This window comes from Microbacterium sp. LjRoot205, from assembly GCF_056175745.1.
In genome coordinates, this window is sequence record NZ_JBGFFH010000002.1 from 114,550 (window position 1) to 172,220 (window position 57,671).

53 protein-coding genes (2 of these 53 only partly in view) are annotated in these 57,671 nt (G+C 67.1%); 39 read left to right on the forward strand and 14 right to left on the reverse strand.

The window, feature by feature from the left end; translation table 11 throughout:
- Positions 1–93 carry the 5' portion of a ParA family protein gene (locus tag AC04ME_RS06340; protein ID WP_042538598.1) on the reverse strand. Its footprint begins 720 nt before the window's first position, so 93 of the gene's 813 nt are visible here — the first part of the coding sequence; it begins with the start codon at positions 91–93; the stop codon falls past the left edge of the window.
- 94 nt (positions 94–187) lie between these two features.
- Here AC04ME_RS06340 and AC04ME_RS06345 point away from each other — a divergent pair, with 94 nt between their 5' ends.
- The 3 genes from AC04ME_RS06345 to def all read left to right on the forward strand — a co-directional run bounded on the left by AC04ME_RS06345 (position 188) and on the right by def (position 6,192).
- Positions 188–3,595, forward strand: a complete 3,408-nt coding sequence (locus tag AC04ME_RS06345) for a pyruvate carboxylase (protein WP_079114004.1) — start codon at positions 188–190, stop codon at positions 3,593–3,595.
- Between the two features lie 66 nt (positions 3,596–3,661).
- Positions 3,662–5,701, forward strand: coding sequence for a nucleotide-binding protein (locus AC04ME_RS06350; protein ID WP_475434149.1), 2,040 nt, complete (start codon positions 3,662–3,664; stop codon positions 5,699–5,701).
- Complete coding sequence (gene def / locus AC04ME_RS06355; RefSeq protein ID WP_309689591.1) at positions 5,701–6,192, forward strand: peptide deformylase; 492 nt, start codon at positions 5,701–5,703, stop codon at positions 6,190–6,192. Before AC04ME_RS06350 ends, def begins: the two co-directional genes overlap by 1 nt.
- 65 nt (positions 6,193–6,257) lie before the next feature.
- On the opposite strand, the gene AC04ME_RS06360 is transcribed toward def, so the two are convergent.
- Complete coding sequence (locus AC04ME_RS06360; protein ID WP_475434151.1) at positions 6,258–8,090, reverse strand: AMP-dependent synthetase/ligase; 1,833 nt, start codon at positions 8,088–8,090, stop codon at positions 6,258–6,260.
- A gap of 150 nt (positions 8,091–8,240) precedes the next feature.
- Here AC04ME_RS06360 and AC04ME_RS06365 point away from each other — a divergent pair, with 150 nt between their 5' ends.
- Positions 8,241–8,939 carry a lysophospholipid acyltransferase family protein gene (locus AC04ME_RS06365; protein ID WP_042538590.1) on the forward strand — a complete coding sequence of 233 codons (699 nt, stop codon included), beginning with the start codon at positions 8,241–8,243 and terminating at the stop codon, positions 8,937–8,939.
- Between the two features lie 38 nt (positions 8,940–8,977).
- Positions 8,978–10,318 carry a class II 3-deoxy-7-phosphoheptulonate synthase gene (locus AC04ME_RS06370; RefSeq protein ID WP_042538465.1) on the forward strand — a complete coding sequence of 447 codons (1,341 nt, stop codon included), beginning with the start codon at positions 8,978–8,980 and terminating at the stop codon, positions 10,316–10,318.
- 114 nt (positions 10,319–10,432) lie between these two features.
- Here the strand turns inward: AC04ME_RS06370 and pknB are convergent, their stop codons facing one another.
- Both pknB and AC04ME_RS06380 read right to left on the reverse strand, forming a co-directional pair.
- The gene (pknB, locus tag AC04ME_RS06375; protein ID WP_042538463.1) at positions 10,433–12,379 is read right to left on the reverse strand and encodes a Stk1 family PASTA domain-containing Ser/Thr kinase; all 1,947 of its coding nucleotides are present in this window, start codon (positions 12,377–12,379) and stop codon (positions 10,433–10,435) included.
- A gap of 79 nt (positions 12,380–12,458) precedes the next feature.
- Positions 12,459–13,664: a LysM peptidoglycan-binding domain-containing protein gene (locus AC04ME_RS06380; protein WP_475434154.1), complete on the reverse strand. Its 1,206-nt coding sequence runs from the start codon at positions 13,662–13,664 to the stop codon at positions 12,459–12,461.
- 218 nt (positions 13,665–13,882) lie between these two features.
- On the opposite strand from AC04ME_RS06380, the gene AC04ME_RS06385 reads away from it, so the two are divergent.
- The gene (locus AC04ME_RS06385; RefSeq protein WP_327037350.1) at positions 13,883–14,227 is read left to right on the forward strand and encodes an Rv2175c family DNA-binding protein; all 345 of its coding nucleotides are present in this window, start codon (positions 13,883–13,885) and stop codon (positions 14,225–14,227) included.
- A 38-nt stretch (positions 14,228–14,265) separates the two neighbouring features.
- Here the strand turns inward: AC04ME_RS06385 and AC04ME_RS06390 are convergent, their stop codons facing one another.
- A complete protein-coding gene (locus AC04ME_RS06390; RefSeq protein ID WP_442922280.1) occupies positions 14,266–15,291 on the reverse strand; it encodes a polyprenyl synthetase family protein in 1,026 nt (341 codons plus the stop codon).
- A 161-nt stretch (positions 15,292–15,452) separates the two neighbouring features.
- Between AC04ME_RS06390 and AC04ME_RS06395 the strand changes: the two genes are divergently transcribed.
- The 25 genes from AC04ME_RS06395 to AC04ME_RS06515 all read left to right on the forward strand — a co-directional run bounded on the left by AC04ME_RS06395 (position 15,453) and on the right by AC04ME_RS06515 (position 42,571).
- The gene (locus AC04ME_RS06395) at positions 15,453–15,824 is read left to right on the forward strand and encodes a DUF3040 domain-containing protein (RefSeq protein WP_042538457.1); all 372 of its coding nucleotides are present in this window, start codon (positions 15,453–15,455) and stop codon (positions 15,822–15,824) included.
- Between the two features lie 293 nt (positions 15,825–16,117).
- Positions 16,118–16,549, forward strand: coding sequence for a division/cell wall cluster transcriptional repressor MraZ (gene mraZ / locus AC04ME_RS06400; protein WP_042538455.1), 432 nt, complete (start codon positions 16,118–16,120; stop codon positions 16,547–16,549).
- Between the two features lie 117 nt (positions 16,550–16,666).
- On the forward strand, positions 16,667–17,605 hold the full coding sequence (rsmH, locus tag AC04ME_RS06405; protein ID WP_475434157.1) for a 16S rRNA (cytosine(1402)-N(4))-methyltransferase RsmH: 939 nt from the start codon (positions 16,667–16,669) through the stop codon (positions 17,603–17,605).
- On the forward strand, positions 17,602–18,177 hold the full coding sequence (gene ftsL / locus AC04ME_RS06410; RefSeq protein WP_475434159.1) for a cell division protein FtsL: 576 nt from the start codon (positions 17,602–17,604) through the stop codon (positions 18,175–18,177). The genes rsmH and ftsL overlap by 4 nt, the downstream gene beginning before the upstream one ends.
- A gap of 39 nt (positions 18,178–18,216) precedes the next feature.
- The gene (locus tag AC04ME_RS06415; protein WP_042538448.1) at positions 18,217–19,998 is read left to right on the forward strand and encodes a peptidoglycan D,D-transpeptidase FtsI family protein; all 1,782 of its coding nucleotides are present in this window, start codon (positions 18,217–18,219) and stop codon (positions 19,996–19,998) included.
- Between the two features lie 28 nt (positions 19,999–20,026).
- Positions 20,027–21,439: a UDP-N-acetylmuramoyl-tripeptide--D-alanyl-D-alanine ligase gene (locus AC04ME_RS06420; protein WP_475434161.1), complete on the forward strand. Its 1,413-nt coding sequence runs from the start codon at positions 20,027–20,029 to the stop codon at positions 21,437–21,439.
- Positions 21,436–22,548 (forward strand): phospho-N-acetylmuramoyl-pentapeptide-transferase, encoded by a 1,113-nt coding sequence (mraY, locus tag AC04ME_RS06425; RefSeq protein WP_056377159.1) that lies wholly within the window; start codon positions 21,436–21,438, stop codon positions 22,546–22,548. Before AC04ME_RS06420 ends, mraY begins: the two co-directional genes overlap by 4 nt.
- Positions 22,538–24,076, forward strand: a complete 1,539-nt coding sequence (gene murD / locus AC04ME_RS06430) for a UDP-N-acetylmuramoyl-L-alanine--D-glutamate ligase (protein WP_475434163.1) — start codon at positions 22,538–22,540, stop codon at positions 24,074–24,076. The genes mraY and murD overlap by 11 nt, the downstream gene beginning before the upstream one ends.
- Positions 24,045–25,283, forward strand: a complete 1,239-nt coding sequence (gene ftsW, locus AC04ME_RS06435; protein ID WP_042538439.1) for a putative lipid II flippase FtsW — start codon at positions 24,045–24,047, stop codon at positions 25,281–25,283. Before murD ends, ftsW begins: the two co-directional genes overlap by 32 nt.
- Positions 25,280–26,356, forward strand: a complete 1,077-nt coding sequence (locus tag AC04ME_RS06440; RefSeq protein WP_475434165.1) for a UDP-N-acetylglucosamine--N-acetylmuramyl-(pentapeptide) pyrophosphoryl-undecaprenol N-acetylglucosamine transferase — start codon at positions 25,280–25,282, stop codon at positions 26,354–26,356. The genes ftsW and AC04ME_RS06440 overlap by 4 nt, the downstream gene beginning before the upstream one ends.
- Positions 26,357–26,420: 64 nt before the next feature.
- Entirely contained in the window at positions 26,421–27,818 is a 1,398-nt protein-coding gene (gene murC, locus AC04ME_RS06445; RefSeq protein WP_475434167.1) for a UDP-N-acetylmuramate--L-alanine ligase, read from the forward strand.
- Positions 27,819–27,821: 3 nt separating this feature from the next.
- A complete protein-coding gene (locus tag AC04ME_RS06450) occupies positions 27,822–28,769 on the forward strand; it encodes a cell division protein FtsQ/DivIB (RefSeq protein WP_475434169.1) in 948 nt (315 codons plus the stop codon).
- A gap of 176 nt (positions 28,770–28,945) precedes the next feature.
- Complete coding sequence (gene ftsZ, locus AC04ME_RS06455) at positions 28,946–30,097, forward strand: cell division protein FtsZ (protein ID WP_042538433.1); 1,152 nt, start codon at positions 28,946–28,948, stop codon at positions 30,095–30,097.
- Entirely contained in the window at positions 30,094–30,798 is a 705-nt protein-coding gene (locus tag AC04ME_RS06460; RefSeq protein ID WP_475434171.1) for a YggS family pyridoxal phosphate-dependent enzyme, read from the forward strand. Before ftsZ ends, AC04ME_RS06460 begins: the two co-directional genes overlap by 4 nt.
- A 42-nt stretch (positions 30,799–30,840) precedes the next feature.
- Entirely contained in the window at positions 30,841–31,317 is a 477-nt protein-coding gene (locus AC04ME_RS06465; protein WP_042538430.1) for a cell division protein SepF, read from the forward strand.
- A gap of 3 nt (positions 31,318–31,320) precedes the next feature.
- On the forward strand, positions 31,321–31,620 hold the full coding sequence (locus tag AC04ME_RS06470; RefSeq protein ID WP_042538428.1) for a YggT family protein: 300 nt from the start codon (positions 31,321–31,323) through the stop codon (positions 31,618–31,620).
- A 155-nt stretch (positions 31,621–31,775) separates the two neighbouring features.
- Positions 31,776–32,381, forward strand: a complete 606-nt coding sequence (locus AC04ME_RS06475; RefSeq protein ID WP_079113084.1) for a DivIVA domain-containing protein — start codon at positions 31,776–31,778, stop codon at positions 32,379–32,381.
- A 9-nt stretch (positions 32,382–32,390) separates the two neighbouring features.
- Positions 32,391–33,041, forward strand: a complete 651-nt coding sequence (gene lspA, locus AC04ME_RS06480) for a signal peptidase II (RefSeq protein ID WP_475434174.1) — start codon at positions 32,391–32,393, stop codon at positions 33,039–33,041.
- A gap of 2 nt (positions 33,042–33,043) precedes the next feature.
- Complete coding sequence (locus tag AC04ME_RS06485; protein WP_455905143.1) at positions 33,044–33,964, forward strand: RluA family pseudouridine synthase; 921 nt, start codon at positions 33,044–33,046, stop codon at positions 33,962–33,964.
- A gap of 43 nt (positions 33,965–34,007) precedes the next feature.
- Positions 34,008–34,631, forward strand: coding sequence for a GNAT family N-acetyltransferase (locus tag AC04ME_RS06490; RefSeq protein ID WP_475434176.1), 624 nt, complete (start codon positions 34,008–34,010; stop codon positions 34,629–34,631).
- A gap of 69 nt (positions 34,632–34,700) precedes the next feature.
- Entirely contained in the window at positions 34,701–38,219 is a 3,519-nt protein-coding gene (dnaE, locus tag AC04ME_RS06495) for a DNA polymerase III subunit alpha (RefSeq protein ID WP_042538419.1), read from the forward strand.
- Positions 38,220–38,331: 112 nt separating this feature from the next.
- The gene (locus AC04ME_RS06500; protein WP_475123089.1) at positions 38,332–39,750 is read left to right on the forward strand and encodes a hypothetical protein; all 1,419 of its coding nucleotides are present in this window, start codon (positions 38,332–38,334) and stop codon (positions 39,748–39,750) included.
- 2 nt (positions 39,751–39,752) lie between these two features.
- The gene (gene hisD / locus AC04ME_RS06505; RefSeq protein ID WP_475434178.1) at positions 39,753–41,057 is read left to right on the forward strand and encodes a histidinol dehydrogenase; all 1,305 of its coding nucleotides are present in this window, start codon (positions 39,753–39,755) and stop codon (positions 41,055–41,057) included.
- Positions 41,058–41,067: 10 nt separating this feature from the next.
- Positions 41,068–41,538 (forward strand): transcriptional regulator NrdR, encoded by a 471-nt coding sequence (gene nrdR, locus AC04ME_RS06510; RefSeq protein ID WP_042538415.1) that lies wholly within the window; start codon positions 41,068–41,070, stop codon positions 41,536–41,538.
- Positions 41,539–41,548: 10 nt separating this feature from the next.
- Positions 41,549–42,571: a quinone-dependent dihydroorotate dehydrogenase gene (locus AC04ME_RS06515; protein ID WP_475434180.1), complete on the forward strand. Its 1,023-nt coding sequence runs from the start codon at positions 41,549–41,551 to the stop codon at positions 42,569–42,571.
- Between the two features lie 74 nt (positions 42,572–42,645).
- On the opposite strand, the gene AC04ME_RS06520 is transcribed toward AC04ME_RS06515, so the two are convergent.
- On the reverse strand, positions 42,646–43,233 hold the full coding sequence (locus AC04ME_RS06520; RefSeq protein ID WP_042538410.1) for a DUF3043 domain-containing protein: 588 nt from the start codon (positions 43,231–43,233) through the stop codon (positions 42,646–42,648).
- 46 nt (positions 43,234–43,279) lie between these two features.
- Here AC04ME_RS06520 and AC04ME_RS06525 point away from each other — a divergent pair, with 46 nt between their 5' ends.
- From AC04ME_RS06525 to AC04ME_RS06545, 5 genes are all read left to right on the forward strand, one after another.
- Positions 43,280–44,701, forward strand: a complete 1,422-nt coding sequence (locus AC04ME_RS06525; RefSeq protein WP_475434183.1) for a M20/M25/M40 family metallo-hydrolase — start codon at positions 43,280–43,282, stop codon at positions 44,699–44,701.
- A gap of 71 nt (positions 44,702–44,772) precedes the next feature.
- Positions 44,773–45,138: an iron-sulfur cluster insertion protein ErpA gene (gene erpA, locus AC04ME_RS06530; RefSeq protein WP_042538408.1), complete on the forward strand. Its 366-nt coding sequence runs from the start codon at positions 44,773–44,775 to the stop codon at positions 45,136–45,138.
- A gap of 96 nt (positions 45,139–45,234) precedes the next feature.
- Positions 45,235–46,134, forward strand: a complete 900-nt coding sequence (ctaC, locus tag AC04ME_RS06535; RefSeq protein WP_056377194.1) for an aa3-type cytochrome oxidase subunit II — start codon at positions 45,235–45,237, stop codon at positions 46,132–46,134.
- 3 nt (positions 46,135–46,137) lie between these two features.
- On the forward strand, positions 46,138–47,871 hold the full coding sequence (gene ctaD / locus AC04ME_RS06540) for an aa3-type cytochrome oxidase subunit I (protein ID WP_042538403.1): 1,734 nt from the start codon (positions 46,138–46,140) through the stop codon (positions 47,869–47,871).
- 3 nt (positions 47,872–47,874) lie between these two features.
- Positions 47,875–48,309, forward strand: a complete 435-nt coding sequence (locus AC04ME_RS06545; protein ID WP_042538402.1) for a cytochrome c oxidase subunit 4 — start codon at positions 47,875–47,877, stop codon at positions 48,307–48,309.
- 54 nt (positions 48,310–48,363) lie between these two features.
- On the opposite strand, the gene AC04ME_RS06550 is transcribed toward AC04ME_RS06545, so the two are convergent.
- The 7 genes from AC04ME_RS06550 to ctaE all read right to left on the reverse strand — a co-directional run bounded on the left by AC04ME_RS06550 (position 48,364) and on the right by ctaE (position 54,277).
- Positions 48,364–48,783: a rhodanese-like domain-containing protein gene (locus AC04ME_RS06550; protein ID WP_042538401.1), complete on the reverse strand. Its 420-nt coding sequence runs from the start codon at positions 48,781–48,783 to the stop codon at positions 48,364–48,366.
- 86 nt (positions 48,784–48,869) lie between these two features.
- Positions 48,870–49,370: a GNAT family N-acetyltransferase gene (locus AC04ME_RS06555; protein ID WP_475434186.1), complete on the reverse strand. Its 501-nt coding sequence runs from the start codon at positions 49,368–49,370 to the stop codon at positions 48,870–48,872.
- Complete coding sequence (locus AC04ME_RS06560) at positions 49,367–49,780, reverse strand: RidA family protein (RefSeq protein WP_475434188.1); 414 nt, start codon at positions 49,778–49,780, stop codon at positions 49,367–49,369. The genes AC04ME_RS06555 and AC04ME_RS06560 overlap by 4 nt, the downstream gene beginning before the upstream one ends.
- 95 nt (positions 49,781–49,875) lie before the next feature.
- Positions 49,876–51,690 carry a cytochrome bc1 complex cytochrome b subunit gene (qcrB, locus tag AC04ME_RS06565; RefSeq protein WP_475434190.1) on the reverse strand — a complete coding sequence of 605 codons (1,815 nt, stop codon included), beginning with the start codon at positions 51,688–51,690 and terminating at the stop codon, positions 49,876–49,878.
- Complete coding sequence (qcrA, locus tag AC04ME_RS06570) at positions 51,687–52,763, reverse strand: cytochrome bc1 complex Rieske iron-sulfur subunit (RefSeq protein ID WP_042538395.1); 1,077 nt, start codon at positions 52,761–52,763, stop codon at positions 51,687–51,689. Before qcrA ends, qcrB begins: the two co-directional genes overlap by 4 nt.
- A 36-nt stretch (positions 52,764–52,799) precedes the next feature.
- Positions 52,800–53,603: a cytochrome bc1 complex diheme cytochrome c subunit gene (gene qcrC / locus AC04ME_RS06575; RefSeq protein ID WP_079113075.1), complete on the reverse strand. Its 804-nt coding sequence runs from the start codon at positions 53,601–53,603 to the stop codon at positions 52,800–52,802.
- A 20-nt stretch (positions 53,604–53,623) separates the two neighbouring features.
- Positions 53,624–54,277 (reverse strand): aa3-type cytochrome oxidase subunit III, encoded by a 654-nt coding sequence (gene ctaE / locus AC04ME_RS06580; RefSeq protein WP_153302215.1) that lies wholly within the window; start codon positions 54,275–54,277, stop codon positions 53,624–53,626.
- A gap of 192 nt (positions 54,278–54,469) precedes the next feature.
- Between ctaE and trpD the strand changes: the two genes are divergently transcribed.
- Both trpD and AC04ME_RS06590 read left to right on the forward strand, forming a co-directional pair.
- Positions 54,470–55,534 carry an anthranilate phosphoribosyltransferase gene (gene trpD, locus AC04ME_RS06585; protein WP_042538391.1) on the forward strand — a complete coding sequence of 355 codons (1,065 nt, stop codon included), beginning with the start codon at positions 54,470–54,472 and terminating at the stop codon, positions 55,532–55,534.
- Positions 55,535–55,542: 8 nt separating this feature from the next.
- Positions 55,543–56,529 (forward strand): PHP domain-containing protein, encoded by a 987-nt coding sequence (locus AC04ME_RS06590; RefSeq protein ID WP_309689496.1) that lies wholly within the window; start codon positions 55,543–55,545, stop codon positions 56,527–56,529.
- 1 nt (position 56,530) lies between these two features.
- Here AC04ME_RS06590 and AC04ME_RS06595 read toward each other — a convergent pair whose 3' ends face one another.
- Positions 56,531–57,466, reverse strand: coding sequence for a 5'-3' exonuclease (locus AC04ME_RS06595; protein WP_079113074.1), 936 nt, complete (start codon positions 57,464–57,466; stop codon positions 56,531–56,533).
- Positions 57,467–57,670: 204 nt separating this feature from the next.
- Between AC04ME_RS06595 and rpsA the strand changes: the two genes are divergently transcribed.
- On the forward strand, position 57,671 holds a 1-nt sliver of the coding sequence (gene rpsA / locus AC04ME_RS06600) for a 30S ribosomal protein S1 (protein ID WP_056377208.1). The gene runs 1,454 nt beyond the window's last position; just 1 of its 1,455 coding nucleotides falls inside the window; the start codon is cut by the window's right edge — 1 of its three bases falls inside, at position 57,671; the stop codon falls past the right edge of the window.

Consider the following 57,671-nt stretch of genomic DNA (forward strand, 5'->3'; position numbering starts at 1 on the left):
GACACCACGGGCGAAGGCCGCTGAGGCCAGGCCGAGGGTCACTGTCGTCTTGCCGACGCCTCCCTTGAGAGAGCTGACGCTGAGTACGTGCACGAACACCACGTTACCTTCCCCTAGGCTGGGTGCACACTCAGCCCCGCCCCATGCGCGCCGATTAGAAGTGCGCATCGAGCTTCCAGAGGTGTGCATGTTCCAGAAGATCCTTGTGGCGAACCGCGGCGAGATCGCGATCCGTGCCTTCCGTGCGGCATTCGAGGTCGGGGCGAGAACAGTCGCCGTCTTCCCGCATGAGGACCGCGGCTCCGTCCACCGGCTCAAGGCGGACGAGGCCTACGAGATCGGCGAGCGGGGTCATCCCGTCCGCGCATACCTGAACGTCGACGAGATCATCCGTGTCGCGAAGGATGCGGGAGCGGACGCGATCTACCCCGGCTACGGCTTCCTGTCCGAGAATCCCGAACTGGCCGAGAAGGCTGCCGCGAACGGCATCGTCTTCATCGGCCCGCCCTCGAAGGTGCTCGAGATGGCAGGCAACAAGGTCGAGGCGAAGCGCCACGCGATCGAAGCMGGGGTTCCCGTGCTCCGCTCGACCGAGGCCTCCGATGACGTCGACGCGCTCGTGGCCCAGGCATCGGATATCGGCTTCCCGCTGTTCGCCAAGGCCGTCGCCGGTGGTGGCGGTCGTGGCATGCGCCGGGTCGAGTCTGCGGCGGAGCTCGCGCCGGCACTGGCAGAGGCGATGCGCGAAGCGGAGAGCGCCTTCGGCGACCCGCGGATGTTCCTGGAGCAGGCCGTCATCCGTCCCCGGCACATCGAGGTGCAGATCCTCGCGGACAAGACCGGCGAGACCGTCCACCTCTTCGAACGCGACTGCTCGGTGCAGCGACGTCATCAGAAGGTCGTCGAGATCGCCCCGGCACCGAACCTCGACGATGGAATCCGCACCGCGCTGCACGGGTACGCGGTCGCGTTCGCGCGATCCATCGGATACGAGAACGCGGGAACGGTCGAGTTCCTGCTCGAGACCGCGGGGGAGCGCACCGGCGAGGTCGTCTTCATCGAGATGAACCCGCGCATCCAGGTCGAGCACACCGTCACCGAGGAGGTGACCGACGTCGATCTCGTGCAGAGCCAGATGCGCATCGCCGCAGGCCAGACCCTCGCCGAACTCGGACTCGAACAGCACAATCTGCAGGTGCGCGGAGCGGCGCTGCAGTGCCGCATCACCACGGAGGACCCGACTCAGGGGTTCCGGCCCGACACGGGCAAGATCACCACCTACCGCTCCCCGGGAGGTGCGGGCATCCGCCTCGACGGCGGCACCGTGCATCAGGGTGCGCAGATCAGCCCGCACTTCGACTCGATGCTCGCCAAGCTGACCTGCCGTGGGCGGGACTACCCGGCGGCGGTCGCACGCGCTCGGCGGGCACTGGCGGAGTTCCGCATTCGCGGCGTCTCGACCAACATCCCGTTCCTGCAGGCCCTGCTCGAGGATGAGGCGTTCATCGCCGGCGACGTGAGCACGTCGTTCATCGACGAGCGCCCGGATCTTCTCCGTGGCCGCGAGTCGAAGGACCGCGGCACTCGGATTCTGAACTGGCTGGTCGACGTCACGGTCAACAAGCCCCACGGGGTCCACCCGGGTTCGCTGGACCCGGCTGCCAAGCTCCCGGCCGTCGACCTCGACTCGACCCCGGTGGCCGGTTCGCGACAGCGTCTGCTCGAGCTGGGCCCGGAAGGCTTCGCCCAGAGCCTGCGCGCGCAGAGCGCTCTCGCGATCACCGACACGACCTTCCGCGATGCGCACCAGTCGCTGCTCGCGACGCGCGTGCGCACGAAGGACCTCGTCGCAGCCGCACCGCACATCGCCCGGTTGACGCCTGAGCTGCTCTCGGTCGAGGCCTGGGGAGGGGCGACGTACGACGTCGCACTGCGCTTCCTCGGGGAAGACCCCTGGGAGCGTCTCGACAAGCTGCGGGCGGCGCTTCCGAACGTCGCGATCCAGATGCTCCTGCGTGGACGCAACACCGTGGGCTACACGCCCTACCCGACGGCCGTCACAGAGGCGTTCGTGCGGGAGGCGGCGGCAAGCGGCGTCGACATCTTCAGGATCTTCGATGCGCTCAACGACGTCGAGCAGATGCGACCGGCGATCGAGGCTGTTCGCAACACGGGCACCGCGGTCGCCGAGGTGGCGCTCTGCTACACCGGTGACCTTCTGAACCCGGCCGAGGATCTCTACACGCTCGACTACTACCTGAACCTCGCGGCCCAGATCGTCGATGCGGGGGCGCACATCATCGCGATCAAGGACATGGCGGGACTGCTGCGACCCGCGGCGGCCGCGAAGCTCGTCGCGGCGCTGCGCGAGCGCTTCGACCTGCCCGTGCACCTGCACACGCATGACACCCCCGGTGGCCAGCTCGCCACACTGCTCGCTGCGAGCGATGCAGGGGTGGATGCGGTCGACGCGGCATCCGCTCCGCTCTCCGGCACGACCAGCCAGCCTTCTCTCTCATCGCTCGTCGCTGCGCTCGCGCATACGGATCGTGACAGCGGCATCTCCCTCGACAGCGTCTCGGATCTCGAGCCGTATTGGGAGGCGGTCCGCCGGATGTACGCTCCGTTCGAGTCCGGACTTCCCGGCCCCACCGGGCGGGTCTACCACCACGAGATCCCGGGCGGTCAGCTGTCGAACCTCCGTCAGCAGGCGAAGGCGCTCGGGCTCGCAGACGACTTCGAGCTGATCGAGGACATGTACGCTGCGGCCGATCGAATCCTCGGTCGTGTTCCGAAGGTGACGCCGTCGTCGAAGGTGGTCGGCGATCTTGCTCTGCACCTGGCCGCGGTCAAGGCCGATCCTGCTGACTTCGAGGCGAACCCCGAGAAGTACGACGTGCCCGACTCCGTCGTCGGTTTCATGGCGGGCGAGCTCGGCGATCTGCCGGGCGGATGGCCGGAGCCCTTCCGCACGAAGGTGCTGGCAGGGCGTGCCGTGCGCATCGGCATGACGGAGATCTCCGCCGACGACGAGGCAGCGTTGGCGGGCGACAGCGCGACCCGTCGTGCGCGGCTGAACACGCTGCTGTTTCCTGCACCCATGCGCGAGTTCACCGAGAGACGGGAACTGTTCGGTGATCTCTCGGTGCTCGACACCGCGGACTACCTCTACGGTCTCGTGCAAGGCCAGGAGCACGTCGTCGAGATCGATCGCGGCGTCCAGCTGTACGTGGGTCTCGAAGCCATCGGAGATGCAGACGACAAGGGCATGCGCACCGTCATGACGACCCTCAACGGTCAGCTGCGGCCCGTGTTCGTGCGCGACAGATCGGTGGCGGTCGACGTCCACGAGATCGAGAAGGCTGACACATCGGTGCCCGGTCAGGTGGCCGCGCCGTTCTCGGGAGTCGTGACCCTGAAAGCGGACGTCGGTGACTCGGTGCGCGCCGGTGAACCGGTCGCATCCATCGAAGCCATGAAGATGGAAGCGGCCATCACCGCCCCCGTCGACGGCGTGGTGGAGAGACTCGCGATCGGCGCGACGCAGCAGGTCGAAGCCGGAGATCTTTTGGTCGTCATCCGCCCGGCGCACTAATCTTGTGCGGGCGAGGCCGCGTTCGACGCAACGCACCCGAGGCCCGCACAAGCTTGGAGTGACACAGTGACCCCGAAGAACGTGGCAGACAACCCGGACGACGAGTCCAGAGGGGTGCTGGACGACGCTACGTCTCTGGATACCTCGGCCATCGGCATACTCGGCAACACGGCGCAGGTGAGCGTCGTGCTCCCGAAGGACGACGATGACGACCTGGAGGACGATGGCGTCGTCGAGGGCGAGGTCGTCGCCGACCTGATCATCGACGAGCCGGTCGCCGCGGCGAAGGCCGCTGCAGAGATCTCACCGGCACCGCTCGGCGCAGCTCCGATGATCATCGAGCTGCCGCCGGAGCCTGTTGCGGACGAGGATCGGACCGGGGCGACCGAACCCGAGTCCGACGCGGTTCAGGAGCCCGAACCCGAGCCCGAGCCCGAATTCGAGCCGGAGTCTGAGCCGGAGCCTGACTTCGAGGCGGAGCCTGAGGCCGACTTCGACGCCGAGCTCGAGCCGGCTCTGGAAGCCGAACCGGATCTGGAAGCCGAGCCCGAACCGGAAGCATCCTCCGAGCCTGACCTCGCGATGGAGCCGGAGCCGGCCCTCGAGGCGGAAGCGTCTTCCGAGCCCGACCTCGTGATCGAGTCTGAGCCGGAAGCATCCTCCGAGCCTGACCTCGTGATGGAGCCGGAGCCGGCGCCCGAGGCGGAAGCGTTATCCGAGCCCGACCTCGCGATTGAGCCTGAGCCTGAGCCTGAGCCTGAGCCTGAGCCTGAGCCTGAGCCTGAGCCTGAGCCTGAGCCGGCGCCGGAGCCGGAACCGGAACCGGAACCGGAGCCGGCGCGCACCCGTGAACGTGCTCCGAGGACGGCACCCGTGACAGCCGTCGGCGCCACCGCTTCCGCTGCCACCGCTTCGGCTGCGCCCGGTGACGCGGTCGCAGCGGAGGCCGCCGCGGCCGCGGCGTTCATCGCCAGGGCGAAAGCCGATATCGACGCCGCACCCAGCTCACGGAGATCGTCGGCGGCAGCATCACTCGCCAAGAAGGAGAGCTCGGTCATGAACGCTGAGAAGCCCCGACGGGCCGCGACCCCGGCGACCCGATCGGGCCGCACCGACGTGCAGCTGTCCGCGAAGCGTCTGGACGCTCTCGGCGACTCCTCTCGCGAGAGCGCCGACCTGCTCACCGCAGATCGTCTTCTCGACCCGCACCGCATCACCAAGCCAGAGCCCGAGGGCGCCTGGAGCCACTTCCTCTATACGATCTCCGGACGTCGGATCAACATCGGAGACGGACGCCGCGCCCGCGAGCGCAAAGCGCTGAGCGCCAGGATCGCCGCACCGATCGTCGGCGGCGCACGATTCGTTCCGGTGCTGTCCCGCAAGGGCGGGGTCGGCAAGACGACGATCACCGCTCTGCTGGGTATGGCTCTCGCCGACGCCCGTGACGATCGCGTGATCGCGGTCGATGCCAACCCCGATCGCGGCACCCTCGCAGAGCGTGTGGTCCGCCCGCACCACAACAAGTCCGTGCGCGATCTCGTCCGGATCCATGACGAGGTCAGGGGATATCACGACATCTCCGCGATCGTCGCGCGGGACGCCACCCGCCTCGACGTGCTCGCGTCGGATTCCGACCCGCGGATCGCAGAAGCCTTCAGCGACAGCGACTACCGGGATGTGGCCGGTGTCGCCGCACACTATTACTCGCTCGTGCTCACAGACACAGGCACGGGCATCGTGCACTCGGTGATGTCGGCCACGCTCGATCTCGCCGATCAGATCGTGATCGTCTCGGGGCTGAGCGTCGACGAGGCGCGCCTGGCGTCGGAGACGCTCACCTGGCTCGAGAGCAACGGATACGCAGAGCAGGCGCGTGAGGCCGTCGTGGTGCTGAACCAGTCGACTCCCGGTGCTCCGCTCGTGCGTCTCAACGAACTCGAGGCTCATTTCCGCACGCGCGCCAAGCATGTCGTGCGGATGCCGTACGACGCGCAGATCGCGGGAGGCGGGACCATCGTCTTCGCCAACCTGCAGCCGGAGACCCGAGTGGCAGCGCGCGAGCTCGCTGCGCTGCTCGTCGAGGGCCTGCGAGCGAAGGTCGACTGATGGCGGTGCGTGAGATCCGGGTCTTCGGAGACCCCGTGCTTCGTACGGTCTGCGCACCGATCGACGCCGTCGACGACGGCGTTCGAGCGCTCGTCGCCGACCTGATCGACACCGTCGAGCTGCCGGGGCGCGCCGGCGTCGCCGCTCCGCAGATCGGTGTCGCGCTCCGCGCCTTCAGCTACAACATCGACGGCGACATCGGCTATGTGCTCAATCCCGTCCTGACCGAGGTTCGTGGAGAGGCTGTGCCGACGGGGGAAGGCTGTCTGTCCGTGCCCGGGCTCTGGCATGACGCGCTGCGTCACCCGTGGGCCAGGGTCGAGGGCATCGACCTCGATGGCGAGCCTGTGGTGCTGGAAGGAAGCGGCCTGATGGCGCAGGCGCTCCAGCACGAGACGGATCACCTCGACGGCAAGCTCTACCTCACGAGACTCGATGCCGAGACGCGCAAGCGTGCGATGCGCGAGGTCCGAGAGAGCGCCTGGTTCTGAACTTCGGAAGGATTCGAGAAAGGCCCCGCCGCGGCGGGGCCTTTCTCGTATCTCGGGTCGGGGGGTCAGCCGCCGAGGGCGACGTTCGTGGTGGTGACGGGCTCGTCGTAGATGGCGGCGATCTCATCGGCGAAGTCGCTCATGATCACATTGCGCTTGATCGACATCTTGGGCGTGAGATGACCCGACGCCTCGGTCCACTCGCTGTCGAGCACCGTGAACTTGCGGATGGACTCGGCGCGCGACACCCGGGCGTTGGCGGCATCCACAGCCTTCTGGATCTCTGCTCGGACCGCGTCGTTCTTCGAGGCCTCCACGAGCGACATCTCCTTGGGGAGCCCGGCATTGGCGAGCCAGGTCGGCAGCATCTCGGGGTCGAGGGTGATGAGAGCCGAGATGAAGGGACGCTGGTCTCCGACGACGACGACCTGTCCGATGATCGGGTTCGCACGGATCGGGTCTTCGAGGGCGGCGGGTGCGACGTTCTTGCCGCCGGCCGTCACGATGATCTCCTTCTTGCGACCGGTGATGGTGAGGAACCCCTCGGAGTCGAAGCTGCCGATGTCGCCGGTGCGGAACCAGCCGCCCTCGCTGAACGCGTCGGCGGTGGCCGCAGGGTTGTTCCAGTACTCCTTGAAGACGTTGACGCCTCGCACCTCGATCTCGCCATCGTCAGCGAGCCGCACGCCCACTCCGGGGAGCGCCGGGCCGACGGTGCCGATCTTCGACTTGTCCGCGAGGTTCACGGTCGCGGGAGCGGTCGTCTCGGTGAGGCCGTAGCCCTCGAGGATCACCACGCCGAGGCTGTGGAAGAAGTGGCCGAGTCGCGCACCGAGGGGAGCCGAACCCGACACGGCGTAGACGACGTTGCCGCCCATCGCTTCGCGCAGCTTGCTGTACACGAGCTTGTTGAACAGTGCGAACTTGAGCCGCGTCCCGAACGGGACGCTCTTTCCCTCTTCGAGCAGCTTCGAGTGCTGGATCGCGACGTCGGCGGCAGCGCGGAAGATCTTGCCCTTGCCACCGGCTTCGGCCTTCTGCTCCGCCGAGTTGTAGACCTTCTCGAACACGCGGGGGACAGCCAGCAGGAAGGTCGGCTTGAACGATCCGAGGGCCGGCAGAAGCTGCCGGGTGTCGGGCTGGTGTCCGGTGCGGACTCCGGCGTGGATGTTGAGGATCGAGATGAACCGGGCGAAGACATGCGCGGTGGTGATGAACAGCAGTGTGGACGCACCGGGGGTCTGCACGACGGCATCCAGCGCCTTGGCGGAGTTGCGGCACAGCTCTACGAAGTTGCTGTGCGTGAGAACGCAGCCCTTCGGGCGACCGGTGGAGCCTGAGGTGTAGATGAGAGTGGCGATGTCGGAGCCGACAGCGATGCTGCGCAGGCGCTCGATCTCAGCGTCAGGCACGGACGCTCCTCGAGCGGTCAGCGAGTCGATCRCCCCGAGGTGCAGCTGCCAGACTTCGCGGAGCAGCGGGAGGTCGCCGCGCACCTCATCGAGGCGTGCGAAGTGCTCGGGCGACTCGAGCACGAGTGCGATGGCGCCGGAGTCCTCGAGGATCCACTGGATCTGCGAGGGCGAGCTGGTCTCGTAGATCGGCACCATGACGGCGCCCGCATAGAACAGGGCGAAGTCGACGAGGGTCCAGTCATAGGTCGTGCGGGCGAGGAAGCCCACCTTCTCACCCGGCTGGATCCCGGCGGCGACGAAGCCCTTGGCCAGTGCGATCACGGCGGTCTCGAAGTCGGCTGCGGTGATGTCGCGCCAGCCCTCGCCTTCGGGCACGGAGAACAGAGGACGATCCGGCGTCGCCTTCACGCGCTTCGCCAGGAGGTCTGAGATGTTCCCCTCGGGATCGGCGGGGACGACGGCGGGGACTTCAAACTGGACCACGGCAGCTCCTTCGGTACCGGTCGGGCACTGGTTGCACACGAGTCTAGAGCATGGGACTCGGTCGCACCGCTAGTGGGACTCAGTCGCCAATCGCGGGTCATCGGGACATGGCGCTGGCGGATGCCGATCGCGGCGCTAGACTTCACCTCGATGTTCTACTGGCTGATGAAGTACGTGGCGATCGGCCCTGTGGTCAAAGCGATATTCCGACCATGGGTGGTCGGGCGCGCGAACATTCCGGCCAACGGTGCCGCGATCCTCGCCAGCAACCACCTGTCGTTCGCCGACTCGATCTTCCTTCCGCTGATGATCGATCGCCCCATGTCGTTCCTCGCGAAGAGCGACTACTTCACCGGACGCGGGCTCAAAGGCTGGGCCACCAAGTTCTTCATGAAGGCCACAGGGCAGATCCCGATCGACCGCTCGGGTGGCAAGGCCTCGGAGGCCTCTCTGAACACCGGTCTGCAGGTGCTCGGCCGCGGGGACCTGCTCGGCATCTATCCCGAAGGAACGCGAAGCCCTGACGGAAGGCTCTATCGAGGTCGCACCGGGATCGCGCGGATGGCCATGGAGGCGAAGGTCCCCGTGGTTCCCGTGATCATGGTCGACACCGACACCGCGATGCCGATCGGGCAGCGTCTGCCGCGAGTGGTGAGGGTCGGGATCGTCATCGGCGAACCCCTGGACTTCTCCCGGTACGCGGGTATGGAGAACGACCGCTACATCCTGCGGTCCGTCACAGACGAGATCATGGTGGCACTCCAGCGACTGGGTGAGCAGCAGTACGACGATGTGTACGCGTCGAGCGTGAAGGACAGGCTTCCCGCCCGCGTCACACAACGCTCCTGAGGCATCCCGACTTCGCAGCGAGCACTAGGCTGGACACCATGCTCCAGCACCACATCGACGCGCTTGATGCGTGGCGTTCGCTCCCGATCAAGCAGCAGCCCCAGTGGCTCGACGCCGAGCGTGTCTCCGAGGTCTCCGCGCAGATCTCGACGCTTCCGCCCCTGGTGTTCGCAGGTGAGGTCGACAACCTCCGCGATCGTCTCGCGCGCGCAGCGTCCGGCAAGGCGTTCCTCCTTCAGGGCGGAGACTGCGCAGAGACGTTCGCGGGCGCCACCGCCGATCAGATCCGCAACCGCATCAAGACCGTCCTGCAGATGGCGGTCGTGCTCACGTATGGCGCGTCGATGCCCATCGTGAAGATGGGTCGCATGGCAGGCCAGTTCGCCAAGCCGCGGTCGAGCGACACCGAGACCCGCGGCGACGTGACGCTTCCCGCATACCGTGGCGACATCGTGAACGGCTACGACTTCACCGAGGCGTCTCGGCGAGCCGATCCGGGTCGTCTGCTTCAGGGCTACCACACCGCTGCGTCGACGCTGAACCTGATCCGCGCGTTCACCCAGGGTGGCTTCGCCGACCTGCGCGAGGTGCACTCGTGGAACAAGGGCTTCGCGCAGAACCCGGCCAACCAGCGCTACGAGCGCATGGCAGCCGAGATCGACCGGGCCATCAAGTTCATGGAGGCGGCCGGAGCCGACTTCGACGAGCTCACCCGCGTCGAGTTCTTCACGGGCCACGAGGGCCTGCTGATGGACTACGAGCGCCCGATGACCCGCATCGATTCGCGCACGGACACCCCCTTCAACACCTCGGCGCACTTCCTGTGGATCGGTGAGCGCACGCGCGAGCTCGACGGTGCGCACGTCGACTACTTCTCCAAGATCCGCAACCCCATCGGCGTCAAGCTCGGTCCGACCACGACGCCGGAGACCGCTCTCGCACTGATCGACAAGCTCGACCCGAACCGCGAACCGGGGCGTCTGACGTTCATCACGCGCATGGGTGCGGGCAAGATCCGCGACGCCCTGCCGCCGCTGCTCGAGGCCGTCCGCGATTCGGGCGCGCAGCCGCTGTGGGTCACCGACCCGATGCACGGCAACGGGATCACGACCCCCACCGGCTACAAGACGCGTCGCTTCGACGATGTGGTCGACGAGGTGCGTGGCTTCTTCGAGGCGCACCGCGCGGTCGGGACGTTCCCCGGCGGAATCCATGTCGAGCTCACCGGCGACGACGTCACCGAGTGCCTCGGAGGATCCGAGCACATCGACGAGGCTGCACTGGCGACCCGCTACGAGAGCCTCTGCGATCCTCGCCTCAACCACATGCAGTCGCTGGAACTGGCGTTCCTCGTGGCGGAAGAGCTCGAGAAGCGCTGACCGACGAGCCTCACAGAGAGACGGCCCCTTGGCACACGGAGAGGGCCGTCTCTCTGTCAGCGGTGAGCACGCACCACAGGGGAGCGGAAGACTGGGGTTCGGACGGGTTTCGCCCTAGAACGCGCTGCTGCGGATCTGCAGGGTGATCTCCGTGCCCTTGGCGCGCTGAGAACCTGCGCCCGGATCCGACCCTGTGACCTCTGTGAAGTCGTTGGGGAACGCGTTCCAGATGCCGTTCCACGTCGGTTCGAAGCCGGCATCGCGGATCGTCCTGGCCGCCTCATCCCGGCTCATTCCCTCGACATCCGGCACCGGGAACAGCTCGGGTCCTTTGGAGACGATCAGCTGGACGGTGTCTCCCGGGCGCCGATTTCCCTCCTCAGCACGGTCGGTGACCCCGATGACGATGTCCTTCGCGACAGAATCGCTGAAGACGAACTGCGAATCGGGGTTGACCTCGACGCCCTTGTCGCGGAGCGTGTTCGTCGCCTGGTCCACGCTCATCCCCGCGACATCCGGGAAGGCGCCGGCCGAGACGTAGAGTTCGACGGTGTCGTCCTCGAGCAGCTCGCAGCCCTCGGCGCACGCGTACACCTCGCCACCTGCGCGAGGCGTCACGAAGGCGTTGATCACCCGACCCGCTTCGGCATCGGAGAAGAGCAGCAGGGGAGTCTCGGTGACGTTGACCTTGATGTCCGCGAGGTAATCGCGGGCCTCCTGCTCGGTCTTGCCGTTGAGGGTCTCCGCCGTGTGCGACGCGGGACCCGAGGAGACGAAGACGGTGACCTCGGTGCCCTTGTCGAGTCGCTCGCCCTCATCGGGGTCCGACCGGATGGTCTCGCCGGCTGGGACATCTATGGAGCTCTCCTCGCCGCGCACGGGCACGAAGCCCTCGGCGGTCAACGCCGAGGCGGCATCGTCGTACGACAGCCCGGCGACTCCGGGGACGGCGACGAGGGACCCTGGGCCGGATCCGAACCACCACCCGACACCGCCGGCCACCGTCGCGAGAAGCAGCACCAGCGTCAGCAGAAACGCGCCACGGGCGCGGCGTCGAGACGAACGACGCCGCAGGAGGGTCGCGTTGTCGACGGCGGCCTGCACCGGGGCGGTGGGGTCGGCGATGACCATCGTGCTCGGCATGACCTTGGTGAGGTCTGCGGAGTCCGCCTGCGAGCGCTGAGAGGCCGTTGCAGCGGCGACCGCGGGAGCGATGCCCAGACCACGCTCGATCTCACGCAGACGCTCCAGCATCTGACCGGCGTCGTCAGGACGCTCGTCCGGCGACTTCTCCGTCGCCCAGAGCACGAGCTCATCGAGCTGCTCGGGCACGCCGGGGTTTCGAACGCTCGGCCGAGGCACCGACTCGGTGGCGTGCTGGAACGCGATCTGCATGGGCTGCTCGCCCTTGTAGGGCTGTTCGCCGACGAGCATCTCGTAGAGCATGATGCCGAGCGCGTAGATGTCGCTCCTGGCGTCTGCCGTGCCGCGGGTGACGAGCTCGGGTGCCAGGTAGGCGATGGTGCCGAGCAGCTGCTGGCCGGTGGCCGTGTTCGCGGTCGTCGCACGGGCGAGACCGAAGTCGCCGATCTTGATGCGGCCGTCTTCGGCCAGCAGCACGTTCTCGGGCTTCACATCGCGGTGGACGATCCCGGCCCGATGCGCTGCCGAGAGTCCGGCGAGGACGGCATCCATGATCGTGATCGTCTGCGGGATCGTGAGCCGCTTCTGCTCGCGCAGCAGCTCGCGCAGCGTGATGCCCGGGAGGTACTCCATCACCAGGTAGGCGAGTTCGCCGTCCTGGCCCTGATCGAACACGTTGACGACATGCGGGTCGGCCAGCCGTGCCGCTGCGCGCGCCTCTTGGATGAACCTGCTCTGGAAGGCGGAATCGTCGCTGAGATGCGCATGCATGACCTTCAGAGCGATGCGTCGCTCGAGTCGGAGATCGGTGGCGACATAGACAGTGGCCATGCCTCCACGCGCGATCCGGGCCCGCACACGGTATCGACCGTCGACAAGCCGCCCGATGAGGGGGTCGGCCTGCTGATTGGTCGTCACGTCAAGATTCTATGGAGAACTGCCTGAAAGCCCGGGGAGCGGCTCGCCCCTTGCACCTGCGGGTTTGCTCGGAGGGCGGTCAGCCGTGGATGCCGAGCCACTGATATGCCTGGGTCTCCCACTGGCCGTATCGCTCGGGATATGCCGAGATCTGCACGGTCTGCGCGGCATCCGTGAAGCGCAGGGCTTCCCAGCCGGGGATGTCGAGAAGTCCGCGGGAGGCCTGTCCGTTCGGGTCTGCGGAGCCGCCGTAGAACACCCGCGTGCTGCGATCGGGGTCGACCGCCTGCTCGGGGGTGCCCCAGCCCATGCTGGGGCGCTGCTGGAAGAGGCCGAGCGAGTCGCGGTCGCCCGACGGCAGATTGCGCATGCTCGACTCGACCATCGCAGTGGCGAGGGCGATCGCGATGGCACGGTCGGGCACGCCGAGCTCGCGCCCGACGCGGATGATGGTCGAGGCGTTGCCGGCCTGTTCGGCATCGAGGGTCGCGAACAGCTGCGCCGGTGGCGTGGTGGCGACCGCAGCCGGCGCGGGCGACGGAGCGGCGACCGGCGCGGCGGCGACGGTCAGGCTCTGACCGGGGTAGATGATCGCCCCAGAGCTCAAGCCGTTCAGCGCATAGAGCTGTGCAACGGTCGTGCCGTACCTCTTCGCGATCGCGAACAGCGTGTCGCCTGCCGCAACGGCGTGCGTCTGGCCGCCGGCCGCCACGGGAGCGGGAGCGGGTGCGGTCGTCGTGACCGCGGCCGGAGCGGGCGCCGGAGCGCCGGTGAGCGCGAGCTGCTGGCCGGGATAGATGACGGATGCCCTGGTGAGGCCGTTCGCGGCGAGCACGGCGTCGACGCTCGTGCCGTGCCGCTGCGCGATGCTGAACACGGTGTCGCCGGCAGCGACGGTGTGGGTGGCGGTCGAGCTCGTCTGGGCGGGCGCCGTGGGCGCGGTGGGCGCCGCGGGGGTGGCTCCCGCGGTCAACGACAGGGTCTGCCCCGGGTAGATGACCGAGCGCCAGCCGAGTCCGTTCCAGCCGAGCACGTCGACTGTCCGCAGCCCGAAGCGGTTCGCGATGGAGGAGATCGTGTCACCCGGCTGCACGGTGTACGAGGCGGGCGGCGCTTCGGCCGACGCGATGCGCGTCGGCGCGGACTGGAGCCGTTCGATCGGCGAGGAGACGGCATCCGCAGAGACGGGTGTGGCGGCGATCGCCCCCGACAGGGTGCCCAGCACGGCGGCAGGTACCCCGAGCTGGAGATAGCGCGTCCGTCGCGCGACAGCATGCGTTGTCAAGGTGCTCTCCCTTGTTCGACGTCCGCCCACGGTGACACGTATGTATACGGAAGTCAACAGAAGTGACTGATGATGCTGGCGATGCGAATGTGACTCGAGGCCGCGATCCTGCCGGAAATGCGGTCGGCTCTCAGAGGTGAGATAGTTGCAAGGTGTCTGTGTCGTCTGAAAGCAACCCCTCCGAAACCCCGCAGTCCGGGGCCGCGTCCGAGAACGCTGTGAGCACCTCCGGCGTCACCGCCACCGAGTGGCTGACCATGCCGGATCTCGTCGACGTGCTCGATGAGACGCTGGGCCGCGTGCGTCGGCTGATCGACGAGCATTACCTCATCGGATCGCGTCGCTCCGGCGTGTTCGCGGTTCCGTCGGTGTTCATCGTCGACGACCACCCGCTGTCTTCGCTGCGCGGCACCATCATCGTCCTGCAGGACGCAGGCTTCACCGATGACGAGGTCATCGACTGGCTTCTCGCTCCCGACGACGAACTGGGTCGCTCGCCGATCGACGCGCTTCTCGCCGGGCACAAGAGCGCCGTCCGCAGGGTCGCCCGAACCCTCGCCTGAACCGAGCGGACGCCACCGCTCGCAGTCGGCCCCCGATCTCAGGCCGATCGCACCGTCGCCGCGCGTGCGAGATCCCGGAGGTCGCCGACAGCCGCATTGTCGAGTCGCGCTCCGGAGAGCGCCCGATCGGCTTCCCGTGCGTAATCCTCGATCATCCGCTCCACGCGCTCGAGAGCGCCGGATGCCGTGATGGTCGCCTGCAGGAACGCGACCTGCTCTGCCGTGAGCTCGGGATCGCCGAGCATCTCATCGAACAGGTTGCGGGCGGACGTGTCGAGCGTCTGCCTCGTGAGGGCGACGAGCACCGTGCGCTTGCCCTCGCGCAGGTCGTCGCCCGCCGGCTTGCCTGTGACCGCGGCATCGCCGTAGACGCCGAGCAGGTCGTCGCGAAGCTGAAACGCCATCCCGACCGGATGACCGAACCGGCGGAGGGCCAGGAGCTGGTCGTCGTCGGCGTCGGCGATCGCCGCGCCGAGCACCAGCGGCTGCTCGATGCTGTACCGCGCGGACTTAAACGAGACCACCCGCAGGGCGCGCTCGACGTGCGAGTCGGTGGCGTGGACGCTCCAGGCGGACTCCTCGGCGATGTCGAGGAACTGGCCGACGGTGACGTCTCGGCGCATGCGGCCGTACTCTCGTCGAACCGCCGCGGCATGGGGGAGCGGTTCGATCGCGTCCTCGAGAAGGTCGTCGCTCCAGGCCACCAGCAGGTCGCCGAGGAGGATCGCCGACGAGCGACCGAACGCCGCCGGGTCCCCGCGCCACCCTGCGCCGACGTGGGCGCTCTCCAGGGCGCGGTGAGCGGCCGGCCGGCCGCGCCGAGTGTCGGAGTTGTCGATCAGGTCGTCGTGCACGAGCGCCGCGGACTGGAAGATCTCCAGAGCTGCGCAGACATCCCAGAGGGCCGCGGACTCCTCGGCGTCGCGATCGCCGAAGCGTGCGACGGCCTGCCAGCCTGCATGACAGAAACGGGCGCGCAGTCGCTTGCCGCCCACGAGAGTGTCGGCGGCCGAATCGATCAGACCCTCGGCATCAGCGCCGTAGTCGGCGGACTCGCCCCGCATCCGGTCGAGGAACAGCCGCAGGCGTGCGGCGACGGCGTCGGAGACGAAGGAGGGGGTCGGCACGACTCCCAGCATACGTAAAGCCAACGGAGGCCCTTACTGCTAGCCCGCAGCGGCATACCGCGCGTAGAATGGACGGACGAATACCCGAGGGGGACGAAATGCCACTCTCCGAACAGGAGCAGCGTCTGCTCGATGAGATGGAACGCCATCTCCTCCACAACGACGCCGATGTCGTCAGTGCGCCGTCAGGCGATCGAGCTCTCAGCTACCGCAACCTCGTCTATGGAGCACTTCTGCTCCTCGCCGGGGTAGGCGGACTGATCGTCGGAGTCGTGCTCGGTGACGTCTGGGGCGTCGTGGTCGGCGTCATCGGATTCGCCGCCATGCTCGGGGGCGTCATGATCGCCGTGACCCCCGTTCGCAAGCCCCTCTCTGCAGTCCCGCGCGAGCGCGCACCCAAGCAGCGCAGTTCGGCATCCTTCATGGATCGCATGAACGATCGATGGGACCGCCGCCAAGACGGCAACTGACCCCACCACTTCCTCGAAGGCCCGGATGCTCTGAGCATCCGGGCCTTCGTCGTGTTCGGGCGCTGAATCCACGGTGAGCTGTGGGGTTGGACGTCGGCGTACCGACCCCGCGCTGGTCCTCCACTGGCGCTCCACCTCCCTCCACTCTCAGAAGCCGCGTGATCTCGCGGTTTTTTTGCGTGCACTGACGCTCTCGCAGCCCCTGGCTGCGGATTGACCGTAGGTTTGTGGAGGAAAGTGGAGTAAAGTGGGGCGCACCTCGAGTTGGCCGGACGGAGAGGGGGTGATGGCTGATGTTGCTGGGAACGCATTCTCCGAAGTTGGACGACAAGGGACGGGTCATCCTTCCCGCGAAGTTCCGCGAAGACCTCGGTGGCGGCATCGTCGTCACCAGAGGGCAGGAACGCTGCCTCTACGTCTTCAGCACGGCCGAGTTCGAGGCGATGCACGAACGGATCCGTCAGGCGCCGCTCGCGAACAAGCAGGCGCGTGACTTCATGCGCCTGTTCCTCTCCGGTGCGAGTGCGGAGATGCCAGACAGCCAGAACCGCATCACCATCCCCGTGCACCTCCGTCAGTACGCGGGCTTGCAGAAGGAACTCATCGTCACCGGAGTCGGCGCCCACGCCGAGATCTGGGATGCCGAGAGCTGGAACAACTACCTCGCAGCCGGCGAGGAGACCTACTCCGATCTCGAGCAGGAGGTGATTCCGGGACTCTTCTGACCACGGCTGTGATGCCCCGCCGCTCCTGCCCCGACACACTTCCCCGGTGCCGGGTCGTGAAGCGGAGGGGGATCAGGGCCCTGGTCACCGACATACAGAGGTCACCCGAGAGAGATCATGAACCTCCGCGACATCCACACCCCCGTTCTGCTCGACCGCTGCGTCGAGCTCCTCGCTCCCGCCCTTCAGGCCGACGGAGCAGTGCTCGTCGATGCCACCCTCGGCATGGGTGGTCACTCCGAGGCGCTGCTCGAGCGGTTCCCCCACATCCGTCTCGTCGGGCTCGACCGTGACACCGACGCCCTGCGCATCGCGGGGGAGCGGCTCGCCCGCTTCAAGGACCGGATCACACTCGTGCACACCGTCTACGACGAGATCGGGCTGCACGCCCAGGGCGCGGCCGGCATCCTCTTCGATCTCGGCGTCTCGTCTCTGCAGCTCGACGAGGCGGAGCGCGGCTTCGCGTACTCCAAGGACGCCCCGCTCGACATGCGCATGGATCAGACGAAGGGCGTCACGGCCGCCGAGGTCATCGCGACCTACAACGAGGGCAACCTGCGTCGCATCTTCGAGCGCTACGGCGAGGAGAAGCTCGCCGGTCGGTACGCGCGGTTCATCATCGCCGCACGCGAGAAGCAGCCGATCACCCGATCCGGTGAACTCGTCGAGATCCTCCAAGCGGCCACGCCCGCGGCGGCTCAGCGTGCCGGGCACCCTGCCAAGCGCGTCTTCCAGGCCCTGCGCATCGAGGTGAACGCCGAGCTCAACGTACTGGCGGACGCGATCCCGTCTGCCATGGACGCTCTCRCCGTCGGCGGGCGCATCGTGGTCATGTCGTACCAGTCTCTCGAGGATCGACTCGTGAAGCAGGCCTTCGCCGCCGGCGCCGCCTCCACAGCACCCCGGGGTCTGCCCGTCGAACTGCCGGAGCATGCGCCCCGCTTCCGCATCATCACCAAGGGAGCGGAGCTCGCCGACGACGACGAGCGCGCGCGCAACCCCCGCGCGATTCCAGTCAGACTGCGTGCCGCAGAGAAAGTGCGGGAGAGCTCATGAGCCTGAACGTCGCAGTACGGAAGCCCAGCGCACTGCCCGGAGCCCCCGAGCGCGCTCCTCGCCGACGCCTCGAGCCGGTGACCGACACCCCGGTCCGCCGCAAGCCGAAGCTCGCCTACGCGCTCGCGGCACTGGCCGGGGCCATGATCATCGGAGCCGTGCAGATCGGACTCTCACTGGCGATCACGCAGGACTCGTTCGTGCTGGCAGGTCTGTCGGCGCAGCAGCACGAGCTGGACCTGCACGCCAGCGCCCTGCAGGAGGACCTCACCGGGATGAGCTCGCCTCAGTCGCTCGCCACCAGCGCCGCATCCCTCGGCATGGTCGTGGCAGGGGCTCCGTCCTACCTTCGACTGAGCGACGGCGCCGTGTTCGGTCAGGGAACCGGTGCGACAGGCTCATCGACGATCGATCCGAACGGCGCGGGCGCAGTGAGCAACTCCCTGCTGAACGACGTGCCGGTCAACGCCTCGACGGCAGACGACGCCGTCCCAGAAGGGACGACGGGTCACCCCACGCAGGAGCTTCCGCCCGCGATCACCGATGGGCTTCCGAGCCCGAGCACCCGCTAGTCGAATCCGCCCACCACCGAGACCTGACGGAGAGAGTCCATGACGACACGAGCAACCCGCACGCCGCGGCGACGCACGGTCGTCGCGCTCGCGGTGATCCTGGCGATCCTGGCCGCGTTCGTCGTGCGTCTCGTCGACATCCAGGTGGTCAAGGCCGACGAGCACGTCGCCCAGTCGCTCGAGTTCATCGCCCACCGCACCTCCATACCAGGCGAGCGGGGATCAGTGGTCGACAGCGACGGATCGGTGCTCGCCGAGAGCGTCCTGGTCTACGACGCGCAGCTCAGCCCTCAGGTCATCCGGCTGCTGGAGGAGGACGACAAGAACCCTCCGAAGCTGCCGTGGGCCGAGGCGTCGACCCGCATCGCCGAGATCATGGGCCTGGACGCAGACGAGCTGCGGGCAGAGGTCGCGGCGAAGCTCGCGGAGGACCCCGACTCGCAGTACCTGCCGCTGGTCAAGGGCCTCAGCACCGAGAAGTACATCGAACTGCGGGAACTCAAGGTGTCGTCGTACCTCGTCATGAAGCCGCGCGAGGTCAGGGTCTACCCGAACGGAGCGGTCGCAGGAAACCTCCTCGGGTACCTCGACGGCACCGGTACCGCGCAGGCCGGCGTCGAGAAGATGGACGAGAAGTGCCTCGCTCCCACAGACGGCGAGGAGTCGTACCGCACCGGCAAGAACAACGTCGTCATCCCCGGCAGCGAGAGCAGGGTGGATGCCGTCGACGGCGGCACCGTGCAGCTGACGATCAACAGCGATCTGCAGTGGTACATGCAGCAGATGATCGCCGAGGAGGCGCAGGCCCAGGGCGCCAAGGGCGGCACGGTCACCGTGGTCGAGGTCGGCACCGGAAAGATCCGCGCGGCCGCAGAATGGCCGACCATGGACCCCAACGATCTCGACGCCTCGTCGCCGGAGACCTGGACGAGCAAGCTCTTCACCTACCCGTTCGAGCCGGGGTCGACCTTCAAGGCGGTGACCGCTGCAGCCGTCATGGAGAACGCCGGCGTGACCATGACGAGTCCGACCGTCTCGGCGTCCTCGCACGAGAAGTTCGAGAACGGCGCCGTGATCAACGACGCGTTCGTCCACCCCACCTTCCAGTACACCCTCGCCGGCGCGCTCATCGACTCCTCGAACGTCGCGCTGTCGAAGTTCGGCACGATGGTGAGCCCGGACGTCCGGCACGACTATCTCGAGCGTTTCGGAGTGGGAGAGACCACGGTCGGTTTCCCCAGCGAGACGTCCGGTGAGATCCACCCCACGAGCGAGTGGGACAACCAGTCGCTGTACACGACCACGTTCGGTCAGTACTTCACGGTGACCGCTCCCCAGCTCGCCGGCGCCTACCAGGCGATCGCCAACGGCGGCCAGAAGATCGGCCTCTCACTGGTCGAGTCCTGCACGGCACCCGACGGCACGGTGGTCACCCCCCAGGCGCCCGAGCCGGAGCAGATCGTCAAGCCCGAGACCGCCGCCGACCTGACGCGGATGCTCGAGAACGTCGCCGTACAGGGCGGCAACGCCGACCGGATCCAGGTCCCCGGCTACCGCGTGACGAGCAAGACCGGTACCGCACAGATCCCCGACGGCAAGGGCGGATACAAGTCCGGCGTGTACTACACGAGCATGGTGGGCTTCGCTCCGGTCGACGATCCGCAGTACGTCGTGGTGGTGACTCTCGATGAGCCGACTAGAGTTACATCGTCTGCTGCTACCGCCTCGGCCTTCCAGAAGGCGATGACCCAGACCATGAAGACCTACCGCGTGATGCCGTCCTCCAGCCCGATGGACGCACTGCTTCCGAAGTTCGAATAGACGGCGCCCTGCCGCGCCTGGAGACGTCATGATCGCCCTGTCGCTTGCCGAGATCGCCGCTGTCGTCGGGGGTGATCTCCGCCTCGCCGGTTCTTCGACCGCCGACACCGTCGTCGACGGTGTGGTCGACACCGACTCGCGAAACATGGTGCCCGGATCCGTCTTCGTCGCGAAGCCGGGAGCAGAGACCGACGGACATCGATTCGTCGGCTCGGCGCTGGCCGCCGGTGCTGCGCTCGCGATCGTCGAGCACGCAGTCGATGACGAGATCACGCAGATCATCGTTCCCGACGTCATCGTCGCCCTCGCAGACCTCGCACGGGAGGTCGTCGCGCGCGTGCGCGCAGCGGGCGAGCTCAAGATCGTCGGGATCACCGGGTCGAACGGCAAGACGACGACCAAGAACTTCCTCGCCCGCATCCTCGCCGACGAGGCCGAGACCGTCGCACCCATCAACTCGTACAACAACGAGGTCGGCGCGCCGGTCACCATGCTGCGCGTCACATACGACACACGCTTCCTCGTCAGCGAGTTCGGTGCGGATGCGCCGGGGAGCATCGCCCGCCTCGCCGGACTCGTCGAGCCCGACATCGCGGTGGTGCTGATGGTCGGCATGGCTCACGCCGGCGGTTTCGGCGGCATCGAGGCGACGGCCAAGGCCAAGTCCGAGCTCGTGGCCGCTGCGAGGCCCGAAGGCACCGCTGTGCTCAACATCGACGACTCCCGTGTGGCCGCCATGGGCGAGCTCGCGCGGTCGCGGGGAATGCAGGTCGTCAGCTTCGGGCAGAGCACCGCGGCGGACGTGCAGGCCCACGACCTCGAGGTCACCGCGTCCGGCACCTCGTGCATCATCGAAGCGGCGGGGCAGAGCCTGCCCCTTCGCCTGCGGGTGCTCGGCGCGCACCACATCGGCAACGCGCTTGCGGCCATCGCAGCAGCGGGGGTTCTGGGCGTGTCGGCGTCTGATGCCATCGCGCGTCTCGAGACGGTCGAGATCGCGGAGCGCTGGCGGATGCAGCCCATGGGCAGCGACCGGGTGCGAATCATCAACGATGCCTACAACGCCAGCCCGGACTCCATGTCGGCGGCGCTGCGCACTCTCGCCCAGATCACCGGCCCGGGGGAGCGGACGGTCGCGGTGCTCGGCGCCATGAGCGAGCTCGGTGAGACCGCCGGCGAGGAGCACGACCGGATCGGACTGCTGGCCGTCCGGCTGAACATCCAGCGGATCGTCGTCGTGGGCCCCGAGGCCCGCAGGCTCTACATCTCGGCCATCGGCGAAGGCTCCTGGGACAGTGAGGCCATCTTCTTCCCCGACCAGGACGCAGCGTTCGACTACCTGCGCACCGAACTTCGAGACGGCGACCGCGTGCTCGTGAAGTCCTCCAATTCCGTGGGCCTCCGGCACCTCGGCGATCGTCTGGGAGAATTGTTCTCGTGAGATCTCTCATCATGGCGGCTGCCATCTCGCTCGCCTTCACACTCTTTCTGACTCCCGTCTTCCTCCGGCTCTTCCGGAAGTGGGGCTGGGGCCAGGTCATCCGCACGCCCGAGGCGATCGAGAACCCGAACCACGAGGCGAAGCGCGGAACGCCCACCATGGGCGGCGTCATCTTCATCGTCGGCACCATGGTCGGCTACTTCACCGGCACGTACGTCGGCGGGGGCACCCCCGCGCTGTCCGCGCTTCTCGTCATCTGGCTGATGGTGGGCTTCGGAGCCGTCGGCTTCATCGACGACTACATGAAGGTGCGCAGCCAGCGCAGCCTCGGACTCTCGGGCTGGCGCAAGATCATCGGTCAGCTCGTCGTGATCATCCCGTTCGGCATCGTCGCCCTGAACTTCCCGAACGCGTTCGATCAGACCCCGGCATCCGGTTCGATCTCGCTCTTCCGCGACATCCCCTGGTTGAACCTCTTCGCCTTCACCGCGATCCTCGGGTGGGCGCTGTATCTGCTGTGGATCTCCGTCATCGGCGTCGCGACGTCGAACAGCGTCAACCTCACGGATGGACTCGACGGTCTCGCCGCGGGCGCCGGGGTCATCGTCGTCGGTGCCTACAGCCTGATCGCGTTCTGGCAGTTCAAGCAGTCGTGCGTCGGCGAGGGAGTCGAGACCGCGGCGCTGGGCGGATGCTACGAGGTCCGCGATCCGTTCAGCCTGGCGATCATCGCCGCGTCGTTCGCCGCGAGCCTGATCGGCTTCCTCTGGTGGAACGCTCCCAAGGCGAAGGTGTTCATGGGCGATGTCGGCTCCATGGCGATCGGAGGCGTCATCACCGCGATGGCGATCCTCACCCGCACCGAGCTTCTGCTTCTCGTGATCGCCGGCGTCTTCGTCCTCGCCTCCGGGTCTGTGATCCTCCAGCGCGCATACTTCAAGATCACCCGCGGAAAGCGACTGTTCCTGATGAGTCCGTTCCACCATCATCTCGAGATGCGCGGATGGTCAGAGGTGACGATCGTGGTCCGCATGTGGATCATCGCCGGACTCCTCGCCATCTCGGCGGTCGGTCTGTTCTACGTGGAGTGGCTGACGCGTGTCGACTGAGACGAGGCTCGCGACGCTCACGAGCTGGAACGCCGACTGGTCTGACCTGCGCGTCGCCGTGCTCGGGCTCTCCATGACCGGGTTCTCGGTGGCCGACACGCTCACCGAACTCGGCGGGGACGTGCTCGTGCTGGCCGAATCGGCCGAGGAGGAGTACGCCAAGCTCCTGCCGGTGATCGGTGCCCGACTCGAGCTCGGTCCTCTCGATCAGGTTCCCGAGGCGCTGACGGAATTCGCGCCGGAGGTCGTCATCGCGTCTCCCGGGTTCGCTCCGTCGCACCCCGTGATCCGCTGGGCACAGGAATCCGGCATCGCGCTCTGGGGCGACGTCGAGCTCGCCTGGCGCGTGCGTGACAAGGTGGCGCGCCCGGATGGCACTCCGGCCGACTGGGTGCTCATCACGGGCACCAACGGCAAGACCACCACGACGCAGCTGACCGCCTCGCTGCTGGTCGAAGGGGGTCTGCGTGCAGCACCCTGCGGCAACATCGGAGTGCCGGTGCTCGATGCCGTGCGCGACCCGGCGGGCTTCGATGCTCTCGTCGTCGAACTCTCGAGTCATCAACTCTGGTACCTCGGGCTGTCCCAGGCCGAAGGCGAGCTGTATCCGCATGCCTCGGTGTGCCTGAACCTCGCGGACGACCACCTGGTGTGGCACGGGAGCGCGCAGGCGTACCGCGACGCGAAAGCACTCGTCTACCGCAACACCCGCGTCGCCTGCGTCTACAACAAGGCGGACGAAGCGACCAGGATCATGGTCGAGGAGGCCGAGGTCGTCGATGGGGCGCGCGCGATCGGCTTCGATCTCGGCATCCCCGGTCCGAGCGACATCGGTGTGGTGGAGGGGCTGATCGTCGATCGCGCATTCCTGGACGACCGGGCACGAAGTGCGCTCGAGATCACGACCGTCGCGGACCTCCAGGAAGCAGGTCTCGCCGCGCCGCACATCGTGCAGAACATCCTGGCGGCGAGTGCGCTCGCCCGCTCGTTGGGAGTCGAGCCCGAGGCCATCCACTCCGCTCTGCAGTCCTTCCGACTCGACGAGCATCGGATTCAGATCATCGCCCGGCACCGCGGCGTCACCTGGGTGGACGACTCCAAGGCGACCAACCCCCATGCGGCCGCCTCGTCGCTCCGCGCCTACCCCGGTGCGGTCTGGGTCGTCGGTGGTGACCTCAAGGGCGTAGACATCGCCGACCTGGTCGCGACGGCCGGGGCGACCGCCCGCGCAGCCGTGGTCATCGGAGTGGAGCGCGCCGCCGTCGTCGCAGCATTCGAGCGACACGCGCCGCAGGTTCCGGTGTTCGAGGTGGATGCTGGCGAGACTGGTCAGGTCATGAGTCGCGTGGTGGAGATCGCCGCGGGGATCGTCGAAGACGAGGGCACAGTCCTGCTGGCCCCCGCAGCGGCGTCCTTCGATCAGTTCTCCAGCTATGCGGATCGAGGACACCGCTTCGCCGAAGCGGTGCAGGACTGGATAGACCGGGGGAGCGCCGATGACACAGGTCGAACGCCCCCACCGCTCTGACCCGAGCAGCACCGGCTCGGGCGGCCTCGCCGCCAGAGTGTCGCTCGGTCGTCGTTTCACTCCGGTCTCGACCGAATTCCTGATGATCGCATCGGCCGCGCTGATGCTGACCATCTTCGGTCTCGTGATGGTGCTCTCGGCGACGAGCGCAACCGCCGTGTCCAACGGGGAGAATCCGATGGACGGCGCTCTGCGTCAGGGGATCTTCGCCGTGCTCGGCGTGCCGCTGATGTTCCTGATCTCACGACTTCCGATCGCTTTCCTCAAGCGCATGGCGTGGCCGGCACTGTTCGGCGCCATCGCACTGCAGCTCCTCGTCTTCACGCCGCTCGGCATCGAAGACGGTGGAAACCGCAACTGGATCATGATCGCAGGGTTCACCCTGCAGCCCTCCGAGTTCCTCAAGCTCGCCCTCGCGCTGTGGATCGGCTACGTCCTGCTGCGCAAGCAGACCATGCTCGGCACCTGGCACCAGGTCTTCATCCCGGTGGTGCCCGTCGGTGCGCTGGCGATCGGAACGGTCATCGCGGGCAAGGACCTCGGCACCGCGATGGTGCTCGTCATCATCCTGCTCGGCTGCCTCTTCTTCTCCGGCGTGAAGCTCCGGCTGTTCATCCTGCCGGTGCTTCTCGGAGTCGTCGCCGTCGTCGCCCTCGCCGTCACCAGTCCCGACCGCATGCGGCGCATCACCGCGACGTGCTCCGACATGACGGCCTACACGGGCGACTGCTATCAGTCGATCCACGGGATCTGGGGCATGGCCTCGGGCGGCATCTTCGGGGTGGGCCTCGGCAACTCGCAGGAGAAGTACGGCTGGCTCCCCGCCGCCGGCAACGACTTCATCTTCGCGATCGTCGGTGAGGAACTGGGCCTGATCGGCTGCATCGTCGTGCTGGCCCTGTTCACACTCTTCACCGTCGGCGCCTTCCACATCATCCGCAAGACGGCAGACCCGTTCATCCGCGTCGCGGCCGGCGGCATCACCGTGTGGATCACCGGTCAGGCCGTCTTCAACATCGGTGTCGTGATCGGGCTGTTCCCCGTCATGGGCGTTCCGCTGCCCTTCATGTCGCAGGGCGGCACGGCGCTGCTGGCTGTTCTCATCGCCTGCGGAGTGCTGCTTTCCTTCGCGCGCACCATCCCCGTCGCCGAGGCACGTTCGGCTGGACGAGCCGCTTCAGCAGGGCGGGGTAAGGTCACACGGTGACCACGTACCTTCTCGCCGGCGGTGGAACCGCCGGTCATGTGAACCCCCTGCTCGCCGTCGCTGACGCGCTGCGCGCCCGCGACGCGGAGGCCGCCGTCCTGGTGCTGGGAACGGCCGAGGGGCTCGAGTCCCGTCTCGTCCCGGCCAGGGGCTATGAGCTGCTCGTCGTGGACAAGGTCCCGTTCCCTCGGCGTCCCGACAGGCAGGCCGCCATGTTCCCGGCCCGGTTCCGCCGAGCGATCGCTCAGGTGCGCGATCACATCCGCGCTCATGGCGTCGACGTCGTCGTCGGATTCGGGGGCTACGCCTCCGCCCCCGCCTACGTCGCGGCGCGCCGTGAGGGCGTGCCCTTCGTCGTGCATGAGGCCAACGCGAAGCCGGGCCTCGCGAACGTGCTCGGTGCGCGTCGGGCCGCTGCCACGGGAGTGGCCTTCGCGGGCACACCCCTGCGAGGCGGCGAGGTGGTGGGCATGCCGCTGCGACGAGAGGTCATCGAGCTCGACCGCGCGGCTCTTCGCGACGAAGCCGCCGCGAGCTTCGGGCTCGACCCTGCTCGCCCGGTTCTTCTCGTCTTCGGCGGCTCGCTCGGCGCTCAGCGGCTGAATGAGGCCATCGCCGACTCGTGGGGCGACATCCTGGCCGCCGGGTGGCAGCTGCTGCACGTCACGGGCGAGCGAAGCGATCTCGCGGACCCCGAGGTGCCCGGTTACGCGATGCGTCGCTATGTCGACCGGATGGATCTCGCGTTCGCCCTGGCCGACCTCATCGTCTCGAGATCCGGCGCCGCCACCGTGAGCGAGGTCAGCGCGCTGGGGATTCCTGCGTTGTACGTGCCGTACTCGGTGGGCAACGGCGAGCAGCGACTGAACGCGGCATCGGCCGTGGCCGCCGGGGCTGCCCGTCTCCTCGACGACGCCACCTTCGACGGCGATGCGGTGCGTCGCCTCGTGCTGCCGGTCATGAAGGATCAGCAGCAACTCGCGGCCATGCAGGCGGCCGCGGGGCAGGTCGGCACCCGCAGCGGCACAGAGAATCTCATCGCCCTGGTTGATCGCGCGCTCAGGGCCTCCTGACATCGCCCTGGACACGGCTCCGCGACGCCGCAACGTCATCACCGAAAAGTAGACTGAACCCGACATGATCAGACCTGACCTCTCCCTCCCGATTCCCGAGTCGATCTCCTCTGCGCACTTCATCGGCATCGGCGGGTCCGGCATGAGCGGACTCGCCAAGATGTTCCTCGATGCCGGCATCCGCGTCTCAGGCAGCGACCGCGCCGACAGCGACAACCTCCGCGCACTGGAGGCAGCAGGAGCCGTCGTGCACGTCGGGCACGACGCCGTCCACCTCGGCGACGCGGACACCGTGGTCCACACCGGGGCGATCTGGCCCGAGAACCCCGAGTTCGTCACCGCCAAGGAGCGCGGGCTGCACGTCATCCACCGCTCGCAGGCGCTGCACTGGCTGATCGGCTCGCGGCGGCTCGTCTCCGTCGCCGGCGCCCATGGCAAGACGACGTCGACCGGCATGATCGTGACCGCGCTGCAGGGGCTCGGCGCCGACCCGAACTTCGTCAACGGCGGCGTGATCGAACAGCTCGGCGTGTCCAGCGCGACGGGGTCGGGTGAGCTCTTCGTGATCGAGGCCGACGAGTCCGACGGCACCTTCCTGCTCTACGACACCGCCGTCGCTCTCATCACGAACGTCGACCCCGATCACCTGGACCATTACGGGTCGGACGAGGCGTTCCACGATGCATTCGTGCGCTTCGCCGACGCAGCGACGGAGGCCGTCGTCATCTCGAGTGACGACCCCGGTGCGCTGCGCGTGGGAGCGGGCCTCTCGCACCCGAACGTCATGACCTTCGGGCAGGCGGAGGGTGCGGATGTCCGAGTGACCGACATCGTGACGGATGGGCCCGTCGCGGCCACGGTGAGTCGGGGATCGGAGAGCGTGCGCCTGCAGCTCGCCGTGCCGGGCGTGCACAACGCGATCAACGCGGCAGGCGCCATCGCCGTCCTCCTCTCGGTGGGCTTCGGTCTGGCTGAGTCCGCGCGCGCCGTCGAGGGGTTCGCCGGCACGGTCCGTCGCCTCGAGCAGCACGGCGTCGAGCGCGGTGTCACGGTCTACGACGACTACTCGCACCACCCGACGGAGGTGCGCGCGGCACTCGAGGCGATGCGATCGATCGCCGGCTCAGGCAGGATCATCGCCATCCAGCAGCCGCACACCTACTCGCGCACGCAGCACATGTTCCGCGAGTTCGCAGACGTGCTCGAGACGTACGCCGACCACACGGTCGTGCTCGACGTCTACGGCGCCCGGGAGGATCCTGTCCCCGGTGTCACCGGCGAGCTGGTGAGCGGCGCATTCCGCGACCCCTCGCACGTGCACTTCGTGGCCGACTGGCAGCAGGCGGCTGACTACACGGCGACGGTGGCCCGCGAGGGCGACTTCGTCGTCACGCTCGGCTGCGGCAATGTCTACCAGATCATCCCGCAGGTGCTCGAGTCGCTGCGGACCACCGAGGTCTGACAGGTGCGTCGTCCGCCTCCGCTTCCGACGCCTCCCGCGGGTCTCGCGGAGGGCGCGCCTCGGCGACGGGCGCAGGCAGGAACCAAGGGGCGCGCGAGAGACGTCGATCATGACGAACGGGCCGACGGGCGAATCGCACCCCTGAGGCCGGCAGCCGGCGCCGGGGCGGAGGCGCCTGAGGAGGTCGGGGAGCGGCCGACGTCCACGCGTGACGTATGGCGAGCTGCGAGAGCGCGCCGCAGGGCGCTGCGGGCGGAGATCCGGCGGTTCACGCAGCGGTCGCGTCGGCGACGCATCGTCTGGCTGAGCGCCCTCGGCGCCGTCGTGCTCCTGATCGGCGGAACGACCGCGGCCGCGTACAGTCCGCTCTTCGCCGTCGAGAAGATCACGGTGCTGGGCGCGACGACGCTGGACGCCGCCGCAGTCGAGGCGGCGCTGGGGGAGCAGGTCGGCACTCCGCTGGCCCTGGTCGACTCGAGCGAGGTCAAGGCCGCTCTGCTGGCGTTCCCCCTGATCGAGACCTATGCGCTCGAGGCGAAGCCGCCTCACGACCTCACAGTGCGGATCGTCGAGCGCACGCCGGTCGGCGTCATCCGCTCGGACGCCGGCTACACCCTCGTAGACGCCGCGGGCGTCGCTCTCGCCACGACCTCCGATCAGCCGGCAGGGCAGCCTCTGCTCGAGATCGACGGGGGCACGGACTCGGCGGCCTTCGAGAGCGCGGGTCTCGTGGTGCGTTCCGTCCCCGCCGACCTGCGCGCCCTGCTCACCGGGGTGAGCGCGACGACGGCCGATGACGTGACTTTGACGCTGAGCAGCGGCCTGACGGTCGTCTGGGGCAGCTCCGAGGACTCTCCGATGAAGAGCGAAGTGCTCACGAAGACCCTGCTCAGCAACCCTGAGGCGTCGACGATCGACGTCACTTCGCCGCATGCGGTGGTCGTCGGCTGAGGTTTCGACGGCAAACGGGCGACACGCCCGTGTCGCTGCGAGTGCAGGGGTGCGTGACGCTTACCTTCGAACAAGAGAAACCAATACCGGGAAATACTTTACACCTCTAGTTGAGGTTTAAGGTTCAACCCGGCGGAATCTCCCCTAAGACAGGTTCGACTATTCGGAGGCCGGCCATGAGCCAGAACCAGAACTACCTCGCCGTGATCAAGGTCGTCGGCGTCGGCGGTGGCGGCGTCAACGCCGTCAACCGCATGATCGATCTCGGTCTCCGCGGAGTCGAGTTCATCGCCGTGAACACCGACGCCCAGGCGCTGCTGATGAGCGACGCCGACGTCAAGCTCGACGTGGGCCGCGAGCTCACCCGCGGACTCGGCGCCGGTGCAGACCCCGAGGTGGGTCGTCGCGCTGCCGAGGACCACGCCGAAGAGATCGAGCAGGCGCTCACGGGCGCCGACATGGTCTTCGTGACGGCAGGTGAGGGAGGCGGAACCGGAACCGGTGGAGCCCCCGTGGTCGCTCGCATCGCGAAGTCGATCGGCGCGCTGACCATCGGTGTCGTCACCAAGCCGTTCTCGTTCGAGGGTCGTCGTCGTCAGAGCCAGGCCGAAGCCGGTGTGGTGAAGCTCAAGGAAGAGGTCGACACCCTCATCGTGGTGCCGAACGACCGCCTTCTCGAGATCAGCGATCGCGGCATCTCGATGATCGAGGCATTCGCGACCGCAGACCAGGTGCTCCTCGCGGGTGTCCAGGGCATCACCGACCTCATCACCACCCCGGGGCTCATCAACCTCGACTTCGCCGACGTGAAGTCGGTGATGCAGGGCGCGGGTTCCGCTCTCATGGGAATCGGATCCGCCCGCGGCGCCGACCGCGCGATCAAGGCCGCCGAGCTGGCCGTCGAGTCGCCTCTCCTCGAAGCCAGCATCGAAGGCGCTCATGGAGTCCTGCTCTCGATCCAGGGTGGTTCGAACCTCGGGATCTTCGAGATCCACGATGCGGCTGATCTCGTCAAGGAGGCCGCGCACCCCGAGGCGAACATCATCTTCGGTACGGTCATCGACGACACGCTCGGCGACGAGGTGCGCGTCACCGTGATCGCCGCCGGCTTCGACAGCGGCGAGCCCTCGCTGCGTCTGGACCCGATGGTCGTCTCACGTCCGGCCGCGGCCAGCACGCTGCCTGAGGTGGCTCTGTCGAACGACGAGGAGAGCAAGCCCGCAGCCGAGACACCCGCGCCCGAGAAGGCGCAGCAGCGCGTCGCGGCGACGAGCATCGAGCCGGCTTTCGCGGATGACGACATCGACATCCCCGAATTCCTGAAGTGACTCAGGCGCAGGGCCAGACCGAGTCCGGTCTGGCGGCGCGGCTGTCGGCGATCGATCATCGGATCGCCGACGCCGCGCGCCTGGCCGGCAGGGATCCGCGGGAGATCACCCGGATCGTCGTGACGAAGTTCCACCCCTCGTCGCTCGTCCGCGAACTGCATTCGCTCGGTGTCCGCGACGTGGGGGAGAACCGTCAGCAGGAGCTCTCCTCGAAGACAGTCGAGCTGGACGACCTCGATCTTCGCTGGCACTTCATCGGCCAGGCGCAGACCAACAAGGCGTCCGCGATCCGCCGCAGCGCGGACGCCGTCCACTCGGTCGACCGCGACCGGCTGGCGGATGCCCTGCACAGGGCTGCAGAGGACGACGACATCCTCGACGTCCTCGTCCAGGTGAACCTCACCGATGACGCGGGCAGGGGCGGAGTCGAGCCCGACGACGCCCGGTCGCTCGCCGAGCACATCCTCGCGCTTCCCTCGCTGCGCCTGCGTGGCGTCATGGCGGTCGCGCCACTCGACGAGGAGCCAGCCTCGGCATTCGCGCGCCTGCGCACGATCGCCGAGAGAGTGCGCGAGGTCGAGCCGACCGCCGACTGGATATCCGCAGGAATGACCGGGGACTTCGTCGCGGCCATCGATGCGGGCGCGACACACCTGCGGATCGGGTCCGCAATCACGGGACCCCGCCCCGACCGGGGTTAACCTCTAAAAAGACCACCCGACACGTTCGAACCGGAGGACACGATGGGTAACCCGCTGAAGAAGACCATGGTGTATCTCGGCCTCGCTGACGAGGAAGAGGTCTACGAGGAGGAGCCGGCCCCGGCCCGCTCCCACCGAGAGCGTGATCGCGACCGCGAACGCGAGGAGCCCGCTCCGGCGCCCGTGACCCCGCTACGGCGCCCCGTCGCCGTGCGCCAGCCCGCAGGAGGGGCAGTGAACGAGATCCTCACCGTGCACCCGAAGCAGTACCGCGACGCTCAGCTCATCGCGGAGAGCTTCCGTGAAGGTGTGCCGGTCATCATCAACCTGTCGCAGATGAGCGATGCAGACGCTCGCCGTCTGATCGACTTCGCCTCCGGGCTCTCGCTCGGCCTCTACGGCCGCATCGAGCGGGTCACCTCGAAGGTCTTCCTGCTGTCGCCGGAGAACATCGCGGTCTCTGGACACGGGGGAATCGCGCACGCGGACGCAGAGTCCGCGGGCTTCGACCAGTCGTAGACCGTGGGGTTCGTCGTCTCCATCGTCGCCAGCATCGTGCATCTGGCACTTCTGCTGTACCTGCTGGTGCTGTTCGCTCGTCTCATTCTGAGCTACATCCCGCTGTTCAATCGGGAATGGCGACCCAAGGGCGCCGGACTCGTCGCTGCCGAGCTCGTCTACACGGTGACCGATCCGCCCGTCCGGTTCTTCCGGCGGATCATCCCGCCTCTGCGAATCGGCTCGCTGTCCCTGGATTTCGGGTTCTCGATCACCATCCTGATCGTCCTGATCCTGATGAGCATCGTCCGAAGCTTCATCTGAGTCCTGTGCGACTTCGACACCCTGGGGTGTCGTGGCGTCGCGACTGACAGGCTCGGGGACTATGCTTGGCTCCCAGGTGCGCGCCCCGGGTTCGCGCCGAATCTCGACCACGCCATTCTCCAAAACTGGCAACCGAACTCATCGAAGGAGCCACCATGGCACTTACCCCGGATGACGTCGTCACCAAGCAGTTCCAGCACGTCCGCTTCAAGGACGGCTTCGACCCGGACGAGGTCGACGACTTCCTCGACGAGATCGTCATCGAGTGGCGCAAGGCCCTCGAAGAGAACGTCGAACTCAAGGCCAAGCTGGCCGCGTACGAGTCCGGCGACGCGCCGGCCGCTCCCGCAGCCGCTGCAGAGGCGCCCGCTGCGGCCGTCGAAGAGGCTCCGGCTCCGGCCCAGGCGCCGGCTGAGCCCGCTCCGTCGGGTTCCGCCACCGCGACTGCCGGCATCATCGAGCTCGCGCAGCGTCTGCACGACGAGCACGTCGCCGAGGGTGAGGCCAAGCGCGCTCAGCTCATCGCCGAAGCCGAGGGCGAAGTCAACCGCATCCGCACCGAGGCCGAGGCCAAGCAGCGCGAAGAGTCGGCCCGTCTCGAGCGCGAGCGCAATGCACTCGAGGCCCGGATCACCGAGCTCCGCAACTTCGAGCGCGACTACCGCTCGCAGCTGCGCGGCTACATCGAGGGTCAGCTCCGCGATCTCGACGAGAAGTCGGCATCGACGGACTCGACTCCGGTCTCCGCGATCGGACTGTAGGTCGTCCTTTTGCCAGGACGCCGTCCCCTTCGTCGGTCGGCGGCCGGCGCGATCGTCGCGATTCTCGCGGTGATCGTGCTGGCCGCCGATCAGTTTGTGAAGTACCTCACCACGGAGAACCTGCCACTGCAGGAGCCGGTCCCGGTGCTCGGTGAGTTCCTTCAGCTGTACTACGTGCGCAACCCCGGTGCGGCGTTCTCGCTCGGATCCGACGTCACGTGGATCTTCACCATCGCTCTGGCGGTCGTCGCCGGGGTTATCGTGTGGAAGGCCTTCGGACTCCACTCGCGGCTCTGGGCCGTGGTCCTCGGCTGCCTGCTCGGCGGAGTCCTCGGCAATCTCACCGATCGTCTCTTCCGCGACCCTGGATTCCCGATGGGGCATGTGGTCGACATGATCTCGATGCCGTGGATGATGCCCGCGATCTTCAACGTCGCCGACATCTTCATCGTCACCGGAATGATCTCGGTCGCACTGCTCGTCGTGCTCGGGCTTCGTTTCGACGGCACCCGTGAACGCGACCATGTGCTCGTCGAGACCGACGAGGAAGCCGAGGCTGCAGCGTTGGCCGAAGAGGCCGGCGCGGATCCGCACCCCGACGTGGCCCGCTCGGACGGGGCATCTCCCGATGCGCCGGCTCCGGCGTCGGACGGACGCTGAGCGTGGAGTCCCGCTCCCTCCCGGTTCCTGACGGATTGGAGGGCGCACGCGTCGACGCGGCGCTCGCGAAGCTCATGGGCTTCTCGCGCACCTTCGCCGCCGATGTCGCCTCCGCCGGCGGCGTGCGCCTCGACGGAGTCACTCTCGACAAGTCCGATCGCCTGCGTGGTGGAGGATGGCTCGAGGTGGAGTGGCAGCCGAAGGAGGAGCCGCGGATCGTCCCGATCGCGGTTCCCGAACTCGGAATCGTCTATGACGATGACGACATCGTCGTGGTCGACAAGCCCACGGGCGTCGCTGCCCACCCTTCGCTCGGGTGGGAGGGGCCGACCGTCGTCGGTGCTCTCGCCGCGGCGGGATTCCGGGTGGCCACCAGCGGGGCTCCGGAGCGTCAGGGCGTCGTGCATCGTCTGGATGTCGGCACCAGCGGACTCATGGTGGTGGCCAAGAGCGAGACGGCCTACTCGACCTTGAAGCACGCGTTCAAGGAGCGCACGGTCGAGAAGATCTACCACGCGGTCGTTCAAGGGCATCCTGACCCGCTGACGGGAACGATCGATGCCCCGATCGGCCGGCATCCGAACCACTCCTGGAAGTTCGCAGTGGTGCCGGACGGCAAGCCGTCGGTGACTCACTACGAGACTCTCGAGGCCTTTCCGGGGGCGTCGCTGCTCGAGATCCACCTCGAGACCGGGCGCACGCATCAGATCCGCGTGCACATGGCGGCTCTCCGGCATCCGTGTGCAGGCGATCCGCTCTACGGCGCGGATCCGACGATGTCGGCGCGACTCGGCCTGACGCGTCAATGGCTGCACGCGCACAAGCTGGCGTTCGCGCACCCGGCGACGGGGGACTGGGTGCAGTTCGAATCGCCCTACCCAGCGGACTTCGAGCACGCCCTGGAGATCCTGCGCGGCGAGTGAATCGCCTGCGGCGGATGTCGGCGGACTGAGCCAGACTGAGCGCATGAGCATCGAGGTGCGACCAGCGACCGACTTCGACGATGTGGCGACTCTCGTCGGCCCGAAGAAGCCGACATCGAACGTGTGCTTCTGCCTGAGCTACCGCATAGGCAGCAAGGAGAACAACGCGCTTCGGGGCGCACAGCGTGCCGACCGCGTGCGCGAGCTCTGCCATCAGGACCCGCCGCCCGGAGTCATCGCCTATCTCGACGACGAGCCGGTGGGCTGGGCAGCGGTGCACCCCCGCAGCGCGACGAGTTTCGCGCGCAATCGGTTGATCCCGCACGTCGACGACCTCGAGGTGTGGTCGTTGTGGTGCATCCGGGTCCGCCCCGGCTATCGGAAGCAGGGAATCTCGCACGCACTGATCGAGGGTGCCGTCGCGCATGCGAAGCAGCAAGGTGCGCCGGCGATCGAGGGCTATCCGGTCGACAATCACGGCGAGAAGGTGAATCCGACCATGGCCTACGTCGGAACCAGACGACTGTTCGAGGACGCGGGGTTCGAGAGGGCCGCGGACACCGGATCCACTCTCGACGGGTTTCCGCGGGTGCTGATGCGCCTCGATCTGCGGGGATCGCACAGACGGTCGAAGAAAGCCGTGAGCGTGGTGGATTCGCTTCCCTGATGTGGACGACGGGCGGGCGCGGGGGTCGCGCCGACGCTCGATGTCGCACGCCGAAAGTAGACTCGAACCATGGCATCCGACTCCTTCGTCCACCTGCACGTGCACAGCGAGTACTCGATGCTCGACGGGGCGGCGAAGATCGCGGCGATGACCCAGGCGGCGGCCGACTACGAGATGCCGGCCATCGCGGTGACCGACCACGGGAACACCTTCGCGGCGTTCGAGTTCTACAAGGCGGCCAACGCGGCAGGGGTCAAGCCGATCATCGGACTCGAGGCATACGTCACGCCCGGCACGCATCGCAGTGACAAGACCCGGGTGCAGTGGGGATCCCCGGATCAGAAGAGCGACGACGTCTCGGGGTCCGGTGCTTACACGCACATGACGATGTGGAGCGAGACCACGCAGGGCATGCACAACCTGTTCCGCCTCAGCTCGCTGTCGAGCATGGAGGGCTACTACTTCAAACCCCGCATGGACCGCGAACTTCTGCAGACCTACGGCAAGGGTCTGATCGCCACCACAGGCTGCCCCTCGGGCGAGATCCAGACACGGCTGCGCCTCGGTCAGTACGACGCCGCCCGCGCCGCGGCCGCAGAGTTCCAAGACCTGTTCGGCAAGGAGAACTACTTCGCCGAGATCATGGATCACGGTCTCTCCATCGAGCGCAGGGTCATGACCGATCTGATCCGGCTCGCGAAGGATCTCAGCATCCCGCTCGTCGGCACGAACGATTCGCACTACACGCACCAGCACGAGGCCGACGCGCACGAGGCCCTGCTGTGCGTGCAGTCGGGCTCGACACTCGACGACCCCAACCGCTTCAAGTTCGACGGCGACGGCTACTACATCAAGACCGCCGCCGAGATGCGCCAGCTCTTCCGCGATCACCCCGAGGCGTGCGACAACACGCTGCTCATCGCCGAACGCTGCGAAGTCGAGTTCAACACGGCGGCCAACTACATGCCGCGCTTCCCGGTGCCGGACGGAGAGACCGAAGACAGCTGGCTCGTCAAGGAGGTCGAGGCCGGCCTCCACTACCGGTATCCGAACGGGATCCCCGACAAGGTGCGCAAGCAGGCCGAGTACGAGACCGGCATCATCCTGCAGATGGGGTTCCCCGGCTACTTCCTCGTCGTCGCCGACTTCATCAACTGGGCCAAGGACAACGGCATCCGTGTGGGGCCGGGCCGTGGGTCCGGAGCCGGTTCCATGGTCGCCTACGCTATGAAGATCACCGATCTCGATCCGCTCGAGCACGGCCTCATCTTCGAGCGGTTCCTGAACCCCGACCGCGTCTCTATGCCCGACTTCGACGTCGACTTCGATGACCGGCGCCGCGGCGAGGTCATCGACTACGTGACCAGGAAGTACGGATCCGAGCGAGTCGCCCAGATCGTCACGTACGGCACGATCAAGTCCAAGCAGGCGCTGAAGGATGCCGGCCGCGTGCTCGGCTTCCCGTTCAGCATGGGGGAGCGCCTGACCAAGGCGATGCCGCCGCCCGTGATGGGCAAGGACATGCCCCTCGACGGAATGTTCGACTCGGCGCACCCCCGCTACAAAGAGGCGAGCGAGTTCCGCGCTCTCATCGAGACCGACCCGGAGGCGAAGACGGTCTTCGACCGCGCACTCGGCCTCGAGGGTCTGAAGCGCCAGTGGGGCGTGCACGCGGCGGGCGTGATCATGTCGTCCGAGCCGTTGATCGACATCATCCCGATCATGCGCCGCGAGCAGGACGGCCAGATCGTCACGCAGTTCGACTACCCGTCGTGCGAGTCGCTCGGCCTGATCAAGATGGACTTCCTCGGGCTCCGCAACCTGACGATCATCTCGGACGCGCTCGACAACATCCGCACCAACCGCGGTGAAGAGCTCGACCTCGAACACCTCGCGCTCGACGACCGCGGGGCCTACGATCTGCTCGGCCGAGGCGAATCACTCGGAGTCTTCCAGCTCGACGGCGGTCCGATGCGATCGCTCATGCGACTGATGCGCCCGGACAACTTCGGTGACATCTCGGCACTCATCGCGCTCTACCGTCCAGGGCCCATGGGCGCGAACTCGCACACGAACTACGCGCTGCGAAAGAACGGTCAGCAGCCCATCACGCCGATCCATCCGGAGTTCACCGAGTCGCTCGCCGACATCCTCGACGAGTCCTACGGCCTGATCATCTACCAGGAGCAGGTGATGGCCATCGCACAGCGTGTGGCCGGGTTCTCGCTCGGACAGGCCGACATCCTCCGCCGAGCGATGGGCAAGAAGAAGAAGTCGGAGCTCGACAAGCAGTTCGCGGGCTTCCAGGCGGGTATGCACGCGAACGGGTACTCCGACGGAGCCGTCAACGCGATCTGGGAGATCCTGCTTCCGTTCTCGGACTACGCCTTCAACAAAGCGCACTCGGCGGCCTACGGTGTCGTCTCGTACTGGACCGCCTATCTCAAGGCCCACTATCCCGCCGAGTACATGGCCGCGCTGCTCACCAGTGTCGGCGACTCGAAGGACAAGATGGCGCTGTACCTCAACGAGTGCCGTCGAATGGGCATCAAGGTGCTCCCACCCGATGTCTCGGAGTCGATCAAGTACTTCGCCGCCGTCGGCGACGACATCCGCTTCGGGTTGGGTGCCGTCCGCAATGTCGGAAGCAACGTGGTCGAGGGCATCATCGCGGCGCGCAAGGACGAGCGATTCACCTCGTTCCATCATTTCCTCGAGAAGGTGCCGCTGCATGTCTCGAACAAGCGCACGGTCGAATCGCTGATCAAGGCCGGTGCATTCGACTCGATGGGGGACTCCCGCCGAGCCCTGCTCGAGATCCACGAGGATGCCGTCGAGGCGGCTGTGGATCGCAAGCGGAACGAGGCGCAGGGCGCGATCGGCTTCGACTTCGACAGCCTGTACGACGACATGGAAGAGGCGGCGCCTGCCAAGGTCCCGGCGCGACCGGAGTGGATCAAGAAGGACAAACTCGCGTTCGAGCGAGAGATGCTCGGGCTCTACGTCTCCGACCACCCCCTGGCGGGGCTCGAAGTGCCGCTCGCCAAGCACGCGTCGATCTCGATCCACAACCTCATCAACTCCGACGACATGCAGGACGGCGAGCAGGTCACGGTCGCCGGTCTTGTGACGAGCGTCCAGCACCGTGTCGCGAAGGCCAGTGGAAACCCGTACGGCATGATCACGGTCGAGGACTTCAACGGCGAGGTGACGGTCATGTTCATGGGCAAGACCTACACCGAGTTCCAGCACATCCTGCAGCAGGACTCCATCCTCGCGGTGCGCGGACGGGTGTCGAAGCGCGATGACGGACTCAATCTGCATGCGCAGTCGGCCTTCGCGCCGGATGTCGGCTCCTTCGACGCCGCGGGCCCCCTCTCGCTCGTCCTGGCGGAGCAGAGGGCGACCGAGCGGGTGATGACCGAGCTCGCAGAGGTGCTGCGACGCCACAACGGCGACACCGAAGTGGTGTTGCGCGTGCATCGTGGCGGCACGGCGAAGGTCTTCGACGTGCCGATGCCGGTCAAGGTCTCCGCCGATCTGTTCGGCGATCTCAAATCTCTGCTCGGCCCGACCTGCCTCGGCTGAGCATCAGCGAAGCGCTGCTGCCCGAGGGGTCCTCACGGATGCACCGGGTAGTATCGGGACGCGTTCGGGTGCATGACGCAGAGGCTCTGCACCGTGGCGAAAGGACCCTCCCATGAGCACGGAATCACCCTTCCTGAACAACGACGAGTCGGATGCAGACCGTTCCTCGGCCGCACCCGAAGTGGCCTTCGAGGAGGACTTCTCCGATGATGACGGCGTTCTCTACGATGACGAGGTGACGCCGGAGTACGGCATCCTCGGTTTCACTCTGAGGGAGCTGCTCATCGTCGGCGTGTGGCTCATCGCCTTCATCGCCTCGTTCTTCCCCTACGTCGGCGACGCCTCGATCTGGGGCGCCGGAATCCAGTGGATCCTGCCCATCGGCGTGCCGACGGTCGCCGTGTTCCTGGTGATCCTCCGCCGCTTCTCGCCGGACGGCATCCGCCGCGTCGGATCACTGGGAATCGACCAGTTCGCATCGGTCGCGTTCTCCGTCTCGGCCGTCTTCTGGCTGGGAGCCCTCTGGAACGCGGTCGCCTTCGTGATCGAGTTCGGCGTCTTCGGGCTGCCCTGGAACGGCGTCGTCCAGCTTCTCGCGGCGCTCGCGCTCGTCGTCCTCACCGTGTTCGCTCCGCTGGTGCCCGGCCTCAAGGAGGACTTCCAGGGCCGCCTCGTCACGCTCGCGCACCGCAACGCCAATCCGGTCCGACCGGTCATCGCGCGCCCGCGCCCCGAGCCCGCCCCCGAGGCGAGCGACACGCCCGCCGGCCCAGAGGCAGGCGCTGCGCCGCACGTGGCGGCTGCTGCTCCCCACCTCGCGGCCGATCCGTCATTCGACGCCGCTCCCGAGCCCCAGGTCGCCCCGGCGTACTCGACAGACCCTGCCCCGGCGTACCCGACAGACCCTGCCCCGGCGTACTCGACAGGCTCTGCTCCGACGCACACGACAGACGACACCCCTGCGCCGCACACGATCGAGACTGCCCCTCCGGCGTACACGACCGCGGCCGCTCCGGCTGCCGGTCTCGACGTGGAGCTGTCCGACGCCCAGGCGACCGACGAGGTCGCCCGTCTCGATCTCGCCGAGCAGGTGCCGCTCTCCTCGCACGCCTCCGGCGGGGGGACAGGTACCGAGGAGACGACTTCCGATGAGGACTACGTCCCCGCGTACTCGCGTCGATCGCGCGGTCAGGAGCCCGAGATCGTATCCGACACCGGCAGCATCGAGTCTCTTCTGGGAACGACCGCTCGTGACGTCTCGTCGGCCGAGACGACCGCATTCCCCGCCGTCGACGACGAGACCGACTTCACCGCGACGAACCCGCAGCACGACTTCGCGGCGCCGCAGCCTTTCTGGATCCTCGCGCCGACCGAGCGTGACGTGCACGACGAGCGCGGCGAGAGCATCTTCCGAGTCGGTCCGAGCGCCTGGGCTCTCGTCATCGAGGACCGCGGTGGTGCATACGTCATCAGACACGACGACGGTCGCATCGGCTACCTGCACGACATCTCAGACATCACGAGAGGCTGACCTTGCGCACGATCGATCTGCGGGGGCGCACGCTCTCGCCGGCTGACATGCTCGCGGCCGTGCCGCGCGCCACCCAGGCACGAGCCGAGGCTCTCGACACCGCGGCTCGAATCGTCGACGATGTGCGCGAGCGGGGCGAAGAGGCTCTGCGCGAGCAGGCCGAACGTTTCGATCGTGTCTCCGGACACGAGATCCGTGTGCCCGCGCAGCACATCGCCGAGGCCCTCGAGAGCCTCGCGCCCGACGTCCGCCTCGCTCTCGAGGAGGCGATCCGCCGGGTGCGCATCGCCTCGGCGGCACAGGTCCCCGAGCGTYAGATCACGCGGATCGGGGCCGGCGCGACGATCACCCAGCGCTGGCAGCCCGTCCACCGTGCGGGGGTGTACATCCCCGGAGGCAAAGCGGTCTATCCCTCCAGTGTCATCATGAACGTCGTCCCGGCGCAGGTCGCGGGCGTGCAGCAGATCGCACTCGCCTCACCGCCGCAGGAGGACCAGGGTGGCCGCGTGCACCCCACGATCCTCGCCGCGGCGGGCCTGCTCGGCATCACGGAGGTGTACGCGATCGGCGGAGCAGGCGCGATCGGATCCTTCGCGCACGGCGTCGAGGGAATCGGGCTCGACCCGGTCGACGTCCTGTCGGGGCCGGGGAACAACTACGTCGCCTCCGCCAAGCGGGCTGTGGCGGGCGTCGTCGGCACCGACTCCGAGGCGGGGGCAACCGAGATCCTCGTCGTGGCAGATGCGGCAGCTGACCCACGACTCATCGCGGCCGACCTCGTCAGCCAGGCGGAGCACGATGAGCAGGCATCGGCCGTGCTCGTCACAGACTCCCCGGAGTTGGCCGATCGCGTCGCCGCGGAGGTCGAGCGGCACGCGGGCGCCACGCGTCACGCGACGCGAGTGGCGGCAGCGCTGGACGGCCCGCAGTCGGCCATCGTCCTGGTCGATGACCGTGCGATGGCGACGGCGTTCAGCAACGCGTATGCTCCCGAGCACCTCGAGCTGCACCTCCAAGACGCCGAGGCCGCGGCCGACAGCTTCACCAGCGCGGGTGCCGTGTTCGTCGGAGATCACACCCCCGTGAGTCTCGGCGACTACATGGCCGGCAGCAACCACGTCCTGCCGACCGGGGGACAGGCGCGCTACGCGCCCGGACTCGGTGCATACACGTTCCTGCGTCCGCAGCAGGTCATCTCCTACGATCGCGCCGCACTCGCAGACGTGCGCGCGGGAGTCGTCGCCCTCGCCGAGACCGAGGCGCTTCCCGCACACGGTGAGGCGATCGAGGCGCGTTTCACCGCGTAGGATCGGTCAGATGCACTGCCCCTTCTGCCGTCACTCGGACTCTCGGGTCATCGATTCGCGCACCAGTGATGACGGTCTCTCGATCCGTCGTCGACGTCAGTGCCCCGAGTGCGGAGGTCGTTTCACGACGACGGAGACGGCGAGCCTCAACGTGATCAAGAGATCCGGTGTCATGGAGCCGTTCAGCCGAGAGAAGGTGATCTCGGGCGTGCGCAAGGCCTGTCAGGGCCGGCCCGTCACCGAAGCCGATCTGGCGATCCTCGCTCAGCGGGTGGAGGAGGCCGTCCGACAGACGGGTGTCTCCCAGCTCGACACGAACGAGATCGGCTTGGCGATCCTCGGACCTCTCCGCGACCTCGATGAGGTCGCATACCTGCGCTTCGCGAGCGTGTATCAGGCCTTCGACTCGCTCGAGGACTTCGAGAGCGCGATCACCGATCTTCGCGCCGACCACGTCGAGCCGGAGTCCGTCGACCGGTAATCTGGCAGGGATGTATCCGCTGCTCTTTCGCGCTGTCCTGTCGCGCTTCGACCCTGAGTTCGCCCACCACGCCGGGATGGCGGTGATTCGCGTGCTCGGGGCGCCGCCCTTCTCCTGGGCGACCCGTGCTCTGACGAAGCCCGCCCCGTCGCTGCAGGTGCAGGCCCTCGGATTGACGTTCTCCTCGCCCTTCGGGATCGCGGCCGGTTTCGACAAGAACGCCGTCGGCGTGCGCGGTCTCGCTGCGCTCGGCTTCGGGCATGTCGAGGTCGGCACCGTCACTGCGATCCCTCAGGACGGAAACCCGAAGCCCCGGCTGTTCCGCCTCATCGCCGATCGAGCGGTCATCAACCGCATGGGGTTCAACAACGAGGGTGCAGATGCCGCAGCCCGGCGTCTCGCGCGACTGCGGCGCGGAGCACCCGACACGGTCATCGGAGTGAACATCGGCAAGAGCCGGGTCGTCGATGTCGAGGATGCCACCGCCGACTATGTGGCGTCGGCGACGAGGCTCGCGCCACTCGCGGACTATCTGGCCGTCAACGTCTCCTCTCCGAACACCCCCGGTCTTCGGGGGCTTCAGGCCGTCGAGACACTGGCTCCGCTGCTCAGAGCGGTGCGCGCAGCATCCGGTGAGACACCGCTGCTCGTCAAGATCGCCCCCGACCTCTCCGACGAGGAGATCGTCGCCATCGCGAACCTCGCAGTCGACGAAGGGCTGGCCGGCATCATCGCTCACAACACCACCGTGAGCCGGGACGGCCTCACGACGGATGCGGCCACGGTCGCGCAGATCGGAGCGGGCGGACTCTCCGGAGCGCCGCTCAAGGAGCGTTCCCTGCAGGTGCTGCGGCTCGTGCGCTCGGCTGTGCCCGAGGAGTTCTGCGTGATCGCCGTCGGGGGAGTGGAGACGCCGTCCGACGTGCAGGAGCGGCTCGAAGCCGGAGCGACGCTCGTGCAGGGCTATACGGCCTTCCTGTACCGCGGTCCCTTCTGGGGGCGCGAGATCAACCGGGGCCTCGTCGCGCGCTGAGTCGCCGCATGCACGAAAGCGAGAGGCGCCTCGTGCTCGGGGAGCAGGAGACGCCTCTCGGGGAGATCTGAGGATCAGGCGGGGTAGTCACCGCGCTTCACCTGAGGTTTGGGCAGACGCATGAACCGCATCTGCAGCGACCGCATCGCGGCGTACCAGCCGAGGCCACGCTCCATGCGCTCCTTGCCGAACTTCGCGGCGATCTTGCGCTTGACGCGCATCCCCAGCAGCACCATGCCGCCGATCGCGAGGATCAGGTACGCCATCATGACCAGGTATGCCCAGCCGGCGATGGCGAATCCGCCGATGGCGAGGTTCGCGGGCAGAAGCGAGATCAGGATGACGAGCACCATGACACCCATGACGAACTCGGCCGGGTGCCAGCCGGCGTCGACGTAGTCGCGGACCCACCGGCGCTGTGGCCCCTTGTCGCGAGCCGGGAGGTACTTCTCCTCGCCGGCAGCCAGGCCGGCCTGTGCGCGGTTGCGTCGTTCGTTGAGCTCTGCGCGTGCGGCGGCCTTCGCCTCTTTGGTGTTCGCGACCAGAGGCCGACGGCGCGCCGCCTCCTGCTCGGCCCGGGTCGGCGTCGCGCGTCCCTTGCCCGACGCAGTCGTCTCGGGGGCGTCGTCATTCGTCGAAGGGGGGACAGGGGTAGTGGCCACGAGGTTCCTCGGTTCAGTGAAGGCGGATCACCTTAAGATTACTCGCATGACATCTCCTGCCCAGCCCGGCGACCAGAATCTGTCCAGCGAACGCGAGCCCGCCGTCCTCGAGGCGGTCTCGACGGGGTTTCCCGCGGCGCTGAGCGACCTGGGCGCGCTCGTCCGCATCCCCGGCATGGCATGGCCTGCGTTCGATCAGACGCAGCTCGAACGCAGCTCCGAAGCCGTCGCGGCACTGGCCACGGCAACCGGGGTCTTCGACGACGTGCGCGTTCTCCGTGCCGCGATCCCCGGCACCGACGAGCACGGGCAGCCGGCGGTGCTCGCGACGCGCGCAACGCGCAACGGCAAGCCGACGATCCTGCTCTACGCACACCACGACGTACAGCCTCCGGGTGACGACGCGCTGTGGGAGACGCCTCCGTTCGAGCCCACCGTCCGCGGCGGACGTCTCTACGGTCGAGGCGCTGCGGACGACAAGGCGGGCATCATGGCGCACATCGCTTCGATCCGTGCGGTCGCCGAGGTCGTCGGCGACGATCTGGAACTGGGCATCGCGATGTTCATCGAGGGCGAAGAGGAGTACGGTTCCCGTTCCTTCGCGCAGTTCCTCTCCGACAACAAGGAGGCGCTGCGTGCGGATGCCATCGTGGTCGCGGACTCGGGAAACTGGGACTCGGTGACTCCCGGCCTCACGGTCTCGCTCCGCGGCAACGCACGATTCACCGTGCGCGTGCGCACGCTCGACCACGCATCGCACTCGGGGATGTTCGGGGGAGCCGTCCCCGACGCGATGATGGCCACGGTCAAGATGCTCTCCACGCTCTGGAACGAAGACGGCTCTGTCGCGGTCGAGGGGATGACCGAGCGCGATGCGCCCACTCCCGAATACACCGAGGAGACGCTTCGGGACGAAGCAGGCCTTCTGCCAGGCACCTCGCCGATCGGCGGCGGCAGCATCCTCAGCCGGATCTGGAACAAGCCCGCGGTGACCGTCATCGGAATCGATGCGACCAGTGTCGCGGCGGCGTCGAACACCCTTCTTCCCGAGGTGACGGTCGTCGTGAGCGCGCGCGTCGCGCCTGGTCAGACCGGTGAGGACGCGTATGCCGCTCTCGAGGCGCATCTGCGAGCGAACGCGCCGTACGGCGCGGAGCTGACGTTCTCGGACGTCGATCTCGGCAACGGCTTCCTCGTCGACACCAGTGGCTGGGCCGTCGCGCTCACCCGCGACGCCATGCGGGACGGCTACGGCGTCGCCCCTGTCGACCTCGGAGTCGGCGGATCGATCCCGTTCATCGCCGACCTCGTGCGGGAGTTCCCCGATGCGCAGATCCTCGTGACCGGCGTCGAGGACCCGCACTCGCGGGCCCACAGCCCCAACGAATCCCTGCATCTCGACACGTTCCGCCACGCCGTGGCGACCGAGGCCCTGCTGCTCTCGCGGATGAACGACATCATCATCTGAGCCCGATCGTCGAGGCTGAGGGTAAAATCGAGTTACCAGCCGTGCGAGCACGGCCCGTCCGAAGGAGCGACATGAGCGACACCACACTGACCTCAGCAGAGACCACCCAGGCGCACGGCGTGAAGCTGACCGACGCCGCGGCGATCAAGGTGAAGAACCTCCTCGAGCAGGAAGGCCGTGACGACCTGCGTCTGCGCGTCGCCGTCCAGCCCGGCGGATGCTCCGGCCTGATCTACCAGCTGTACTTCGACGAGCGGTTCCTCGAGGGGGACGAGACCGTCGACTTCGACGGCGTCGAGGTCATCATCGACAACATGAGCGTCCCGTACCTCGATGGCGCATCCATCGATTTCAAGGACACGATCTCCGAGCAGGGCTTCACGATCGACAACCCCAACGCCGCGGGCAGCTGCGCCTGCGGAGACAGCTTCCACTGACCCGGACCCCTCCGCCAACCTGCGTGGTTGGCATGAATCAGGTGTGAGGTTGCCCTAGACTTGGGTGTGCCCTGTCCGCAATCTGAAAGGTGCATCGTGCCCTCGAAACGCCGCCTTCGTTGGGCCGCTCTCCCCCTGGGAGTAGCGGCAGCCGTGGCCCTGGCGGGATGTACTGCCACTGAGCTGAACGGTTACCTCCCGGGCTTCGTGGAGGGTGAGCCTGCGGCCACCAACCAGACCGAGCGCGTGTCGTCGCTCTGGGTCAACTCGTGGATCGTCCTGCTCGCCGTCGGCGTGATCACCTGGGGCCTGATGGCCTGGGCCGCGATCGCCTACCGCCGCCGCAAGGGCCAGACGGGTCTGCCCGTGCAGATGCGCTACAACATGCCGATCGAGATCTTCTACACGGTCGTGCCGCTGATCCTCGTGCTGGGAATGTTCTTCTTCACGGCCCGTGACCAGTCGGCGATCGAGGCGAAGTGGGACGAGCCCGACGTCGAGATCACGGCGATCGCCAAGCAGTGGGCGTGGGACTTCCAGTACGACGGCGAAGAGGAAGACAACTCCGACGCCGTCTGGACCATGGGAATCCAGGCTCAGCCCGATGCGGACGGCAACATCGACCAGGCGCAGCTGCCCACCCTGGTGCTGCCGGTCGACCAGAAGGTCACGATCAACCTCCAGTCTCGCGATGTCATCCACTCCTTCTGGATCATCGACTTCCTCTACAAGAAGGACATGTACATCGGGAAGGACAACTCCTGGTCCTTCATCCCGACCCGTGTCGGCGAGTACGCCGGCAAGTGCGCCGAACTGTGCGGCGAGTACCACTCGATGATGCTCTTCAACGTCAAGGTCGTCGAGCAGGACGAGTACGACGCCTACCTCCAGACTCTCGAGGAGGAAGGCAACACCGGAGACATCACGGACGCCTACGACCGTCTGTCGAACTACCCCGGGACCACCGCCCCGACCTCCGAGGAAGGAGAGGAGTAAGCCATGTCGACCACTGAAGCCCCCCGCACCGACGAGGCCCCTCGCTCTCGACCCACCACTCTGCCCGCACGCCAGGCTGCTCTCATGAGCACGTCGCGCGTCGAGCAGAAGGGCAACATCGTCGTCAAGTGGATCACCTCCACCGACCACAAGACGATCGGGTACATGTACCTCATCGCCTCGGTGCTGTTCTTCCTCCTCGGCGGCGTGATGGCCCTCGTCATCCGCGCAGAGCTGTTCGCTCCCGGGATGCAGATCATCCCGACAAAGGAGCAGTACAACCAGCTCTTCACGATGCACGGCACGATCATGCTCCTCATGTTCGCGACGCCGCTCTTCGCCGGCTTCGCGAACGCGATCCTGCCGCTTCAGCTCGGTGCACCGGATGTGGCGTTCCCGCGTCTGAACGCCTTCGCCTTCTGGCTCTTCCTGTTCGGCTCGACCATCGCGGTCGCCGGCTTCCTCACCCCGCAGGGCGCTGCGTCGTTCGGCTGGTTCGCCTACCAGCCGCTCGCCAGCGCGTCGTTCTCGCCGGGTGCAGGTGGAAACCTCTGGATGGTCGGACTCGGAATCTCCGGCTTCGGAACGATCCTCGGCGCGGTGAACTTCATCACCACCGTGATCACGATGCGTGCTCCCGGAATGACGATGTGGCGTATGCCGATCTTCTCGTGGAACACGCTCATCACGAGCCTTCTGATCCTCATGGCGTTCCCCGTCCTCGCAGCGGCGATCTTCGCTGCAGCCGCGGACCGCATCCTCGGCGCTCACATCTACGACCCGGCGAACGGCGGTGTTCTGCTCTGGCAGCACCTCTTCTGGTTCTTCGGTCACCCTGAGGTGTACATCATCGCCCTGCCGTTCTTCGGAATCGTGTCGGAGATCTTCCCGGTCTTCAGCCGCAAGCCGATCTTCGGGTACAAGACGCTCGTCTACGCGACGATCGCCATCGCCGCGCTGTCCGTCGCCGTGTGGGCGCACCACATGTACGTGACCGGCTCGGTCCTGCTGCCGTTCTTCGCCCTGATGACCATGCTCATCGCGGTGCCGACGGGTGTGAAGATCTTCAACTGGATCGGCACCCTCTGGCGTGGGTCCGTGACGTTCGAGACGCCGATGGTGTTCGCGCTCGGCTTCCTGGTGTCGTTCGTCTTCGGTGGTCTGACCGGCGTGATCCTCGCGGCTCCGCCCCTCGACTTCGCACTCTCCGACTCGTACTTCGTCGTCGCGCACTTCCACTACGTCGTCTTCGGCACCGTGGTGTTCGCGATGTTCGCCGGCTTCTACTTCTGGTGGCCGAAGTGGACAGGACGCATGCTCAACGAGCGTCTCGGCTACGTGCACTTCTGGATGCTGTTCATCGGCTTCCACATGACGTTCCTCATCCAGCACTGGCTGGGTGTCGACGGCATGGTGCGTCGCTACGCCGACTACTCGGCGGCTGACGGCTGGACCTGGCAGAACCAGGTCTCGACGATCGGTGCGATCATCCTCGGCGCGTCCATGCTGCCGTTCTTCCTGAACGTCTGGATCACGGCTCGCAAGGCGCCCAAGGTCACGGTCAACGACCCGTGGGGCTATGGAGCTTCGCTCGAGTGGGCGACCTCCTGCCCGCCGCCGCGCCACAACTTCACGTCGATCCCGCGCATCCGCAGCGAGCGTCCTGCATTCGACCTGAACCACCCGGAGGCGGCGGAGTTCACACCGGCCGCACCCGGCGAGCGAGAGGGCCACTGAGCCATGCGCGACAACGTCATCCTCTGGTGGGTCCTGACCGCCTTCTTCGCACTGGTCGGAGTCGTCTACACCGGCTGGCACATCCTCGCCACGCCGTCGGACAACTTCGCCGAGCGCATCGAGTGGGTCGGCACCGTGGCGCTGTTCTTCGCCGCGTTCATGGGCGCGATGATCGCCTTCTACCTCGACCGCACGCACAAGGCTCAGAACGGCGAGCTGCCTGAGGACATCCTCACGAGCGACATCGACGACGGCGACCCCGAACTGGGTGAGTTCAGCCCCTGGTCCTGGTGGCCGATCGTGCTCGCCGGATCCGCCGGAGTCTTCGTGGTGGGTCTCGCCGTCGGGCACTTCCTGCTCCCGATCGGCCTGGCGATCTTCGTGGTCGCGATCGTCGGCTGGGTCTACGAGTACTACCGCGGGAACTTCGCCCGCTGACATACAGCGAGAAGGCCCCTGGGATTCCCTCCCGGGGCCTTCTGCATGTCGGGGCTATGCTCGCGAGCGGATCCGGGCGATGCCGGTCAGGGGGTCGACAGGGCGGCGGTGAACGCCGTCGGCATCCTCCACGGGATAGCCCTCCCTGACCCAGTACTCGAACCCGCCGATCATCTCCCGAACGGCATACCCGAGCTTCGCGAACTCGAGAGCGCCCTTCGCGCCCGCGTTGCACCCCGGACTCCAGCAGTAGACCACGACGGCGGAGCCGGCCGGTATCTCGGCCGGCGCGCGATCCGCGATCTCGCTGTAGTGCATATGCGTGGCCCCTGCGACGCGTCCCTGAGCCCAGGCCTCGTCGGAACGGACATCGATGATGACGATGCCGTCCTCGGCCCGGAGAGCGGCGTACACGTCACTCGCGTCGGTCTCGTAGGCGAGTTTGGCGGCGTAATACTCAGTGCGATCGATCATCTCCCCAGCCTAGGAAGACGCGCGGGCACCTGCCGTCGTCTTCCCGACGACGTCAGACCGGATTCCGCCAATGTCGACGTGGCGTCTCAGAGCTCGACCGTCATCTGCACCCGGCGTCCGTATCGATCGAGACCGAGAGAGGTCTCGGTGTCCACGAGGCCGCGCTGGAACGGAGTCTCGGGGATGCTCTCGAGAAACCCGCACGACGAGTAGAACGGAGCGTTCCAGGGGATCTCCGCGTACGTCCGCAGAGTCATGCGGCTATAGCCATGCTCGCGTGCGGCCTCCAGAGCGGCGCTGACGAGTCGACGCCCGAACCCCTGGCGTCCGGAGGTCGGAAGCACGGAGAGCTGCTCGAGGTGCGCGTGGCCGTCGGCATCGAGGACGTGCACGAAGCCGACGGGGGAGCCGCTCGAGGCTTCCAACACGAGCACGAACCCCGGAGCTGCGAGTCGTTCAGCGCCATCGCCTGCGGGCGGCCACTCCGGCGCCCCCAGGCGGTCGATCAGGAGCGCGTCGGCCTGCATCTCGATGGCGTGCAGGATCTCCGCGTCCTCAACGACGGCCGGCCGGATGACATCGCTCACCGTGCATCCTCCGCGACTGCCGCGATCGCTTCGATCTCCACCAGCTGGTGGTCGTACCCGAGCACGGTGACGCCCAGGAGTGTGCTCGGTGCGTCATGGTCGCCGAAGGCGTCGTGGATGACATCCCAGGCCGTGACCAGATCAGCCTGGGACGACGAGGCGACGAGTACGCGCGTGCTGATGATGTCCGAAAGCGTGGCGCCGCTGGCATGCAGGGCGATGTCGAGGGTCTCTGCGCAGCGTGCAGCCTGTGCGGCATAATCGCCGGGGGCGGTCGTCGAGCCGTCGTCTTCGAGGGGGCATGCACCCGCGAGGAAGATGAGGCGGGAGCCGGCTGGGGCGGTCGCCGCATATGCATAGGGTGCTGCGGCGAGGTCGGCGGAACGGATGAGTTGGACTGCTGAGCTCATGTCACGATCCTGCCATGTGCACATGAACGGCGACCGGATGCGAAAAGGCCCTGTCCGAGATCGAACAGGGCCTTTTCGGGCGAGAACCGGCGGTCTTACTCGCTGTCCTCGGACTTCTTCTTGCGAGGCTTCTTCACCGGCTCGGTCGAGATGACCGTGCTGGGGGTGTTCGCCGTCTCATCGACGTGGGTCTCGCTGACGGTGATCGGGGCATCCGGGACGCCTGCGCGCTCGTGAGCGCCCTGGATCTCGGCCGCTTCGGTCTCGTCGTTCTGGGCGGTCACGTGATGCTGGTGCGCATCTGCAGCCTCGATCTCGGCCTGCGTCAGCGGAGCGAGACGATCTTCGAAGAACCAACGCGAGATGGAGGAGCGCAGGTTCTCAGTCCACGAGATGCGTCCCTTCGCATTCGGACGCACGACCAGCGGCTCGTAGCCGTCGACATCGATGAGCTTCCAGCGGTCGTACTTGTCGACGGGCTGGTGGACCTCGATGAACTCGCCGCCGGGAAGGCGGACGATGCGGCCGGACTCGAAGCCGTGCAGGACGATCTCGCGGTCCTTCTTCTGCAGAGCGATCGCGATGCGCTTGGCGATGAAGTAGCCGAGAACCGGTCCGACGAACAGCAGCGCCTGAAGCGCGTGGATCACGCCCTCCATCGTGAGCATGAAGTGCGTCGCGATGAGGTCAGACGATGCTGCAGCCCACAGGACGGCGTAGAAGACGACTCCGGCCACGCCGATGGCGGTCCGGGTCGCCGCGTTGCGCGGGCGCTGAGCGATGTGGTGCTCGCRCTTGTCGCCCGTGACCCAGGCCTCGATGAACGGGTAGATCGCTACGAGCACGATGAACAGACCGAGGACGACCAGCGGCAGCAGGATGCCGAAGGACCAGGTGTGATCGAGGAAGACCACATCGAGGTTCGACGGAGCGAGTCGCAGAGCGCCGTCGGCGAATCCGATGTACCAGTCAGGCTGCGTGCCGGCCGAGACGGGGGAGGGGTCGTACGGGCCGTAGTTCCAGATCGGGTTGATCTGGAAGAACGTCGCGATCAGCACGATCGTGCCGAAGACGATGAACAGGTAGCCGCCCATCTTCGACATGTACACGGGCATCATCGGGTAGCCGACGACGTTGTCGTTCGTGCGGCCGGGGCCGGCGAACTGCGTGTGCTTGTTGACGATCATCAGCATCAGGTGCACGGCGATGAGGCCGATCACCAGCAGCGGAAGCAGCAGGATGTGCAGCGTGTACAGGCGTCCGACGATGTCGGTGCCGGGGAACTCGCCGCCGAAGAGGAGGAACGAGGTCCAGGTGCCGATCAGCGGGATGCCCTTGATCATTCCGTCGATGATGCGCAGACCGTTGCCCGAGAGCAGGTCGTCGGGAAGGGAGTATCCCGTGAAGCCCTCGGCCATGGCGAGGACGAACAGCACGAAGCCGATCACCCAGTTGAGCTCGCGGGGCTTGCGGAACGCACCGGTGAAGAAGACGCGCAGCATGTGCACGCCGATGCCGGCCACGAAGACGAGTGCGGCCCAGTGGTGGATCTGGCGCACCAGGAGGCCACCACGGAGGTCGAACGAGATGTGCAGCGACGACTCGAGCGCCGCCGACATCTCGATTCCGCGCATCGGGGCGTAGGCGCCCGTGTAGTGCGTCTCGACCATGGAGGCCTGGAAGAAGAAGGTCAGGAAGGTTCCGGAGAGGAACACGACGACGAAGCTCCACAGCGCGATCTCACCCAGCATGAACGACCAGTGGTCGGGGAAGATCTTGCGGCCGAGCTCCTTGACGAAGCCGGAGATGCTGGTGCGCTCATCGATGTAGTTCGACGCGGCGCCGACGAATCGACCGCCGAGAGGCGCCTTGTTGTCCTTGTCCTCTTTGGACAGCGTTGCGGTGCTCAATGGCGCTCCCAGAAGCTCGGGCCGACGGGCTCGGTGAAGTCACTGCGTGCGACGAGGTAGCCCTCGTCGTCGACGGTGATGGGCAGCTGCGGCAGCGGACGTGCGGCCGGTCCGAAGATGACCTTGGCGTGATCCGTGACGTCGAACTGCGACTGGTGACAGGGGCAGAGGAGGTGGTGGGTCTGCTGCTCGTACAGTGCCACGGGGCATCCGACGTGCGTGCAGACCTTCGAGTACGCGACGATGCCGTCGTACGACCAGTCCTTGCGGTCCTCGGCCTCGATGAGCTGCTCGGGGCGCAGGCGCATCATCAGCACGATGGCCTTCGCCTTCTCCTCGAGGTAGCCGTCGTGGTGGCTGAGCTCGGCGAGGTCCTCCGGGATCACGTGGAACGCGGATCCGAGGGTGACATCGGCCGCGCGGATCGGCGTGCCGTCGGGGTCGCGGACGAGGCGCTGACCCTTCTCCCACATGGTGTGCTTCAGCAGCGTCACCGGGTCGCCCGCGGTGGGGTCGTCGGGCGTGCTGTGCGGAGCGAGACCGCGGAAGAGCGTGACTCCGGGGATGATCGAGGCCACGATCGCCGCGAACAGCGAGTTGCGGATCATCGTGCGTCGTCCGAATCCGGACTCCTCGTTCGCCGTGGCGAAGGCCTCGACGACCGCCTCTCGCGTCGAGTCCTTGCCCCGGGTGGGGTGGCGGTGCTCGATGTGCTCCTTGTCGCTCATCAGCGCCTTGGACCAGTGGATCGCGCCGATGCCGATCGAGAGCAGCGCCAGTGCGATGCCCAGACCGATGAAGAGATTGTTCTGACGGATGTCGATGAGCGCGCCGCTCTCGATGGGGAAGAGCATGTAGGCGGCGACCGCCCAGATGCTTCCTGCCAGCGAGAGATAGAACAGCGTGTAGACCGTGCGCTCTGCAGCCTTCTCAGCGCGCGGGTCCTTGTCGGTCATCCGCGCGCGGTGCGGCGGCAGCCCCGGGTTCTGCACGGGATCGCTGACTGCGACACCCAGCCCTGGAGAGGGCTGGTAGGCCCTGTCAAGAGCCTGCGAGTCGTCGTCGTGTGCCATGGTGCTCCTCGTACGTTCCTCTTCGATGAATAAGCGTCAGTTGGACTTCGCCGTGATCCACACGGTGATGGCGACGAGCGCGCCGATTCCGAAGATCCAGACGAACAGGCCCTCGGAGACGGGACCGAGCGAACCGAGCGAGAAACCGCCGATCTGCACGGACTGCTGCTGGTAGAGCAGAGCCGAGATGATGTCGCGCTTGTCTTCGTCCGACAGGTTCATGTCGCCGAAGACGGGCATGTTCTGGGGGCCCGTGACCATGGCGGCGTACATGTGCAGCGCGCTGGTCTCGGTCAGTGCCGGGGCGTACTTGCCCTCGGTGAGTGCTCCACCGGCTGCCGCCACGTTGTGGCACATCGCGCAGTTCACGCGGAACAGCTCTGCGCCGTTGGCGACATCTCCGCCGCCGTCGAGGATGTGGTCCTCGGGGAAGGTCGGACCAGGAGCAGATGCCTGCACGAAGGAGGAGATCGCGAGGATCTGCTCCTCGGTGAACTGCGGCTCCTTCTGGGGTGCCTGCGGTCCCTGCATCTGCAGGGGCATGCGACCCGTCGACATCTGGAACTCGACTGCGAGCTCGCCGACGCCGTAGAGGCTCGGTCCGTTCGCCGTGCCCTGCATGTCGAGACCGTGGCAGGTGGCGCAGTTCGCCGTGAACAGCTTCTCGCCGTCCTCGACCGTGAGCGTGGTCGCAGCAGTGGTCTGGGTGTCGGTCGCAGCGAAGGCTGCGGATGTTCCGGCGTATACCGCGCCGGTGATCATGAGGCCTGCTCCGATGAGGGCTGCCGCAGCCAGTGGGCTGCGACGGCCATTCGAACGGCGCTTCTTCTCTCGTGCCATCTCGGGGATCAGCTCCGCTCTTATTTCAGGAAGTAGATAACGACGAACAGCACGATCCAGACGACGTCGACGAAGTGCCAGTAGTAGGACACCACGATCGAGGACGTCGCCTCTTTGTGCCGGAAATTCTTGACGGCGTATGCACGCCCGATGACGAGGAGGAACGCGATCAGACCGCCGGTGACGTGCAGGGCGTGGAAGCCGGTGGTGATGTAGAACGCGGACGCGTACGAGTCGGCGCTGATCGGCAGGCCCTCTGCGACGAGCTGTGCGTACTCCCACACCTGCCCGGAGACGAAGATCGCGCCGAGTGCGAAGGTGAGGAAGAACCACTCGACCATGCCCCACCCGAACAGGCGGCGACGGCCTGCGCCGTTCTTCTGCCCCTTGGCGATGCGGTACGGCTGCAGGTCCTCAGCCGCGAACACGCCCATCTGGCAGGTGAACGAGGAGAGCACGAGGATCGCCGTGTTCACGAACGCGAACGGCACGTTCAGCAGTTCGGTGCGGTCGGCCCAGAGCTCGGGGGAGGTGCTGCGGAGCGTGAAGTAGATCGCGAAGAGTCCCGCGAAGAACATCACCTCACTGCCGAGCCACACAATGGTGCCGACAGCTACCGGGTTGGGGCGCTTGATCGTTCTTGCCGCCGGGGCATACGTCGCTGAGGTCGTCACCCTTCCATTATGGCCGATCCGCGGGGATGATTCTCGCACCGGAGGCCCCGGTTTCGCCCTCAGGCGATTTAGGCAACCCTAAGAAAACGCTGCGAATCCTCGGTGAATACGCGGGAAACGAGGGATGGTCGAACTTCGAGTCGTGGTTCGGAAGAGTCTGCACGTTTTCCCGGCGCCGATAGGATCGCACACATGGCTGATTCCCTGACCTGGTCCGACGTGCTCACCACTCTTCTGGAGCGTCGTGATCTCAGCGTCTGGGAGTCCACCTGGGCCATGCGCCAGATCATGCGCGGCGACGTCACTCAAGCTCAGCTCGCCGGCTTCCTCGTCGCTCTCCGGGCCAAGGGGGAGACGATCGACGAGATCGTCGGCTTCCGCGACGCCATCCTCGAGGCGGCCGTCCCGCTGCCCGTGTCGCCCGACGTCCTCGACATCGTCGGCACCGGCGGCGACCGTGTCGGCACGGTCAACGTCTCGACGACCGCCGCGGTCATCATCGGCGCCACCGGCATTCCCGTCGTCAAGCACGGGAACCGTGCTGCCAGCTCGGCCTCGGGGTCGTCCGACGTGCTGAGCGCACTCGGGCTGGAACTCACCCTCGATCCCGCAGCCGTCTCGTCGATCCTCGACCGCACAGGCATCACGTTCGCGTGGGCCGGTGCCTTCCACCCGGGGTTCAAGCACGCGGGGGCTGTCCGGGCCGAACTCGGCGTCCCCACCGTCTTCAACATGCTCGGCCCGCTGTGCAACCCGGCTCGCGCGGAGGCGAACGCCGTCGGTGTGGCTCAGCTCGAGCGTGTCCCCCTCATCACGGGTGTGTTCCGCACGCGAGGCGCGACGGCGCTGGTGTTCCGCGGAGACGACGGGCTCGACGAGTTGACCACCACGGGGCACAGTCGCATCTGGGAGGTCACGCGCGGCGACATCCACGAGCACGACCTCGACCCGCGCGACCTCGGCATCCCGATCGCGGACCTCGCGGATCTGATCGGCGGAACCCCCGATCACAACGCCGCCGTGCTGCGCAGGACGCTCGACGGCGAGACGGGAGCCGTGCGAGACATCGTCCTGCTCAACGCCGCTGCGGGGATCGTCGCGTTCGAGCTCTCGCAGGATGCGACGCAGGTGCAGCGCCCTATCCTCGAGCGTCTGCGTGAGGGATACGAGCGAGCGGCCGCCGCGGTCGACGACGGCCGCGCGATCGCCAAGCTCGATGAGTGGATCGGCGTGAGCCGCGAGCTCGCGTCGGCGTAGACACCACGATGGATCCCGTAGCCGCTCTGCTCGAGATCGCCTCGCTGCTCGAGCGCGAACGGGCATCCCGATATCGGGCGAAGGCGTTCCGCCAGGCCGCGGCGACCTTGCAGCAGCTGCCGGAGGACGTGCGCGCAGATCCTACGAGGCTGCGCGCGGCGAAGGGGATCGGCGAGTCGACGTTCGCGGTCATCCGGCAGGCGCAGAGCGGAGAAGTGCCCGACTATCTCGTCGAGCTGCGCGGCGATGTCGAGCCGGAGCGGGTCTCGGAGCTGAGAGCGAAGCTGCGGGGCGATCTGCACGCGCATACGGATTGGTCGGACGGGACGACGCCCATCCCCGTCATGGCGGCGGCTGCGCGAGCGCTCGGACACGAGTACCAGGCGATCACCGACCACTCACCGCGCCTCAGGGTCGCCCGAGGGCTCTCACCCGAACGACTGCGCGAGCAGATCCCGCTGGTGCGTGCCGAGACGGGAGACGGATTCACGCTCCTCGCCGGCATCGAGGTCGACATCCTCGAAGACGGCGCCCTCGACCAGGACGACGCGCTGCTGGGCGAGCTCGACATCGTCGTCGCGTCCGTGCATTCCAAACTGCGCATGGACGCGAGGCCGATGACGGCTCGCATGATCGCGGCCGTCTCGCACCCGCGGGTCAACGTCCTCGGCCATTGCACGGGCCGCCTCGTGCAGGGCGAACGCGGCACTCGCCCTGAATCGCAGTTCGATGCAGCAGCGGTCTTCGCGGCGTGCGCGGAGAACGGAGTGGCCGTCGAGATCAACTCCCGGCCCGAACGTCAGGATCCGCCCGACGAGCTGATCGCGATCGCGTTGCAGGCGGGCTGCCTGTTCTCGATCGATTCGGACGCGCACGCACCGGGTCAGCTCTCGCTGCTCGATCACGGTGCGGAACGGGCGGAGCGAGCCGGCGTCCCCGCATCGAGGATCGTCACCACCTGGGGACTCGACCGGCTGCTCGCCTGGGCGAGCTGAGTCAGCCCTCGATCGTCGCGATCGCGGCCACGGCGCGGGTCATCGAGCCTCCGAGGTTCCACTTCTCCGCGAGCGCGGTCGCAGCATCGACCTCTGACGGGTCGAGCGGACGGAGTGCGTCGCTCGGCGCCGCGATGTCGAGGTCGGGCGCCACGGCTACCACGGTCGGGGCGACATCGAGGTAGTCCGCCGCGGCGAGGATCTTCGCGCGGACGCCGGCGCTCATGCCCTCGCCGGCTGCGGCCGCCTCTCGGATGCCCACCAGATCGCCATGGGCCTGGAGGAGAGTGGCTGCGGTCTTCTCTCCGACGCCTGCGACGCCGGGCAGTCCGTCGGAGGCGTCGCCGCGCATCGTCGCGAAGTCGGCGTACTGGCTGGGCAGCACGCCGTACTTCGCCACCACGACGGCATCCGTGACGATCTCGAGATTGCTCATGCCCCGAGCCGTGTAGATGACGCGGATGTTCCTCGAGTCGTCGACGAGCTGGAACAGATCCCGATCGCCTGTGACGATGTCGACAGGCATGGTCGCGTGCGTCGCGAGGGTGCCGATGACGTCATCGGCTTCGTGCTCGGCGACCCCGATGATCGGGATGCCGAGCGCTCCGAGCGTCTGACGGATCAGAGGGATCTGCGCCTCGAGGGGATCCGGGACCTCTTCGACGTCGGGACCGGCGGTGACGACCTCGACGACTCGATGCTCCTTGTAGCTGGGGATCAGGTCGACGCGCCACTGGGGTCGCCAGTCGTCGTCCCAGCATGCGACCACGTGGGTCGGCTCGTACAGGGTGACCAGCTTCGCGATGATGTCGAGCAGCCCTCGCGCGGCGTTGATGGGAGACCCGTCTGGTGCCGTGACCTTGTCGGGCACTCCGTAGAACGCGCGGAAGTAGAGGCTTGCGGTGTCGAGCAGGAGAAGCTTGTCGGCGCGGGGCATGGAGACAGTCTGTCAGCGCGCCGAGCGAGGATGCCATCGAGTCCGTCATATCGCCCCGTGATCTGATAGCCTTGATCGTCACTCGTGGCGTGTCTATGCATGCCCTGGTGTCGAAAACCAAATCCATCGCTGCAGAGCTCATCGTCGGCCGTGCGCGGCCGGAGCGCTCAGCCCGAGTCTCCATTCACAAGGACAACCCACTACA

Coding starts and splice junctions, on each gene's coding strand:
- AC04ME_RS06550 (WP_042538401.1), bottom strand. CDS start 48,783: ATGATCGATCGCACTGAGTATTACGCCGCCAAACTCGCCTACGAGACC.
- ftsW (WP_042538439.1), top strand. CDS start 24,045: ATGACACAGGTCGAACGCCCCCACCGCTCTGACCCGAGCAGCACCGGC.
- mraZ (WP_042538455.1), top strand. CDS start 16,118: ATGTTGCTGGGAACGCATTCTCCGAAGTTGGACGACAAGGGACGGGTC.
- nrdR (WP_042538415.1), top strand. CDS start 41,068: ATGCACTGCCCCTTCTGCCGTCACTCGGACTCTCGGGTCATCGATTCG.
- ftsZ (WP_042538433.1), top strand. CDS start 28,946: ATGAGCCAGAACCAGAACTACCTCGCCGTGATCAAGGTCGTCGGCGTC.
- AC04ME_RS06395 (WP_042538457.1), top strand. CDS start 15,453: ATGCCACTCTCCGAACAGGAGCAGCGTCTGCTCGATGAGATGGAACGC.
- AC04ME_RS06595 (WP_079113074.1), bottom strand. CDS start 57,466: ATGCCCCGCGCCGACAAGCTTCTCCTGCTCGACACCGCAAGCCTCTAC.
- trpD (WP_042538391.1), top strand. CDS start 54,470: ATGGCTGATTCCCTGACCTGGTCCGACGTGCTCACCACTCTTCTGGAG.
- def (WP_309689591.1), top strand. CDS start 5,701: ATGGCGGTGCGTGAGATCCGGGTCTTCGGAGACCCCGTGCTTCGTACG.
- AC04ME_RS06370 (WP_042538465.1), top strand. CDS start 8,978: ATGCTCCAGCACCACATCGACGCGCTTGATGCGTGGCGTTCGCTCCCG.
- ctaD (WP_042538403.1), top strand. CDS start 46,138: ATGTCGACCACTGAAGCCCCCCGCACCGACGAGGCCCCTCGCTCTCGA.
- ftsL (WP_475434159.1), top strand. CDS start 17,602: ATGAGCCTGAACGTCGCAGTACGGAAGCCCAGCGCACTGCCCGGAGCC.
- AC04ME_RS06420 (WP_475434161.1), top strand. CDS start 20,027: ATGATCGCCCTGTCGCTTGCCGAGATCGCCGCTGTCGTCGGGGGTGAT.
- AC04ME_RS06415 (WP_042538448.1), top strand. CDS start 18,217: ATGACGACACGAGCAACCCGCACGCCGCGGCGACGCACGGTCGTCGCG.
- AC04ME_RS06545 (WP_042538402.1), top strand. CDS start 47,875: ATGCGCGACAACGTCATCCTCTGGTGGGTCCTGACCGCCTTCTTCGCA.
- dnaE (WP_042538419.1), top strand. CDS start 34,701: ATGGCATCCGACTCCTTCGTCCACCTGCACGTGCACAGCGAGTACTCG.
- AC04ME_RS06475 (WP_079113084.1), top strand. CDS start 31,776: ATGGCACTTACCCCGGATGACGTCGTCACCAAGCAGTTCCAGCACGTC.
- AC04ME_RS06525 (WP_475434183.1), top strand. CDS start 43,280: ATGACATCTCCTGCCCAGCCCGGCGACCAGAATCTGTCCAGCGAACGC.
- AC04ME_RS06465 (WP_042538430.1), top strand. CDS start 30,841: ATGGGTAACCCGCTGAAGAAGACCATGGTGTATCTCGGCCTCGCTGAC.
- qcrA (WP_042538395.1), bottom strand. CDS start 52,763: ATGGCACACGACGACGACTCGCAGGCTCTTGACAGGGCCTACCAGCCC.
- AC04ME_RS06390 (WP_442922280.1), bottom strand. CDS start 15,291: ATGCGGGGCGAGTCCGCCGACTACGGCGCTGATGCCGAGGGTCTGATC.
- AC04ME_RS06490 (WP_475434176.1), top strand. CDS start 34,008: ATGAGCATCGAGGTGCGACCAGCGACCGACTTCGACGATGTGGCGACT.
- AC04ME_RS06560 (WP_475434188.1), bottom strand. CDS start 49,780: ATGAGCTCAGCAGTCCAACTCATCCGTTCCGCCGACCTCGCCGCAGCA.
- AC04ME_RS06515 (WP_475434180.1), top strand. CDS start 41,549: ATGTATCCGCTGCTCTTTCGCGCTGTCCTGTCGCGCTTCGACCCTGAG.
- murC (WP_475434167.1), top strand. CDS start 26,421: ATGATCAGACCTGACCTCTCCCTCCCGATTCCCGAGTCGATCTCCTCT.
- AC04ME_RS06500 (WP_475123089.1), top strand. CDS start 38,332: ATGAGCACGGAATCACCCTTCCTGAACAACGACGAGTCGGATGCAGAC.
- qcrC (WP_079113075.1), bottom strand. CDS start 53,603: ATGGCACGAGAGAAGAAGCGCCGTTCGAATGGCCGTCGCAGCCCACTG.
- AC04ME_RS06590 (WP_309689496.1), top strand. CDS start 55,543: ATGGATCCCGTAGCCGCTCTGCTCGAGATCGCCTCGCTGCTCGAGCGC.
- AC04ME_RS06365 (WP_042538590.1), top strand. CDS start 8,241: ATGTTCTACTGGCTGATGAAGTACGTGGCGATCGGCCCTGTGGTCAAA.
- erpA (WP_042538408.1), top strand. CDS start 44,773: ATGAGCGACACCACACTGACCTCAGCAGAGACCACCCAGGCGCACGGC.